Annotated in this window: 52 protein-coding genes and 2 pseudogenes (1 of these 54 only partly in view); 27 read left to right on the top strand and 27 right to left on the bottom strand. The window is 41.3% G+C overall.

The features are described 5' to 3' along the window. Window positions 1–273: pseudogene (locus tag BKL49_RS03735) on the top strand (hypothetical protein); the annotation flags it as partial. 46 nt (window positions 274–319) lie between these two features. Here the strand turns inward: BKL49_RS03735 and fucP are convergent. From fucP to BKL49_RS03700, 7 genes are all read right to left on the bottom strand, one after another. Then, entirely contained in the window at window positions 320–1,606 is a 1,287-nt protein-coding gene (fucP, locus tag BKL49_RS03730) for an L-fucose:H+ symporter permease (protein WP_077423284.1), read from the bottom strand. Window positions 1,607–1,662: 56 nt separating this feature from the next. Beyond that, a complete protein-coding gene (fucA, locus tag BKL49_RS03725) occupies window positions 1,663–2,310 on the bottom strand; it encodes an L-fuculose-phosphate aldolase (protein WP_077423283.1) in 648 nt (215 codons plus the stop codon). 16 nt (window positions 2,311–2,326) lie between these two features. Next, window positions 2,327–2,764 carry an L-fucose mutarotase gene (fucU, locus tag BKL49_RS03720; protein WP_077423282.1) on the bottom strand — a complete coding sequence of 146 codons (438 nt, stop codon included), beginning with the start codon at window positions 2,762–2,764 and terminating at the stop codon, window positions 2,327–2,329. Continuing rightward, on the bottom strand, window positions 2,758–4,221 hold the full coding sequence (fucK, locus tag BKL49_RS03715; RefSeq protein WP_077423281.1) for an L-fuculokinase: 1,464 nt from the start codon (window positions 4,219–4,221) through the stop codon (window positions 2,758–2,760). Before fucK ends, fucU begins: the two co-directional genes overlap by 7 nt. Before the next feature lie 74 nt (window positions 4,222–4,295). Continuing rightward, window positions 4,296–5,738 carry an aldehyde dehydrogenase gene (gene aldA, locus BKL49_RS03710; protein ID WP_077423280.1) on the bottom strand — a complete coding sequence of 481 codons (1,443 nt, stop codon included), beginning with the start codon at window positions 5,736–5,738 and terminating at the stop codon, window positions 4,296–4,298. 243 nt (window positions 5,739–5,981) lie between these two features. After that, a complete protein-coding gene (fucI, locus tag BKL49_RS03705; RefSeq protein WP_077423279.1) occupies window positions 5,982–7,748 on the bottom strand; it encodes an L-fucose isomerase in 1,767 nt (588 codons plus the stop codon). 204 nt (window positions 7,749–7,952) lie between these two features. Next, window positions 7,953–8,702: a DeoR/GlpR family DNA-binding transcription regulator gene (locus BKL49_RS03700; protein WP_077423278.1), complete on the bottom strand. Its 750-nt coding sequence runs from the start codon at window positions 8,700–8,702 to the stop codon at window positions 7,953–7,955. 123 nt (window positions 8,703–8,825) lie between these two features. Between BKL49_RS03700 and glmU the strand changes: the two genes are divergently transcribed. After that, on the top strand, window positions 8,826–10,196 hold the full coding sequence (gene glmU / locus BKL49_RS03695; protein ID WP_077423277.1) for a bifunctional UDP-N-acetylglucosamine diphosphorylase/glucosamine-1-phosphate N-acetyltransferase GlmU: 1,371 nt from the start codon (window positions 8,826–8,828) through the stop codon (window positions 10,194–10,196). A 43-nt stretch (window positions 10,197–10,239) separates the two neighbouring features. Here glmU and accC read toward each other — a convergent pair whose 3' ends face one another. From accC to menB, 5 genes are all read right to left on the bottom strand, one after another. Beyond that, window positions 10,240–11,586: an acetyl-CoA carboxylase biotin carboxylase subunit gene (gene accC / locus BKL49_RS03690; protein ID WP_077423276.1), complete on the bottom strand. Its 1,347-nt coding sequence runs from the start codon at window positions 11,584–11,586 to the stop codon at window positions 10,240–10,242. A 60-nt stretch (window positions 11,587–11,646) separates the two neighbouring features. Beyond that, window positions 11,647–12,093, bottom strand: a complete 447-nt coding sequence (gene accB, locus BKL49_RS03685) for an acetyl-CoA carboxylase biotin carboxyl carrier protein (RefSeq protein ID WP_077423275.1) — start codon at window positions 12,091–12,093, stop codon at window positions 11,647–11,649. A gap of 160 nt (window positions 12,094–12,253) precedes the next feature. Further along, window positions 12,254–12,706 (bottom strand): type II 3-dehydroquinate dehydratase, encoded by a 453-nt coding sequence (aroQ, locus tag BKL49_RS03680; protein ID WP_077423274.1) that lies wholly within the window; start codon window positions 12,704–12,706, stop codon window positions 12,254–12,256. A gap of 57 nt (window positions 12,707–12,763) precedes the next feature. Next, the gene (gene menC / locus BKL49_RS03675) at window positions 12,764–13,753 is read right to left on the bottom strand and encodes an o-succinylbenzoate synthase (RefSeq protein WP_077423273.1); all 990 of its coding nucleotides are present in this window, start codon (window positions 13,751–13,753) and stop codon (window positions 12,764–12,766) included. A 71-nt stretch (window positions 13,754–13,824) separates the two neighbouring features. Further along, complete coding sequence (gene menB, locus BKL49_RS03670; RefSeq protein ID WP_077423288.1) at window positions 13,825–14,682, bottom strand: 1,4-dihydroxy-2-naphthoyl-CoA synthase; 858 nt, start codon at window positions 14,680–14,682, stop codon at window positions 13,825–13,827. Window positions 14,683–14,834: 152 nt separating this feature from the next. On the opposite strand from menB, the gene BKL49_RS03665 reads away from it, so the two are divergent. The 4 genes from BKL49_RS03665 (at window position 14,835) to yczE (ending at window position 18,800) form a co-directional block, all read left to right on the top strand. Continuing rightward, complete coding sequence (locus BKL49_RS03665) at window positions 14,835–15,401, top strand: DUF5358 domain-containing protein (protein WP_077423272.1); 567 nt, start codon at window positions 14,835–14,837, stop codon at window positions 15,399–15,401. Window positions 15,402–15,587: 186 nt separating this feature from the next. After that, window positions 15,588–17,246: a phospho-sugar mutase gene (locus BKL49_RS03660; RefSeq protein WP_077423271.1), complete on the top strand. Its 1,659-nt coding sequence runs from the start codon at window positions 15,588–15,590 to the stop codon at window positions 17,244–17,246. Between the two features lie 429 nt (window positions 17,247–17,675). Next, window positions 17,676–18,005 carry a DMT family transporter gene (locus BKL49_RS03655; protein ID WP_077423270.1) on the top strand — a complete coding sequence of 110 codons (330 nt, stop codon included), beginning with the start codon at window positions 17,676–17,678 and terminating at the stop codon, window positions 18,003–18,005. Between the two features lie 129 nt (window positions 18,006–18,134). Beyond that, window positions 18,135–18,800: a membrane protein YczE gene (gene yczE, locus BKL49_RS03650; protein ID WP_077423269.1), complete on the top strand. Its 666-nt coding sequence runs from the start codon at window positions 18,135–18,137 to the stop codon at window positions 18,798–18,800. Here yczE and BKL49_RS03645 read toward each other — a convergent pair. From BKL49_RS03645 to BKL49_RS03625, 5 genes are all read right to left on the bottom strand, one after another. After that, complete coding sequence (locus BKL49_RS03645; RefSeq protein WP_077423268.1) at window positions 18,750–19,784, bottom strand: glycosyltransferase family 9 protein; 1,035 nt, start codon at window positions 19,782–19,784, stop codon at window positions 18,750–18,752. The genes yczE and BKL49_RS03645 overlap by 51 nt on opposite strands. Beyond that, on the bottom strand, window positions 19,784–21,040 hold the full coding sequence (locus tag BKL49_RS03640) for an O-antigen ligase family protein (RefSeq protein WP_077423267.1): 1,257 nt from the start codon (window positions 21,038–21,040) through the stop codon (window positions 19,784–19,786). Before BKL49_RS03640 ends, BKL49_RS03645 begins: the two co-directional genes overlap by 1 nt. A 150-nt stretch (window positions 21,041–21,190) precedes the next feature. Continuing rightward, window positions 21,191–22,270, bottom strand: coding sequence for a class II fructose-bisphosphate aldolase (fbaA, locus tag BKL49_RS03635; RefSeq protein ID WP_077423266.1), 1,080 nt, complete (start codon window positions 22,268–22,270; stop codon window positions 21,191–21,193). Window positions 22,271–22,359: 89 nt separating this feature from the next. Next, complete coding sequence (pgk, locus tag BKL49_RS03630) at window positions 22,360–23,523, bottom strand: phosphoglycerate kinase (protein WP_077423265.1); 1,164 nt, start codon at window positions 23,521–23,523, stop codon at window positions 22,360–22,362. A 91-nt stretch (window positions 23,524–23,614) separates the two neighbouring features. Beyond that, a complete protein-coding gene (locus BKL49_RS03625; RefSeq protein ID WP_077423264.1) occupies window positions 23,615–24,337 on the bottom strand; it encodes a ribonuclease T2 family protein in 723 nt (240 codons plus the stop codon). An 83-nt stretch (window positions 24,338–24,420) separates the two neighbouring features. Here BKL49_RS03625 and BKL49_RS03620 point away from each other — a divergent pair, with 83 nt between their 5' ends. After that, window positions 24,421–24,681, top strand: coding sequence for a YfhL family 4Fe-4S dicluster ferredoxin (locus BKL49_RS03620; protein ID WP_077423263.1), 261 nt, complete (start codon window positions 24,421–24,423; stop codon window positions 24,679–24,681). 9 nt (window positions 24,682–24,690) lie between these two features. Continuing rightward, window positions 24,691–24,855 (top strand): DUF1232 domain-containing protein, encoded by a 165-nt coding sequence (locus tag BKL49_RS03615; RefSeq protein ID WP_077423262.1) that lies wholly within the window; start codon window positions 24,691–24,693, stop codon window positions 24,853–24,855. A gap of 50 nt (window positions 24,856–24,905) precedes the next feature. Here BKL49_RS03615 and BKL49_RS03610 read toward each other — a convergent pair whose 3' ends face one another. Both BKL49_RS03610 and trpS read right to left on the bottom strand, forming a co-directional pair. Then, window positions 24,906–25,196, bottom strand: coding sequence for a YfcZ/YiiS family protein (locus BKL49_RS03610; protein ID WP_077423261.1), 291 nt, complete (start codon window positions 25,194–25,196; stop codon window positions 24,906–24,908). A gap of 22 nt (window positions 25,197–25,218) precedes the next feature. Beyond that, window positions 25,219–26,223, bottom strand: a complete 1,005-nt coding sequence (gene trpS / locus BKL49_RS03605; RefSeq protein ID WP_077423260.1) for a tryptophan--tRNA ligase — start codon at window positions 26,221–26,223, stop codon at window positions 25,219–25,221. Between the two features lie 149 nt (window positions 26,224–26,372). Here trpS and hflD point away from each other — a divergent pair, with 149 nt between their 5' ends. The 8 genes from hflD to BKL49_RS03565 all read left to right on the top strand — a co-directional run bounded on the left by hflD (window position 26,373) and on the right by BKL49_RS03565 (window position 33,418). Further along, window positions 26,373–26,990: a high frequency lysogenization protein HflD gene (gene hflD, locus BKL49_RS03600; protein WP_077423259.1), complete on the top strand. Its 618-nt coding sequence runs from the start codon at window positions 26,373–26,375 to the stop codon at window positions 26,988–26,990. Window positions 26,991–27,023: 33 nt separating this feature from the next. Then, complete coding sequence (purB, locus tag BKL49_RS03595; RefSeq protein WP_077423258.1) at window positions 27,024–28,391, top strand: adenylosuccinate lyase; 1,368 nt, start codon at window positions 27,024–27,026, stop codon at window positions 28,389–28,391. Between the two features lie 191 nt (window positions 28,392–28,582). Then, entirely contained in the window at window positions 28,583–29,893 is a 1,311-nt protein-coding gene (eno, locus tag BKL49_RS03590) for a phosphopyruvate hydratase (protein ID WP_077423257.1), read from the top strand. 79 nt (window positions 29,894–29,972) lie between these two features. Further along, the gene (locus BKL49_RS03585) at window positions 29,973–30,392 is read left to right on the top strand and encodes a DUF2251 domain-containing protein (protein ID WP_077423256.1); all 420 of its coding nucleotides are present in this window, start codon (window positions 29,973–29,975) and stop codon (window positions 30,390–30,392) included. Beyond that, window positions 30,393–31,097 (top strand): HAD-IA family hydrolase, encoded by a 705-nt coding sequence (locus BKL49_RS03580; protein WP_077423255.1) that lies wholly within the window; start codon window positions 30,393–30,395, stop codon window positions 31,095–31,097. Further along, window positions 31,094–31,705 carry a hypothetical protein gene (locus BKL49_RS03575; RefSeq protein WP_077423254.1) on the top strand — a complete coding sequence of 204 codons (612 nt, stop codon included), beginning with the start codon at window positions 31,094–31,096 and terminating at the stop codon, window positions 31,703–31,705. The genes BKL49_RS03580 and BKL49_RS03575 overlap by 4 nt, the downstream gene beginning before the upstream one ends. A gap of 1 nt (window position 31,706) precedes the next feature. After that, window positions 31,707–32,888 (top strand): glutathionylspermidine synthase family protein, encoded by a 1,182-nt coding sequence (locus tag BKL49_RS03570; RefSeq protein WP_077423253.1) that lies wholly within the window; start codon window positions 31,707–31,709, stop codon window positions 32,886–32,888. 113 nt (window positions 32,889–33,001) lie between these two features. Then, complete coding sequence (locus BKL49_RS03565; protein WP_077423252.1) at window positions 33,002–33,418, top strand: transposase domain-containing protein; 417 nt, start codon at window positions 33,002–33,004, stop codon at window positions 33,416–33,418. 408 nt (window positions 33,419–33,826) lie between these two features. Here BKL49_RS03565 and murQ read toward each other — a convergent pair whose 3' ends face one another. Genes murQ through BKL49_RS03545 form a run of 4 tightly spaced genes read right to left on the bottom strand, consistent with a single transcriptional unit; the run spans window position 33,827 to window position 37,632 of the window. Continuing rightward, window positions 33,827–34,738: an N-acetylmuramic acid 6-phosphate etherase gene (gene murQ / locus BKL49_RS03560; protein ID WP_077423251.1), complete on the bottom strand. Its 912-nt coding sequence runs from the start codon at window positions 34,736–34,738 to the stop codon at window positions 33,827–33,829. A gap of 56 nt (window positions 34,739–34,794) precedes the next feature. Next, the gene (locus tag BKL49_RS03555) at window positions 34,795–35,919 is read right to left on the bottom strand and encodes an anhydro-N-acetylmuramic acid kinase (RefSeq protein ID WP_077423250.1); all 1,125 of its coding nucleotides are present in this window, start codon (window positions 35,917–35,919) and stop codon (window positions 34,795–34,797) included. Window position 35,920: 1 nt separating this feature from the next. Further along, the gene (ygfZ, locus tag BKL49_RS03550) at window positions 35,921–36,760 is read right to left on the bottom strand and encodes a CAF17-like 4Fe-4S cluster assembly/insertion protein YgfZ (protein ID WP_077423249.1); all 840 of its coding nucleotides are present in this window, start codon (window positions 36,758–36,760) and stop codon (window positions 35,921–35,923) included. A gap of 8 nt (window positions 36,761–36,768) precedes the next feature. Continuing rightward, window positions 36,769–37,632: a YicC/YloC family endoribonuclease gene (locus BKL49_RS03545; protein ID WP_077423248.1), complete on the bottom strand. Its 864-nt coding sequence runs from the start codon at window positions 37,630–37,632 to the stop codon at window positions 36,769–36,771. A gap of 185 nt (window positions 37,633–37,817) precedes the next feature. On the opposite strand from BKL49_RS03545, the gene BKL49_RS03540 reads away from it, so the two are divergent. Further along, complete coding sequence (locus tag BKL49_RS03540) at window positions 37,818–39,020, top strand: aromatic amino acid transporter (RefSeq protein WP_077423247.1); 1,203 nt, start codon at window positions 37,818–37,820, stop codon at window positions 39,018–39,020. A 63-nt stretch (window positions 39,021–39,083) separates the two neighbouring features. Here the strand turns inward: BKL49_RS03540 and dapF are convergent, their stop codons facing one another. The 3 genes from dapF to lexA form a co-directional block, all read right to left on the bottom strand. Beyond that, complete coding sequence (gene dapF / locus BKL49_RS03535) at window positions 39,084–39,908, bottom strand: diaminopimelate epimerase (protein ID WP_077423246.1); 825 nt, start codon at window positions 39,906–39,908, stop codon at window positions 39,084–39,086. Window positions 39,909–40,088: 180 nt separating this feature from the next. Continuing rightward, a complete protein-coding gene (nfsB, locus tag BKL49_RS03530; RefSeq protein ID WP_077423245.1) occupies window positions 40,089–40,739 on the bottom strand; it encodes an oxygen-insensitive NAD(P)H nitroreductase in 651 nt (216 codons plus the stop codon). 164 nt (window positions 40,740–40,903) lie between these two features. Further along, complete coding sequence (gene lexA, locus BKL49_RS03525; protein ID WP_077423244.1) at window positions 40,904–41,530, bottom strand: transcriptional repressor LexA; 627 nt, start codon at window positions 41,528–41,530, stop codon at window positions 40,904–40,906. Window positions 41,531–41,687: 157 nt separating this feature from the next. Here lexA and plsB point away from each other — a divergent pair, with 157 nt between their 5' ends. The 7 genes and pseudogenes from plsB to BKL49_RS12115 form a co-directional block, all read left to right on the top strand. Beyond that, window positions 41,688–44,117 (top strand): glycerol-3-phosphate 1-O-acyltransferase PlsB, encoded by a 2,430-nt coding sequence (gene plsB / locus BKL49_RS03520; protein ID WP_077423243.1) that lies wholly within the window; start codon window positions 41,688–41,690, stop codon window positions 44,115–44,117. 110 nt (window positions 44,118–44,227) lie between these two features. Next, window positions 44,228–45,562 (top strand): DUF4123 domain-containing protein, encoded by a 1,335-nt coding sequence (locus tag BKL49_RS03515; protein ID WP_244151945.1) that lies wholly within the window; start codon window positions 44,228–44,230, stop codon window positions 45,560–45,562. Beyond that, the gene (locus BKL49_RS03510; RefSeq protein ID WP_244151944.1) at window positions 45,555–47,756 is read left to right on the top strand and encodes an alpha/beta hydrolase; all 2,202 of its coding nucleotides are present in this window, start codon (window positions 45,555–45,557) and stop codon (window positions 47,754–47,756) included. The genes BKL49_RS03515 and BKL49_RS03510 overlap by 8 nt, the downstream gene beginning before the upstream one ends. Beyond that, window positions 47,753–48,937 (top strand): WD40 repeat domain-containing protein, encoded by a 1,185-nt coding sequence (locus BKL49_RS03505; protein ID WP_077423242.1) that lies wholly within the window; start codon window positions 47,753–47,755, stop codon window positions 48,935–48,937. The genes BKL49_RS03510 and BKL49_RS03505 overlap by 4 nt, the downstream gene beginning before the upstream one ends. A gap of 160 nt (window positions 48,938–49,097) precedes the next feature. Then, complete coding sequence (locus tag BKL49_RS03500) at window positions 49,098–50,264, top strand: WD40 repeat domain-containing protein (protein ID WP_077423241.1); 1,167 nt, start codon at window positions 49,098–49,100, stop codon at window positions 50,262–50,264. Window positions 50,265–50,429: 165 nt separating this feature from the next. After that, window positions 50,430–52,298 (top strand): hypothetical protein, encoded by a 1,869-nt coding sequence (locus tag BKL49_RS03495; RefSeq protein WP_077423240.1) that lies wholly within the window; start codon window positions 50,430–50,432, stop codon window positions 52,296–52,298. A gap of 53 nt (window positions 52,299–52,351) precedes the next feature. Next, window positions 52,352–52,474, top strand: a pseudogene (locus BKL49_RS12115) (WD40 repeat domain-containing protein); the annotation flags it as partial. 110 nt (window positions 52,475–52,584) lie between these two features. Here BKL49_RS12115 and BKL49_RS03490 read toward each other — a convergent pair. Further along, entirely contained in the window at window positions 52,585–53,418 is an 834-nt protein-coding gene (locus BKL49_RS03490; RefSeq protein WP_077423285.1) for a ZIP family metal transporter, read from the bottom strand. Between the two features lie 269 nt (window positions 53,419–53,687). On the opposite strand from BKL49_RS03490, the gene aroK reads away from it, so the two are divergent. The 3 genes in view from aroK to BKL49_RS03475 are tightly spaced (at most 9 nt apart) and all read left to right on the top strand, a layout consistent with a single transcriptional unit that may run on beyond the window. Further along, on the top strand, window positions 53,688–54,230 hold the full coding sequence (gene aroK, locus BKL49_RS03485) for a shikimate kinase AroK (RefSeq protein WP_077423239.1): 543 nt from the start codon (window positions 53,688–53,690) through the stop codon (window positions 54,228–54,230). A gap of 9 nt (window positions 54,231–54,239) precedes the next feature. Next, window positions 54,240–55,328, top strand: a complete 1,089-nt coding sequence (gene aroB / locus BKL49_RS03480) for a 3-dehydroquinate synthase (RefSeq protein WP_077423238.1) — start codon at window positions 54,240–54,242, stop codon at window positions 55,326–55,328. 1 nt (window position 55,329) lies between these two features. Then, a protein-coding gene (locus tag BKL49_RS03475; RefSeq protein ID WP_077423237.1) for a Dam family site-specific DNA-(adenine-N6)-methyltransferase crosses the window boundary here: on the top strand, window positions 55,330–56,009 show its 5' portion. The gene runs 172 nt beyond the window's last position; only the first 680 of its 852 coding nucleotides appear in the window; its start codon is at window positions 55,330–55,332; the stop codon falls past the right edge of the window.

Genomic DNA, 56,009 nt, shown 5'->3' with positions numbered 1-56,009 from the left:
GAAAACCCACAGAAAAAACGCACCTGCCGTGTGCCTTTGGGCATTTATCGCCCTGCCTGTGAAAACCAAAATCACGCCCTTTTAAGCTTTATTTTGGATTATCTCGGCAGCGAAAACCCTGATGAAGAATACGGTCAATTTTTCAAAAAAGAAAAACGCATAGCGAGTGATTATTTTAATTGGGTCTATCAATTCAGCCTATTTCCTCAAATCGGCTACAACGAAAAGAAAACCGAAGCCCGCATTCAGGCGTGGTTGGATAAAAATACATAAAATACCCCAAATATTGACCGCACTTTAAGTGCGGTCAGGTTTATGATTATTTGAGTATCTTCCATGTTCTGAAACCATAGATAGCAATCATCACAAAACAAAGGAGAGGAAGTACGAAGGAGACGTTCACAGCCGGAAGTCCTAACACCTCACCTTGGTCGATAATCATACCTTGCAACGGTGGCATTAATGCCCCGCCGACAATTGCCATCACTAAACCTGCTGCACCGAGAGTTGATTCTTCTTTTAAGCCATGAAGAGCAATGCCGTAAATAGTTGGGAACATTAGCGACATAAAAGCAGAGGTAAGCACTAAGCAGTATAACCCCCCTACTCCGTCAATAAAGATCACGCCTAGTATGCTGAAGAAACCGCCTAGAGCGAAGAGGGTTAAAATAAATTCCGCTTTAAGATATTTCATCAGTGCGGTACTGATAAATCGGCTGGTGATAAAAATCCCCATTGCAATAATGTTATAGTGCTGCGCTTCGGCTTTGGTAAACCCTAATCGTTCAGCATATTGAATAATGAACGTCCACACCATAATTTGCACGCCAACATAAAAGACTTGTGCAATGACCCCTTCTCGATATTTGGCATTTGCTGCTAAACTTTTAACCGCTTTGGAAAATGGGATTCTTTCGCCTTCTTCCACTTTGGTAGTTGGCATTTTAAAGAGGGCGATGATGATAAAAATAGCGATCACCACTAAGCCAAGAATGACATAAGGACTACGAATAATTTCTAAGTCATGGGTTTTGATGACTGCTTTTTCCGCCGCAGACAGTGTATTAAAAATCAGGCTGCCGTCCGGATTGCGTTTATCCGATTCTAAGGCGGTTAAGACAAACTGAGAGGCGATAAACATTCCTGTAATTGAACCTAATGGATTAAAGGATTGGGCAAAATTTAGGCGACGGGTTGCCGTTTGCGGATCGCCCATTGAGAGAATGTAAGGGTTTGCAGTGGTTTCCAAAAATGCTAAACCAAAGGTGAGGATATAAATGGAAAGCAGGAAGAAGATAAATTCTTCATAAATTGCCGCCGGATAAAACAATAACGCTCCGATAGCATAAAGTCCCAATCCCAATAAAATGCCGGCTTTGTAGCTGTAACGCCCGATAAATAAAGCGGCAGGAATGGCCATAGTGCCGTAACCGCCGTAAAATGCGAACTGAATGAGCGCCGCTTCGGAGGCTGGCATTTCCATCACTGTTTGGAATGCTGCCACCATTGGGTTGGTGATATCATTGGCAAATCCCCATAATGCGAATAATAAGGTAATTAAAATAAACGGGAGCACATACTTCTTCTCTAATACTTTAGCGGTCATATACGATTCCTTCTAGGTTCGGGAAATAAGAGAAACAGCTGCTTCTCGGTGAAATCCTACTCTTCGATACGCAATCCGTAGGATTGGAATTTGCCTAAGACAACAGACATTTCTTGTTTGGATAACAATGGAATATCCAAGCCGGTGGCAAGTAGTTTGATATACCATTCCGCCAGCACTTCGACTTCGTGGGCAAGCCACAAGGCTTTATCCAAGTTGATTTCGGCAGCGATCATCCCATGGTGGGCAAGTAAAATTGCTTTACATTGTTGGATGCCTTCCCGCACATATTCTGCTAACTTTGGTGTGCCGAAGGTGGCGTAAGGTACACAAGGAATGTGATCTGCCCCACCTACACCAATCATATAGTGAAACGGTGGAATAGCTTTTTCCAAAATAGAAATTGCCGCACAGTTTATCGCGTGGTTATGTACCACTGCATTGACATCTGAACGGGCTTGGTAAACCGCAAGGTGGAAATGCCATTCACTGGAAGGCAATTTGCCTTGTTCGTGTTGACCGTCATTATCTACAAATACAATCTGTTCCGGTGTGAGCAAATGATAGGGTGTGCCGGTTGGGGTAATGAGCATTCCGTTTTGATAACGCACACTGACATTACCGGCGGTACCTTGATTCAAACCTAAACGGGTCATTTCTAGACAAGTGTCGATAATTTTTTGTGAAAGTGCTGTTCTATTCATCTTTATTTCTCCAAATTTATAAACAGATGGGGGTAACCCCTTTTTTAAGAATAATATTGCCGTATTTGGCGGTTTCTCCGCTGACAACGACGGCGTAGGCTTGTTTGGCTTGCTCATAAAAAGCAAAGCGTTCCACTCGGGTTAAAGCAGGACAATTTCCGACCGCACTTTGAATGGCTGCGGTATAACGCTGTTCCACCAAAGGATCGAGCGTATCACCACTGACTGCTTGCATCATTATTAACGGTGCATCTGCATAGGCATCAAATTCAAATAATGGGCTGATGGCACTTAACAGCGTGGTAATACTTACACCATCCGCTCTAATCACTTTTGAATGTAAGCTGTGGGCCGGGAAGTGAGCATCGGCAAGTACCAATTCATCACCATGTCCCATTTCGGCGAGTGTTTTTAACAGCTCGGGGGAAAGTACGGGGTGAATACCTTTTAACATAAATGCTCCTGATGTTGTTGTAACCATTGTTGATATGCCGTGGATTGGGCGGATGGATAGATTCGTTGTGTTTTTGCCCGCATTTGTTGTTGAGCGGTTTCAACATTCGGGTACGTCCCTAGAGCGGTAAAAGCGAACATTGCTGCCCCCAACACTGTACTTTCCGCTACATCGACAATCTCTATCGGCAGATTCAGTACATCGGCACGAATTTGATTCCATAAACGGTTTTTTGAACCACCGCCAACGCAAATTACGCTTTGGGCTTGGAAATGACTAACCTGTTGCAACACGGTTAATCCTTGTTTCAACCGTAACGCCATATATTCCAACATTGCCCGATAAACCTGTCCTCGTTGGCAGTGCATCGATAGTCCGTGAAGCGAGCCACCGTGCAGTTCGGAAAAACACCCACTTGCCAAAATACCACCCGAACCAACCGCTTGTTGTTCTGCCTCGTGTATCATTGTTTCGTAATACCGTTCACTTTTTATGACATCAGGGAAAAAGGTGCGCCCCACCCATTCCATTACACCTGAACCCACCCATTGCACTGCCGGATTAAAGCAGTCGGTTTGGGCGTCAAATTCAGTTGTCAAACCTTGCGGGATAAAAGCAATATTTGGTTCAGCGACGCGGGTGCGAGCCATTAAGATTTCCCAAGTGCCGGAACTGAGTACAGGCTGATGTAAATCTGCACCGGAACCGAATACGGCAAATTGTGTGTCATGGCCACAGGAAATTATCGGTACGGTATTTAAGCCGAGTTGTTGAGCTAAAGACTTGTTTAATTGTCCAATCTGCTCGCCGGCATTTACCATTGGCGGGAAGTGATCGTGGGTTAAACCAAGTACTTGTAGCACTTCGTCGTCCCAATCTCCGGTGGCAAGATTGGTCATCATTGATGTGCCTGCCATTGTATGGTCGGTGGTGAGATTGCCGGTTAGTCTGTAGGTGAGCATTGAAGAAATGAACACAAACTTATCCATTTGAGCGTACAATTCAGGCTGATTTTCTTTTAACCAGAGTAGTTTAAAGAAGGTATTGAATGCATATTGCCCAATACCGTTGCGTTGGTAGAGTTTTTGCACATCCAAATATTGATCAAGTCGCTGCATTACTGGCTGTGTGCGGGGACACTTCCACGAAATGATCGGGTAGAGCAGTCGGCCGCGTTGATCAAACATTGTACCGTCCACGCCAAACGTGGTTACTGCAATGCCGATAATGCGGGAGAGCGATACATCTTGACATTGCAATTGATTGCAAGTCTTCTCGGCACAGAGTAATAATTTCTGCCAAATTTCTTCAAAATCCCAAATATGATAATCGGGGTGTTCTATGCCCCGTTGGGTTTGGTTTGGCAAATGGTAGGCTGCGAGTATCTGCCCTTGTTGATCTATCGCAATGGTGCGTAGATTAGTTGCGCCACAGTCAAAAATTAACACAATAGACATTACATTCTCCTAAAGTGCGGTTGATTTTGAGAGTGTTTTTGCAAGAAAATCGTCCGGTCCGATCGATTCGACGATCAGATTTGATCGTCAAACTGCAAATACACCACTTGGGTTTGTAAGTATTCTTCCAATCCATGTTTACCGTCAGCCCCACCAAGTCCCGATTTACGCCAGCCAGCGTGATAGCCTTGCATTGCTTCAAAATTTTCCCGATTGACATAAGTTTCACCAAATTTTAGACGGGAAATGATTTTCATCGCCTTGTTGAGATTTTGGGTGTAAACGGAAGAGGTTAAACCGTACTCGCAATCATTGGCGAGGGAGATAGCTTCATCAAGGGTGTGGAAAGTGGCAATCGGAATGACTGGGCCGAAAATTTCTGCACGCATAATCGCCATTGAATTATCCACATTATCAATAATAGTTGGTTCAAAATAATAGCCTTTGCCGGAAACGGCTTTTCCTCCGATGACAATATTTCCGCCTTGTTGCACTGCTTGGGCGACAAGTTCTTTCACTTTATTCAGTCCTTTTTCATTTACAAGTGGTCCCATATCAATGTCTTTTTGCAAGAGTGGATTGCCGTAACGAACCGCTTGCATCTTTTCAATGAGTTTTGCTAAAAACGGTTGTTTAATGCTTTCGTGTACATAAATACGTTCCGCACAATTGCACACTTGACCGGAATTAATGATACGAGAGTTCACCACTGCGGTGGCGGCTAATTCCAGATCCGCATCGTCCAATATAATTGCAGGGGCTTTACCGCCGAGTTCCAGATTGACTTTGATGATGTTTTTGGCGGCAGCTTCCATCACTTTTTGTCCGGTTAGTAGACTTCCGGTGAATGACACCATTCCGATTTTTTCATTTGAAGAAAGTTCTCCACCAATCTCATTACCAAAACCGGTTAACATATTGAATACCCCTTTCGGTAAACCGATTTGGTGAACAATTTCAGCAAACAATACCGCATTATTTGGCGATTCTTCACTTGGTTTAATCACAATTGTATTACCTGTGATTAATGCCGGTGCGGTTTTGCGGGCGATTAAAAAGAAGGGGAAATTCCATGGTAAGATGCCGGTAGTGACGCCAATAGCCTTTTTGTAGAGGAAGATATGCTCGTTGGGGCGATCACTTTGAAGAATTTCGCCCTCGTAGCGTCTTGCCCATTCCGCCATGTAGTCAAGGTAGTCGGCGGTGAAATTCACTTCCACCAAAGATAATGCTAAGGTTTTTCCCATTTCTTCGGAAATGGTATGAGCGATTTCTTCCGCTCTTGTTCGAATGCCCTGTGCGATTAAACGCAGATATTGCCCGCGCTGTATTGCCGGTAAACGTTCCCAATGTGTCTGAGCATGGTTTGCCGCTTCAATCGCTCGAATGACATCCGCATTGGTTGCCCGAGGAACTCGGGAGATAATTTCTTCTGTGGCGGGGTTATACACATCAAAATATTGCCCGTCTGCTGCCGGCGTAAATTCGCCATTGATGTACATTTGATTATTTTGCATTTTGATCTCCTGAGAGGTTACGGGTGAAATTTTGATATTATGTAGCCGTTGCTTCGCATATGATGTAGAGCGGTAGGAATTTTATGCTTAAGAAAACTTAAAATATCAATGGGTTGATGTTGGGACACCAATAAAGTGTCCCTTCGATCACATTGAAATGATATTTTGCGCAACTACCGCTACATCATTGTGTAAAATCATTTGAACTGACAGCTTGTTTTAAGCTATGAACCGTTCTTTTGATTATTTGTAAAGTGGTCCGAAATTGGCGCAAGCACGATAATCTTGTCCTTCTTTATCTTGTCCGAACCCATTCCACGCACTTGGGCGGAATATCGCTTCCTCTTCTACGTTATGCATACAAACCGGAATTCTCAACATTGAAGCCAGAGTGATGAGATCCGCCCCGATATGGCCATAGGTCGCCACGCAATGATTTGCTCCCCAGTTTGCCATTACCGAGTACACATCTGAAAATGCACCTTTACCGGTGAGACGTGGTACAAACCAAGTGGTTGGCCATGTTTCGTTGGTGCGTTTGTTGAGTATTTCGTGAACATTTTCCGGTAAATCAATTGACCATCCTTCGGCAATTTGTAATACCGGTCCGATGCCTTTGATAAGATTGAGGCGGTGCATCGTAAACGGCATTCCACCTTTGGTGAGATATTGAGAAGAATAACCGCCTCCACGGAAATATTCGTGTACTGCCGGACACCAACGAGTATGTTCATAACAGCGCTTGCCATCCTCTTCTGTGACTTCCCATGCAGGTTTAATTACCGATTTGCCTTGTCCATCTGTGTGTTGTCCTGTGCCGTCTAGCGTTGCTGACCCTGAATTGATTAAATGGATAAAGCCGCTTTGAGGGCGAAAACCGGTAACCCGTTCAACTGCCTCTTTGCTCCAGTACGTGCGAACATCGGCAAAAATCTGCGCCTGTCCGGTAAGTAGGTTGCCGAATAGCATATTGACTGCATTTAACGAATCATTTTCCGTAGCGAGAATATAAGGCGGACGTACCCCATTCCAGTCATAGGTGGTGTTGAGAACTGCTTCCATAAAATCTCCATTCGGCAGATGATCCGTCCAGTGACGTTGTCCTTGGAAACCTGCGGCAATGGCATTGTGACCAAGCGCTTCTTCACCATAATTTAAGGAAGCTAATTTTGGATTGCCGACCATTAAATCTCGGGTGATGATTGTCATTTTTACTACCGTTTCCCACAACTCAGCATGTTGTTCAGCAGTGCGTTGATGCTCAGGACTATTGACATCAATTCCTTCTTGGCAATACTGTTTTACCCACGATAAGGCTAAATCTACTTCTTCTTGATCGTAAATATGGCGATCCAAACGACGTTTGATTTCACTCATATCTACATATTCGTTACGCATTCCCAGATATTCTTGAAAAAACGATTGATTGACGATAGAGCCGGCAATCCCCATTGAAACCGAGCCGATAGACAAATAAGATTTACCTCGGAGTGTCGCAACAGTTAATCCAGCTCGGGCAAAACGCAATAATTTTTCTTGCACATCATTTGGGATCGACGAATCGTCCGCTTCCTGTACTTCCGTGCCATAAATCGAAAATGCAGGGAGCCCTAATTGTGAATAGCCTGCAAGTGCAGCCGCTAAGTAAACGGCACCCGGACGTTCCGTGCCGTTAAAGCCCCAAATCGCTTTTGGCATATGCGGATCCATATCAATGGTTTCCGACCCGTAGCACCAACAAGGGGTAACTGTAATCGTTAATCCAACATTTTCCCGTTTGAATTTTTCGGCACAAGCCGCGGCCTCAGCAACACCGCCGATAGTGCTATCGGCAATGACACATTGCACAAAATCACCGTTGTGATGGCGGATATGGCTTTCTAATAGTTCGGCGACAGCGTGTGCCATCCGCATTGTTTGAGCTTCTAGAGATTCTCTAACGCCCATTCTGCGTCCGTCAATAGTTGGGCGGATACCGATTTTTACCGGGGTAGTCACTAAACTGTGCATACTGTTCTCCTCTGTTTGATAGATAACGTCTAGTTAAAAAGGTATTGGGTAATGCTTGAGAAATATTTTTTCGTAAAGAAAATGGAAAAGATAGTTTTTTACAGATTGGATATAAAATGTGTGAATGAGATCACAGAAATGGATAAATAAAATGACCGAATAATAGAAGAAAATTTAAATATCGGTCAATTCGGTCATTATTTTTTATGAAATAGTCATTACATCTGTATTCTCACAATAATTCTGAAGTTCATCCGATAAATTAGAATCCGTGAAAATAGTATTAATTTTACTCAATTCAGCTAATTGTATGAGGCTTTTCTTTCCAAGTTTAGAATGATCAACTAAGAGATAACATTGTTCTGAAGCTTCCATCATTTTCCTTTTTATTGAGGCATTAAGTTCATTTGATTCCCAAATATTCCCTTGGCTATCAATTCCCGAGCAGGAAAAGATAGAAAAATTAATATGTAAACGTTGCAGCAAATACTCAGATAAGGGACCGTAAAAAGCTTCATATTTTGGGGAATAAACACCGCCGGTAACAATCTTTTTAATATTAGATTTGTTAACTAATGCATTGATATTAAACATAGAATTAGTGACCACCGTACATGGAATATCAGGCATTAAATGTGCAAAATACCAACTTGTAGAACTGGCATCCAGCCCTATGACTGCATTTTCATAAACCAATTCAAGTGCATTTTTAGCAATATAACGTTTAGCGATTGAGTTAATATGTTGACGTGTTTGGAAAAAAGATCCTAGATCTGTAGTTTTATTGCTAACTGCACCACCATGTATTCGGTGGAGCAATCCTTTCCTTTCAAGACGATTTAAATCACGTCGAATTGTTTCAACAGACATTGCACATTGTTCCGCCAGCGCTAACACACTGACTTTTCCTTGCTGATTAATTAACTGCAGAATAATTTCATCTCTGTTACGCATGCTCACCTCTAATCGATCAAAATAATCAATTTATTATATGTCTTCTTAGGAAAGATAAACAACTTATCATCTTCCTTGTTCTACGCTAGAATAACGCCATTTTTTGATAACAAGAGAAAATTTATGGCAAATAAACCACTCAGTGCGGTCATTTTGGCGGCAGGAAAAGGCACAAGAATGTATTCGGATTTACCAAAAGTGTTGCATACCGTTGCGGGCAAACCAATGGTAAAACACGTGATTGATACGGTAAATTCGCTTGGCACGGAAAACGTGCATTTGATTTACGGCCACGGCGGTGAATTAATGCGTGAACGCCTCGCCAATGAAAAGGTAAATTGGGTGTTACAAACGGAACAACTGGGAACAGCCCACGCCGTGCAACAAGCCGCACCGTTTTTTAAAGATGATGAAAATATCGTGGTGCTTTATGGCGATGTACCGCTTATTTCAAAAGAAACCTTGCAAAAATTAATCACCGCAAAACCTGAAAAGGGCATTGCTTTATTAACGGTGCATTTGGACAACCCTACGGGTTATGGTCGTATCATTCGTGAAAATGGTAATGTGGTGGCGATTGTTGAACAAAAAGATGCTAATGAAGAACAGTTAAAAATTCAGGAAGGCAATACTGGTGTAATGGTGGCTGACGGCGCAAGTTTCAAAAAATGGCTTGCCCGAGTGGGCAATAACAATGCTCAAGGCGAATATTATTTAACGGATTTAATCGCACTGGCAAATCAAGACGGTTGTCAAGTGGTTGCCGTGCAAGCGACGGATAAGATGGAAGTGGAAGGTGCGAATAATCGCCTACAACTCGTTGCACTTGAGCGTTATTATCAACGTAAACAGGCGGAACGCTTATTACTTGAGGGAGTGATGTTGTTTGATCCGGCACGTTTTGATCTTCGTGGCACCCTTGAACACGGCAAAGATGTTGAAATTGATGTGAATGTAATGATTGAAGGCAACGTACGCTTAGGCAACCGTGTCAAAATCGGTGCAGGTTGTGTGTTGAAAAATGTCGTTATTGGTGATGATGTGGAAGTGAAACCTTATTCCGTCTTGGAAGATGCAACCATTGGCGAAAAAGCCGCCATTGGGCCTTTCTCCCGTTTGCGTCCTGGGGCAGAACTGGCAGCGGAAACCCACGTAGGCAACTTTGTTGAAATTAAAAAATCCATTGTCGGCAAAGGTTCAAAAGTCAATCATTTAACTTATGTGGGTGACAGTGAAATTGGTGCGAACTGTAATATCGGTGCAGGCGTGATTACCTGTAACTATGACGGCGCGAATAAATTCAAAACCATTATTGGCGATAATGTTTTTGTTGGCTCGGATACCCAACTTGTTGCACCGGTTACCGTTGAAGATGGCGCAACCATTGGCGCAGGCTCAACCATTACACGAAATGTGGGCAAAGATGAGTTGGTGATTACCCGCGTGCCACAACGCCATATACAAGGTTGGCAACGTCCGGTGAAGAAAAAATAACGATCATCATAAAAAAATGGCTCACCATTGTGAGCCATTTTTGTTAATCGTGTAACCCTAATTTTTTCTCAAGGTAGTGAATATTCGTGCCGCCTTTTTGGAAGTTTTCATCTTCTAAAATAAGTTCGTGTAACGGAATATTGGTTTTAATGCCCTCAATAATGGTTTCCGCCAAGGCATTTTGCATACGGCGAATTGCCACATCACGGGTATCACCATAGGTGATCAACTTCGCGATCATTGAATCGTAGTGCGGAGGCACAGTATAACCGCCATAAATATGGGAATCCCAACGCACCCCTAAACCACCCGGTGAATGTAGGTGATTTACTTTGCCCGGTGAAGGCAAGAAAGAGGTGGGATCTTCCGCATTGATACGACATTCAATGGCGTGACCTTTTACTTTAATATCTTCTTGTTTGATCGAAAGCGGTAAACCTGCCGCAATGCGGAGCTGCTCTTTTACTAAATCCACACCGGTGATCATTTCTGTTACCGGATGTTCTACCTGAATACGGGTATTCATTTCAATGAAATAAAACTCGCCGTTTTCATATAAGAACTCGAATGTACCCGCACCGCGGTAACCAATTTCCACACAAGCATTCGCACAACGGGAGCCAATATCACGGCGAACTTCTTCCGTAATGCCCGGTGCCGGTGCTTCTTCCACCACTTTTTGGTGACGGCGTTGCATAGAACAATCACGTTCGGCTAAATACACCGCATTGCCGTGTGTATCCGCCAATACTTGAATTTCCACGTGACGTGGGTTTTCCAAGTATTTTTCCATATAAACCATATCATTATTAAAGGCGGCTTTTGCTTCCGCTTTTGTCATCGCGATAGATTCTTCAAGAGCCTCTTCGCTACGCACCACCCGCATACCACGACCGCCGCCGCCGCCGGAGGCTTTAATGATAATTGGATAACCGATACGTTTCGCAATTTCTTTATTTTTTGCAATATCGTTACCTACCGGCCCATCAGAACCCGGCACACAAGGCACACCTGCTTTTTTCATTGCTTTAATGGCAGAAACCTTATCCCCCATTAGGCGGATAACCTCTGCGGTTGGCCCAATAAAAATAAAGCCTGAACGTTCCACTTGTTCCGCAAAATCAGCATTTTCGGATAAAAATCCATAACCGGGATGAATGGCATCCGCGCCGGTCACTTCTGCCGCCGCGATAATCGCAGGAATATTGAGATAACTTTTGGTTGAAGGCGCAGGGCCGATACAAACGGTTTCATCTGCCAATAAAACGTGTTTTAGTTCGCGGTCGGCAGTGGAATGCACCGCAACGGTTTTAATGCCTAATTCTTTACAGGCGCGCAAAATGCGTAACGCAATTTCACCTCGATTGGCAATGACAACTTTTTCTAACATAAGAAATTCCACTTGTTAAAAAATGGCGGATAAGTCCGCCATTTTGGATGATTAATAGGATTATTCGATAACGATTAACGGTTCGTCAAATTCCACCGGCTCGCCATCATTGATAAGAATGGCTTTTACCACACCTGCTTTGTCGGCTTCAATACGGTTCATCATTTTCATTGCTTCAACGATACAAAGGGCGTCACCCACTTTCACGGATTGTCCCACTTCAACAAAGGCTTTTGCTTCCGGACTTGGGCTGCGGTAGAAAGTTCCCACCATTGGAGAACGCACGATATGACCGGCTAATTCCTCAGAAGTGGCAGCAGGTACCGTTGCTTGTGGTGCAGGGGCAGGTGCCGATGGCGTTGGTGCAACGTATTGTACCGCTGCCTGTGCAACTGCAGGTGCCGCACGGCTAATACGTACCGTACCTTCTTCTTCTTGTACTTCTAATTCGGTGATACCTGATTCTTCCACTAATTCGATCAGTTTTTTGATTTTACGAATGTCCATATAGTTTTCCTAAAATAATGAAATTTTTGACCGCACTTTTATGTTGAGAAAATGCACAAAAGTGCGGTCAGTGATAAACTTGTTTTTGCGGCGCAGAGATTACCCTAAATTTGGCGAAAATGCGACAAAATTCTCTCATTTTCAGTAAAAATGCCGTATTTTACCGTTTTTGGGCTAAATAATCCAAAGCAAATAAAAAACCGAACTCGTACCCTTTCGCGCCCAATCCGCAAATCACTCCTTCCGCCACATCACTAAAATAAGAGTGATGACGAAACGCCTCACGTTTGTGAACATTAGAAAGGTGAATTTCCACAAAGGGAATGGCAACCGCCAACAACGCATCACGCAAGGCAACGCTGGTATGGGTATAAGCGGCAGGGTTGATTAAAATAAAATCAACCTGTTGAAAACTTTGATGAATTTTATTAATGAGTTTTTCTTCGCTATTTGCCTGAAAACATTCCAATTCCACATTATGTTGTTCGGCTAATGCGTTAATATTCGCCTCAATCGCAGCAAGCGATAAATTGCCATAGTGCTTTGGCTCACGCGCACCCAACATATTCAAGTTCGGGCCATTTAACAGCAAAATTTTGAATTTTTGCGACATATGCTTTCCTTTTTAAGGTGAGGGATTATACCGTTTTTGTGCCTAACGGTGGTCGTATCAGATTATTTTCGTAATAAATTCCGAATCCAAGCCCACAAGGGGAAGATTAGAATCCTGCCAAGATCGTAGCAGTTGATAATCCATTAAATCTAACGTATCCAGCCCCGGTGTTACATTTGGTGTATATTGCTGTGCTATTCGCGCAAGTTGGGTTAAACCAAGGCTGCTTTCAATACTTGAACTTATCACCGCCGTTAAACCAAGGGCGTGTGCTTGTTCAATTAACGCTACACAGCGTTCAAGCGAACCCATTAAAGTGGGCTTAATCACAATCGCCGCTAAGTGCGGTTCTTTTTTGAGTTGAAAATTAGGATCACGCACCGTTTCATCCCACGCAATGGCAATACCGGTTTGGGCGGCAAATTCCCGACTGAGATCCGGTGTTTTGCACGGTTCTTCCAAAAACTGAATGCGTGAGCGATGTGTCGGTTTGATTTTTGCCACAAATTGTAATGCTTTTTCAAGTGTCCAACGGCGGTTAGCATCCAAACGCAATGTTAAATCGGGAATGGCTTCCAAAAACATATCGGCAATTAAGCCGTCACGATTGGCTTCGTACATTCCTACTTTAATTTTTGCCACCTTTTCACCGGGAAGCGTTGCCAATTCGCTATAAAGTTCATCAGGATCGCCATAACACAATGGCGCAGTATGATAATTGCCCGCTTCTTTTAAGTCGCCCTTCATTTCATTCATTGCACAGCTAATGCCAAATGCTACGGAAGGGAAAACATCATCAAGGGAAAGACGGGGCGAGCTACAATCCAACGCCTGCCATTTTGTTAGCCATTCTATCGCTTGTGCTTCGGCTTGTTCTAATGTTTCTTCACTAAAACCGGGTAGTGGGGGAATTTCTCCCCAGCCTTCTGAACTGCAATTTACCCGCACAATTAACCCTTCACGGCGTTTTAAAAATCGATCTCGCAGAATCAGTTGGCTGTCAACAGGAATGGAATAACGATAAAGGTTGAAGGATTTGTTTGCCATTTATAGCTCCATACAAAAGTGCGGTTAAAAATCACTGAGAATTTTAACCGCACTTTGGGGTAGGTAAGAAATTAAGGGTTGCGTCTGAATTTGCTGAAGTCCGGCGCGCGTTTTTCATTGAACGCATTACGACCTTCCTGACCTTCTTCCGTCATATAGAACAACATTGTCGCATTGCCGGCTAATTCTTGAAGACCGGATTGACCATCACAATCCGCATTCAACGCTGCTTTTAAACAACGAAGGGCAATCGGACTATTGCGTAACATTTCGCGACACCAACGCACGGTTTCTTTTTCAAGAGCCGCATAAGGTACAACAGTATTCACCAAGCCCATATCCAATGCTTCTTGTGCATTGTATTGACGGCATAAGAACCAAATTTCACGGGCTTTTTTCTGTCCAACCAAACGTGCCATATAGCTTGCACCCCAACCGCCATCAAAAGATCCCACTTTCGGGCCGGTTTGACCAAAAATGGCGTTTTCGGCTGCAATGGTTAAATCACAAAGCATATGTAAAACGTGGCCGCCGCCAATGGCATAGCCTGCCACCATTGCCACAACCGGTTTTGGACAGGTGCGAATATCACGTTGGAAATCCAATACATTTAAGTGATGTACTCCACTTTCGTCTTTATAGCCGCCGTAATCGCCACGCACTTTTTGATCGCCGCCGGAACAAAAGGCTTTTTCTCCTTCACCGGTTAATACAATCACGCCGATATTTTCATCAAAGCGGGCATCAGAAAAGGCGTTGATCATTTCTTTCACGGTTTGCGGACGGAATGCGTTGCGAACTTCAGGGCGGTTAATGGTGATTTTAGCGATACCGTCAGTAGATTTGTGATAGCGAATATCGGTATAGCCTTCACTGTGATCGATCCATTCAACAGGCGCGTAAAGGACATCATCTTTTGGATTTTGCATAAAAATTCCTTCTAATTGAGACAAAAAAGTGCGGTCATTATAGCGGAAGTTTTTGTAATCGGGAAAACGAAAATTTATTTGCCGCTTTATATCCCCTATGCTTATTGGTAGAATTTTCCCCATTTAGAATGTAGATCAAATAGGAATCGACAATGAAAGATATTTTTGCTTTCGGTATGACATTATTATTGAGTTCGTGCAGCCTTTTTTCAGCCTCACAATCCCCTATTCCGGCAGAATTTGCCGGTGCGGATTACCAACTTTCGGATAAAAATGCAAAACAATGGGCGATTGCCAGCAAGCAGGCGGAGCAATGTATTTACCCCAATTTAACCCGAATTCAACAGCAACATTTTGAAAAAGAGGACAGTTATATTCATTCCCAATATGTTTTTTTCTATCCATTGGAAAAAATCATTGGTGAAGACTATGTAAAAATTATTCAAAATGATGAGAAATCAATGAATTATGCGACCTATCAATTCAAAAAATTTCGAGGAGAAATTGGCGAGGTCGAACCACTGGAAAACAAAGCCTGCCAAGTTTTACGCACACAAGCGCGTGATGATTTAGATGTGGTGAAAGGCAAATATAAAAACGGAATGGTGGATGAAACGAAAAATGAAGACGGAACGAAAAAATCCGAAGACGGGGTTGCCACCAATCAGAATAAATTTTTCTTCGATATTATAAAATGGGGATCCGCGCTCTTATTGTAATCTTCAACGTTTATTGAAACATTAAAACGGTATTCGGTTTAAAAATTGAATACCGTTTTTTATGCAAACGATTATATGAAGAAAAAGTATTAAGTAGATCAAGTTTCCAATAAATAAACCTTTGAACTTTAATCGTTTTCCGCTAGTCTATCCAACGTATTTCTTTTAACTCAAGAGGGTGAAATTATGGCAACTATTTTTGATATTGCACAGAATTGGTTAAACCAAGATCCTGATGCAGAAACACACGCAGAATTGACCGCACTTTTAAATGCAGCAAAAGGCGGCGATACACAAGCAGAAACAGAATTAAAAGCACGTTTTGACGGGCGTTTACAATTTGGTACGGCAGGTTTACGCGGTCGCTTGCAGGCAGGTTCGATGGGAATGAACCGAGTGCTTGTTTCTCAAGCAGCGGGCGGTTTAGCGGATTATTTAAAAGGCTATGACAAAACACCTTCTATTGTGATCGGCTATGATGGTCGTAAAAATTCGGACGTTTTCGCACGGGATACGGCAGAAATTATGGCGGGTGCAGGCATTAAAGCCTATTTATTGCCACGTAAACTCCCAACACCGGTGTTAGCTTATGCCATTCAATATTTCGATACCACCGCAGGGGTAATGGTGACTGCAAGCCACAATCCACCGGAAGATAATGGTTATAAAGTTTATTTGGGTAAAGCTAATGGCGGCGGACAAATTGTTTCCCCTGCCGATAAAGACATTGCCGCATTAATTGATAAAGTTGCTGCAGGGAATATTAAAGATTTACCACGCAGTAATGATTATGTGATGTTAAATGATGAAGTGGTTGATGCCTATATTGCCAAAACCGCCTCTTTAGCCAAACAACCACAATGTGAAATTAACTATGTTTACACCGCAATGCACGGCGTAGGTTATGAAGTGTTAAGCAAAACCTTAGCCAAAGCCGGTTTACCGCAACCGTATATTGTGGCAGAACAAGTTTGGCCGGATGGTACATTCCCAACGGTAAACTTCCCGAATCCGGAAGAAAAAGGCGCGTTAGATTTAGCCATTAAAGTGGCGAAAGAAAACAATGCCGAATTTATTATTGCCAATGACCCTGATGCCGACCGTCTTGCAGTGGCAGTGCCGGATGCGGAAGGCAACTGGAAATCACTGCACGGCAACGTGGTGGGTTGTTTCTTAGGGTGGTATTTAGCCAAACAATGTCACGCACAGGGCAAACAAGGGGTGCTAGCCTGCTCTTTAGTTTCTTCTCCGGCACTTGCCGAAATTGCGAAAAAATACGGTTTCCAATCGGAAGAAACGCTAACCGGTTTCAAATATATCGGTAAAGTTCAAGGCTTATTATTTGGTTTTGAAGAAGCCCTTGGCTATTTGGTTGACCCCGATAAAGTGCGTGATAAAGACGGTATTTCCGCGGCAATTATGTTCTTGGATCTTGTGCGTTATTTGAAAAAACAAGGCAAAACCTTGGCAGATTATGCGGAAGAATTTACCAAAGAATTTGGTGCTTACGTTAGTGGACAGATCTCCATTCGGGTCAGCGATCTTTCTGAAATCGGTAAATTAATGACCGCACTTCGCAACAATCCACCAAGTGAAATTGCCGGCGTGAAAGTAGCACAATTTATCGATCACACCAAAACCGATCGCCAAAGCGATATTTTAGTCTTTGTGCTTGAAAATGGCAGCCGCTTGATTTCCCGCCCTTCCGGCACAGAACCAAAAATTAAGTTCTACTTAGATGCACGCGGTACCGATCCAAAAGATGCCGAACAAGTGCTTGCTAATTTTGATGAGGGAGTTCGTCATATTCTTCGTCAAGAAGCGTATGGCAAACAAGATTGTTAATAACATTTCATCACCAAACAAGGGACGCCTCGCTTGGCGTCCTTTTTTGTTAACTCATTGAAATTATTGATTTTTTCGATAAGGACGCGAGCATCGAGTCCCTACAATCACATTATTTAGGTGTTGTGTGATGAGTGAAAATTTTGATGAATTTGTAGAGACGCCACGCTGGCGTCCTTAATGCTAATTCATTGAAATTGTTGATTTTTTTGATAAGGACGCGAGCGTCGCGTCCCTACTAATCACGTTATTTAGGCATTGTGCGATGGAAGGATATTTTGATGTGTCAGTAGAGACGACACGCTTGGCGTCCTTAGTTAATTCATTGAAATTGTTGATTTTTTTGATAAGGACGCGAGCATCGCGTCCCTACTTTTTCTATTCGCTTCATCGCTACATAATATTCACTGTTTGTTTTATGAGGAAAAAATGAATCCTTGGATTTTGCTCGCTATTTCAATTTGTTTAGAAATTGTTGCCACCAATTTATTAAAAGTCAGTGACGGCTTTACTAAATTTGCACCAACGGCAGGGGCGTTGACGCTTTATGCCATCACTTTTTATTTACTTGCTATTATTTTCCGCACATTGCCGGTGGGATTGGTTTACGCTATTTGGTCAGGTGTGGGTATTGTATTAACCGCCGTGGTTGCTTATTTTGCCTTTGGACAAAAAATTGATACCGCGGGATTAATTGGAATTGGATTAATTATTGCCGGCGTTTTGGTGATTAATCTCTTTTCTTCTACCGCCCATTAAAGGCATATTAAAAAAACCGAAAATTCCCATTCAAAAAGTGATTTCGGTTATATGATGTGCCATATAAAATATTTCGGCTTTTTTCCCTTTCGCCTTATGATAGCCATATTTCATTAAAACGGAGCATTTATGAAAAACGCACGCGTGATTCCTCATACCAATTGGGCGGCAAATTCGTTATGGGAAATAAAAGGCAAAACCATCGGTGTGCTGTTATTTGCTTTGGCGATGTTGGGGATTGGTGACGGCTTCATTGTTCTTGCTAATTTCGGCTCATCGCCTTGGACGGTACTTTCGCAAGGGGTGGCATTACAAAGTGGTATAGATATTGGTTTATCCTCTTTTTTAATCAGCTGTATCGTAATGCTTGCTTGGCTGCCTTTGAAATTACGTTTTGGATTAGGCACACTGCTCAATATCATTGTTATCGCCCTTTTTTTAGGTCTCACCACAAAAATACTGCCACAACCGACCGCACTTTTATCCCGTATTGTCTTTGGTTTGATTGGAATGTTTTTATACGGCTTAGGCACAGCACTTTATCTCACCTGCCATTTGGGTGCCGGCCCAAGAGATGGGCTAATGGTGGGAATTTGCCAACGGTTTCATTTAAAAGTAGGCGTGGTTCGCACCGCAATTGAAGTGTCGGTTTGTGTGTTAGGCTTTTTTCTTGGCGGCATTGTAGGTGTAGGAACACTTATTTTTGCCGCCGGAATTGGTTGGATTGTACAAGGTTGTTTGAAATTAATTGCCCGTTTGCCACATAGTTTCCACGAAAGGGATAATTTTCACTAAGGCATCAGGGATTGAAATCAGCCCTAAATTCATTTCGGTTTCTTTCCCTGCTGGCGGACAAAAGGCAAGATGTTTATCCACATCATTAATGGGCTTCCAACGTCTCGGCTGAGAAGAACGACTATTTGGATAAAACCCAATAGTGGGAATATTAAACGCACTGGCTAAATGCAAAGGCCCTGTTGAACCGGCGATAAATAAATCCGCACAGGCAAGGGAATGGGCAAAATCCACCAAACCATTGTTTTTATCATAAACCACGACGCGAGAATCCTTTACCAAGTGTGCCAGTTCGTGTGTTTTTTCACTTTCTCCCGGCCCTGCCGTTAGGACTACATTGCAATCAAATTCTGCCAACAAGCTTTGAATTAATTCCGCATATTGCGCAAGAGAAAGATTGGTTGCCGAACCACCTGAACCGCTATGGACGAAAATCCATTTTTTATTGGTAGCAATACCTAAGGTTTTCTGTAAAAAAACGCGTTGATTTTCGACCGCACTTTGGTCAAAAGTTAAATAAGGCGGTTTAACTTCCACAATAGGGAAATTATGTTTTTGCAAAAATGCCCGCACTAAATCTTGATTATATTCCGCTTCCGATTTTTCCGAACGGGAACGTCTTTGAGTCAAACGGTGATTGTAAAAAAATTGTACCAATTTGGTCGCCGGTGCAAGACGATATTTGATACCGCTTTTCCACGCCAGTTTTCCATTGTGACCATTTGAAAAAAAGCTAATCATTCCATCAAAATTGTGGACTTTCACTTCATTCACAAGACGCTGAAAATCCCCTTTATCGCCTTTTTTACTATCAATGATCACCTCATCCAAATAAGGACAAATTTCTGCCAGCGGTGCCGTATAATTCGGCACAAGTGCGGTCAATTTTAATGAAGGATCGGCGGCTTTTAACATCGCAAATGCCGGCCACGCCTGCATAAAATCACCGAGTTTATCGTTACGGATAACTAAGATTTTTTTCATTATTTTGACTCCATTACAACGGGCTTCTCGGCTTGTTTTAACATTGCATAAAACACAATCGTTAAGAAGAAATAGAAAATATTGCCTGAATTATGAGTAAAGAAGCCTTGGCTCAAACAATAAATCATTACTGAAAGAATATGCACCGTTCCTAATGTGGCAAGCAATTTAACTTCTGAAGAAGTACTCTTTAAACGGAAACTAAATTGGCGTAACGGCACAAGTAAAATAGCAAGGAAAGCAAGAAATCCCACAATGCCCCGCTTAGAAAAATCATCAAGATATTGATTATGTGCGTGATCAAATTGCCCAATATTGCCTAATACTGTTTTTGTTTTGACATCCTGCTTACGTTTTTCCGTTGCACCAATCGTTCCCCAGCCTAAAATCGGTTTTTCTTTTATCATTAAAACCGCACTTTTCCACATTTCAAAACGCGCCCCAAGGGAGGTATTCGCATTATTTTTTTCATAACGGGCAATATCATTTTGAATAAAATGCAAGCGTTCCATCACTCGGCTATTTGGCATATTGGTTACCCCGATAATAGCAATGACAAATAAGCTAATTAATCCAAAGAAAAAACCTTTTGAAAGAAAACGGCGATAAATCCATAGCATTGCGAAAACCATAATAGGCAAGGCAATCCATCCGCCACGTGCCGTTGAAAGAATACTGCCTAATACCCCAAAGAGTGAAGCCACAATGCAAAGTGCTGTCATTTTTCGTTGTGATTTTTGCCAATAATATAATCCCACCACAAGACTAAATAGCCCTAATGACATTGCAATATCGCCCCCTTGAATATGCATTGTGCGGGGCGAATATGCCATTTGGCTATGTAAGATAAATTTATCATAAAGGGCAACCAAGCCTGCAATGACAGAACCTAAAGGAATGGCATAAATCAATGCACAAAATTTCAAAGGCATTCTTAATAAAAGGATAAAAGCAGGAATCAGTAAGACTGCACGGCTTGGATTATCCAGCTCTCGCCCTTTTCCACCATTAATTAATAATGAAAGTAGGAAAACGGCAAAATAAAAAATGTAGCTATAAATCAGCCATTTTTCTTCTTTTGATAAATTCCATTGAAATTTTTTAATTAAGCCGTAAATACCATAGCCTACGCCTAATGCGATCAATAAAAAGGGGGCGACATTATGTCCGCCTTTAAAGCTAAGAACGGATAAAAAGAAAAAACTAATACTGAAGTTGGCAAGCAAAGGCAGAAGATTTTGTTTAGAGATTTGCATAAATGGTTACTCGAAAAATAACGGTATTATGTTGAAAACGCCCAAAAATAAATGCCCCAATATTCGTTCGTTGGGCAAGGGCGACATAATATCGGAAGATAAAAAAACCGCACTCAAAAGTGCGGTCGTATTTTATGTTATTTTTGTGGATTATAAAACATCAACACAATTTAAGTCTTCAAAAGATTGCTCTAAGCGTTTAGACATTGATTCTTCCATTTTACGTAACCAAACACGTGGATCGTAGTATTTTTTGTTTGGTGCGTCAGGGCCTTCAGGGTTACCTAATTGACCTTGAAGATAGGCTTCGTTCGCTTTATAGAAGTTTAAAATACCGTCCCAAGATGCCCATTGGGTGTCGGTGTCAATGTTCATTTTGATTGCACCATAGCTGATCGCTTCACGGATTTCTTCACGAGAAGAACCGGAACCGCCGTGGAACACGAAGTTGATTGATTTCGCCGGAAGATTACGTTCTTTAGAAACGAATTCTTGTGACGCACCCAAGATAGACGGTTTTAATTTTACGTTACCCGGTTTGTAAACACCGTGTACGTTACCAAATGCAGCCGCCACAGTGAAACGAGGGCTAACCGGATTTAATTGATCGTAAACGTATAATACGTCTGAAGGTTGGGTATATAAACGGGATTCATCTACATCAGAGTTATCTACGCCGTCTTCTTCCCCACCGGTGATACCGATTTCGATTTCAAGGGTCATTCCCATTTTGCTCATACGGGCAAGGTATTCACGGCAGATTGCCATATTTTCTTCCATCGGTTCTTCAGATAAATCGATCATATGGGAAGAGAATAATGGTTTGCCTGTTTCTGCAAAGTGTTTTTCACCGGCATCAAGTAAACCGTCAATCCACGGAAGTAATTTTTTAGCAGCGTGGTCGGTGTGAAGAATCACCGGCACGCCATACTCTTCTGCAAGGGCGTGAACGTGTTTTGCCCCGGCGATTGCACCTAACACATCCGCACGTGTACCGGAAGTCGGTTTGATACCTTTACCGGCATAGAAAGACGCACCACCGTTAGAGAATTGAATAATCACCGGTGCTTTTACGCGCGCCGCCGTTTCTAATACCGCATTTACAGAGTCAGAACCCACGCAGTTTACCGCAGGGATTGCGAAATTGTTCGCTTTCGCATAAGCGAATACTTTTTGAACATCATCACCGGTTAATACGCCCGGTTTTACGATATCTAATAATTTAGCCATTTTGCTTTTTCCTTATGTGCTGGGTGAATTAATACTCACCGTTGAAGAATGAAGAACCCTCTCTTAACAAAGAGAGGGGAAAAATAAAATTAACCGTTTGCACGTTTTTCAAGAATTTCCACTGCCGGTAAGACTTTGCCTTCAACAAATTCTAAGAATGCACCACCACCGGTTGAAATGTAAGAAATTTTATCGGCAATACCGAATAAATCGATAGCGGCCAATGTATCACCACCACCGGCGATTGAGAACGCATCACTGTTTGCAATAGCGTGAGAAATGATTTCTGTTCCTTTGCGGAAATTCGGGAATTCAAACACGCCAACCGGACCATTCCATAACACGGTTTTCGCATTTTTGATAATCTCGGCTAATTGTTCTGCCGATTTATCACCAATATCGAAGATAGATTCATCATCTTTTACTTCTGTAACCGATTTTTCTGTCGCAGGCGCGGTTTCAGAGAATTCCGTCCCCACACGCACATCAACAGGAACAGGAATATCGGTGCTTGCTGCCAACTCTTTGGCAACCGGAATTAAATCTTCTTCATATAAAGATTTACCGACATTATGACCCGCCGCCGCAATGAAAGTATTGGCAATACCGCCACCGACAATAATTTGGTCGGCAATTTTAGAAAGGGAGTTTAATACTTCTAATTTGGTTGACACTTTAGAACCACCCACAATTGCTACCATTGGGCGAGCCGGTTCTTTTAATGCTTTACCTAACGCATCTAATTCAGCAGCAAGTAACGGGCCTGCACAAGCGATTGGTGCAAATTCTGCTACGCCGTAAGTTGAAGCCTGCGCACGGTGAGCCGTACCAAATGCGTCCATCACGAAAACATCGCAAAGTGCGGCATATTTTTTGCCTAATTCAGGATCGTTTTTCTTTTCACCTTTATTTACGCGAACGTTTTCTAAAACAACGATTTCACCTTCTTTCACGTCCACGCCATTAAGGTAATCACGCACTAAACGCACAGGCACATCAAGGTGTTCATTCAAATAATCAACAACAGGTTGTAAAGAATCTTCAGGTTTAAATTCACCCTCGGTCGGACGACCTAAGTGGGAAGTCACCATCACTTTTGCGCCTTTTTCAAGGGCTAATTTTAAAGTAGGAATGGTGGCACGAATACGTGCATCAGAAGTGACTTTACCGTCTTTTACCGGCACATTAAGATCAGCACGGATAAATACACGTTTACCCGCTAAATCCAAGTCGGTCATTTTGATTACTGACATAATCTATCCTCTTTGTTAGTTAAAATTAAAACGTGGCGTATTATACCCAGTTATGACTAGGTTGTAACGATTTAGATCAAAGAAATCCGCATTACTTTTGGCAATCTATCACCTGCCATTGCTTGTTATAACAAATAAATAATTCATTACGAGCTGCCCCAAGATAAGCATTTTTTAGTTGGGGATTGTGTTGTATCATCCAGCGGAACAATTCACTTCGGCTTAGATTTTCTTTTGGTAAACGTAATGCATCAAACAATTCCTGTTCTTTGGCGAAATATTGTTCCGCACTGTCAAAAGCACAACTGCCGTGTTTTTCCCATTCCCCCTGCAACAATTTCGCACCGGGTGAAATGCTCAAATAAGGCGCTATCGTTGATTGTGGCAAGGCAGGTAAATCACCTTTGCAAAAACGCGGATGGTCCGCCACCGAACGGGCATTGGCATTTTGCGGCCACAAGCCGTGAACCACCCAACCGAAAGTGCGGTTAATTTCACATTGATATTGCGAAGCCGCGGGAAGTTGAGTGCCATATTTTTCATATTGAGAATGGCAAAAGCCCGGCGACCAAGAAAGTGCCAACATATAATAATCCACCGGTGCATTGGTATTTTGTCCGATAGGGTCCTCACGCAAAGCAACATCATAATCGGCAAAAACAGCCTCATTTTTGACCGCACTTTTGTCTGTTTGAGAAACCTCATTTTGCAAGGTGGATTGAGAAGAATGTGTGTTTTGCCCTTCGGTAAAATATTGCCAAAGGCTCAACGCCACAAGAAAAATAAGGGAAAGTGTCGAAATCTGTTTTTTCATAAAATTAGCTTAGTTTTTGTCAAGGCTACATTTGTCGTCTATAATTCGCCGCTTTCTATTTTTGACATATTCAAAGGATCATTATGGCGTTACTCATCACCAATAAATGCACAAACTGTGATATGTGCCTGCCCGAATGCCCGAATGAGGCAATTTCTATCGGTGATGAAATTTATGTCATCGATCCCGCCCTTTGCACCGAATGTGTCGGACATTATGACACGCCAACCTGCCAAAAAGTTTGCCCGATTACGAATTGCATTAAGAAAGATCCCGAACACCTAGAAACGGAAGAACAACTTTGGGAACGTTTTGTGATGATTCACCACGCCGATAAACTTTGAGGTTGCCTTGTGTTTTCCCGTTTCAATAAAATCAAATTGCTCAAAGTCATACTGATTTTGATTTATCTATTTAGCCCTATTGATATTCTGCCGGAAGCCCTACTTGGCCCTTTAGGTTTGGTGGACGATGCCGCAGCGGTTTGGTTATTAATCAAAATCTTATTTTCTAAATGATGAAAGTGCGGTTGAAATTTGATGAGAAAATCAGCCGCACTTGTATTCATTTAAGCAATTTTCATTTGGAAGATCACTAATTCTGCTTGGCAACAAAATGTAAATTCCGCCTTTAACAAATAGCCCTCTTCCGTTGAGCTAATTTCAGCCTGAATATCACAAGGCTCGCTTTCTACTTCACGGGCTTTTTGAGTAAAAAAGTCCAGTGCGGTTTGTGCCTGTGCTTGGGTATCATAAAGGTAATTGATTTCTTGTGTGCAATCGCGATTATCAAATAACGATTTCATATCAAAAGTATTACAACCTACGCATTCAATTGGTTTTTCGGTTTGAATGGCCATATTAACTCCTATGATTTTATTTTTATTTTGCTGCTACAAAGCCTACCGCTTCATATACTTTTGCTAATGTTTCTTGTGCTTTGGCACGGGCTTTTGTCGCACCTTGACGAAGAACATCATCAAGTAAGGCTTCGTTATTTCGGTATTCATTAAAACGTTCTTGTAAACCGGCGAGTAAAGCAGATACTTCATCGGCTACGGCAGTTTTTAAATGTCCGTACATTTTGCCTTCAAATTCTTTTTCAAGATCGGCAATTGGTTTATCTGTAACGGCAGAAAGAATATCCAACAAATTCGATACACCGGCTTTATTTTTGACATCGTAACGCACAACAGGCGGTTCGTCAGAATCCGTAACGGCACGTTTGATTTTTTTCGCAACGGATTTTGGATCTTCCAAAAGTGTGACGACATTATTGCGATTGTCATCAGATTTTGACATTTTCTTTTCCGGATCTTGCAACGACATAATCCGCGCGCCCGCTTTGCCGATAAAGATTTCCGGAATGGTGAAAATATTGCCGTAAAGGGCGTTGAAACGGTTGGCAATATCTCGGGTGATTTCCAAATGTTGTTTTTGATCGTCCCCCACCGGCACACTTTTCGCTTGGTAGAGTAAAATATCCGCTGCCATTAAGACCGGATAATCAAACAACCCCACATTAATATTTTCCGCATAACGGGCGGATTTATCTTTAAATTGGGTCATTCGGCTCATTTCGCCAAAATAGGTATAACAATTTAATACCCAACCTAATTGAGCGTGTTCCGGCACGTGCGATTGCACAAAAATGGTTGCTTTATTCGGATCAATACCACAAGCCAAATAAAGTGCCACCACATCAAGGGTTGCTTTGCGAAGCGCGATCGGATCTTGGCGAACGGTAATGGCGTGTAAATCCACCACACAGAAAATACACTCATAGTCATCTTGCATTTTTACCCAGTTACGCAACGCCCCCAGATAGTTACCGATGGTCAATTCACCGGAAGGTTGTACGCCACTAAAAACAATTGGTTTTGTCATAAGTTGTCCTTTTTCTTTAAAAGTAAATTGCCGCTATCATATCAAAAGATAGGGGCTTTTTTAATGAGGGAGTTCAAAACAACCTGCAAAAATGCTATATTGCACGCAAATTTAGCCTATTTGATCACATTCTTATATTCACGGTTTCTATGAAAAATTATCACGATATGGCACTGGCACTCGCCGGTGTTTGCCAATCTGCCGCACTCATCAATCAACTTGCGATGAAAGGCGATGTGATTTATCAAGATGCCTTTCAAACTTCATTACATTCACTTTTGCAAATTCAACCCAGCGATACCCTTGCGGTTTTTAACGGACACGCCCGCCATTTGAAATTGGGTTTGGAAACTTTAATTGAACAATTAACCGCCCTAAATGATCGCAATCTTGTGACTTATTGGAGCAGTTTGCTTGGCTTAGAAAGTCGTCTAAACCAAAATGCAGCAGCCAAAGCTCAACTGGCACAACGTATTCAACGCCTGCCGGAGCAAATGGCGTATTATGATTTGCTTGATTCCCGTATGCTTTCCATTATGGCGAATATTTACATTGATGTGATTAGCCCGTTAGGCAGAAGAATTCACATTGTAGGCGAGGCGAATTATCTGCAACAACAGGGCATTCAGGACAAAGTTCGGGCTTGCTTACTCGCCGGCATTCGTGCCGCAGTGTTATGGCGACAAGTCGGTGGCAGCAAGTGGCAGTTATTATTTTTTCGTGGACGAATAGTCAACGCGGCAAAAGAAATTTATTCAACAATTTAATTTAACCAACATCTCTTAATACCGGAGTATTTTATGCAACTTTCCGCACTCACTGCAATTTCCCCGATTGACGGACGCTATCAAGATAAAGCGACCGCACTTCGTGATATTTTCAGCGAATTTGGCTTGCTCAAATTTCGTGTTACCGTTGAAGTCCGTTGGCTACAAAAGTTGGCGGCGACCGCCGAAATTAAAGAGGTTTCTGCTTTGTCTCAAGAGGCAAACGATTACCTTAATAAAATTGTTGGCGAGTTTAGTCTAAAAGATGCTGAACGTATTAAAGAAATTGAACGTACGACAAATCACGATGTAAAAGCGGTGGAATATTTCTTAAAAGAAAAAAGTGAAGCCTTGCCGGAACTGGCAAAAGTTGCCGAATTTATCCATTTCGCCTGTACTTCGGAAGACATCAACAATCTTTCTCACGCATTAATGCTGAAAACTGCACGGGATAGCGTGATTCTACCGGAATGGCAAAAACTCATTGATGACATTACTCATCTTGCAAACGAATATAAAACCATTCCGTTGCTTTCACGCACACACGGGCAACCGGCTTCACCAAGTACCATTGGGAAAGAAATGGCAAATGTGGTTTACCGTTTACGCCGTCAATTCAAACAACTACAACAAAATGACATTCTGGGCAAAATTAACGGTGCGGTAGGAAATTACAATGCCCACCTATCCGCTTATCCAAACCTTGATTGGCATAAATTCAGTGAGGAATTTGTTACCTCACTCGGTCTAAACTGGAATCCGTACACAACCCAAATTGAACCGCACGATTACATCGCCGAATACTTTGATGCAGTGGTGCGTTTTAACACGATTATTATCGATTTTGACCGTGATCTTTGGGGCTATATCGCCTTAAATCACTTCAAACAACGCACTATTGCAGGCGAAATTGGGTCTTCCACTATGCCGCACAAAGTCAACCCAATCGATTTTGAAAATTCCGAAGGTAATCTCGGCTTGGCAAATGCCGTGATGACCCACTTAGCGCAAAAATTGCCAATTTCCCGTTGGCAACGTGATTTAACGGATTCTACCGTATTACGCAACCTTGGTGTGGGCGTGGGCTATTGCTTAATTGCTTATGCCGCAACCCGCAAAGGGATTAGCAAATTAGAAGTAAATGAACCACATTTGCGTGATGAACTCAACCAAAACTGGGAAGTACTTGCCGAACCAATTCAAACGGTAATGCGCCGTTATGGCATTGAAAAACCTTATGAAAAACTCAAAGAACTCACACGTGGTAAACGTGTGGATGAACAGGCAATGCGTGAGTTTGTGGAAAAACTTGATATTCCTGCCGAAGAAAAAGCCCGCTTGCAACAGCTTACGCCGGCAACCTATATTGGCGCAGCGGTTCAGTTAGTGGAAAAGCTGTAATTTAAAGTGATAAAAGTGCGGTTAAAATTCAAAGAAAATTTTGACCGCACTTTTTTCATTACAATCAAAATTAGACGAAGATCAAAGCAAGTGTATTTTTTGCAAGACAAAAAAGCAAAATAGCTTTATCATACGCCCCGATTTAGGCTTGCCTAATACATATTTTTATTAACTTAAAGAGGAAAACTAAAATGGCAAAAATCGTTAAAGTGATTGGCCGTGAAATCATCGACTCACGCGGTAACCCAACAGTAGAAGCAGAAGTTCATTTAGAAGGTGGCTTTGTAGGCCTTGCGGCTGCCCCATCCGGTGCGTCAACCGGTTCTCGTGAAGCGTTAGAATTACGTGATGGCGACAAATCCCGTTTCTTAGGCAAAGGTGTCTTAAAAGCAGTTTCTGCCGTAAACGGCCCTATCGCAGACGCATTAGTGGGTAAAGATGCATTAAATCAAGCTGAAATCGACCAAATTATGATCGATTTAGACGGCACAGAAAATAAATCTAACTTCGGTGCGAACGCAATCTTAGCGGTTTCTTTAGCGAACGCAAAAGCAGCGGCAGCTTCAAAAGGTTTGCCACTTTATGCTTACATCGCCGAATTAAACGGCACACCGGGCGTATATTCTATGCCATTACCAATGATGAACATCATCAACGGTGGTGAACACGCAGACAACAACGTTGATATTCAAGAATTTATGATTCAACCGGTTGGTGCAAAAACTTTACGTGAAGCACTTCGTATCGGTGCGGAAGTTTTCCACAATTTAGCGAAAGTATTAAAAGCAAAAGGTATGAGTACAGCCGTTGGTGACGAAGGTGGTTTCGCACCAAACCTTGCTTCCAATGCTGACGCTTTGGCTTGTATCAAAGAAGCGGTTGAAAAAGCCGGTTATGTATTAGGTAAAGATGTTACCTTAGCAATGGACTGTGCTTCTTCCGAGTTCTACAACAAAGAAACCGGCAAATATGAAATGAAAGGCGAAGGTCGTTCATTCACTTCTGAAGAATTCACTCACTATCTTGAAGAATTAACCAAACAATACCCAATTGTGTCTATTGAAGACGGTCAAGATGAATCTGACTGGGACGGTTTTGCATACCAAACCAAAGTATTGGGCGACCGTGTTCAATTAGTGGGTGATGACTTATTCGTAACCAATACCAAAATCTTAAAAGAAGGTATCGAAAAAGGTATTGCAAACTCAATCTTAATCAAATTCAACCAAATCGGTTCTTTAACCGAAACCTTAGCCGCTATCAAAATGGCGAAAGATGCAGGCTATACCGCCGTTATCTCCCACCGTTCAGGTGAAACCGAAGATGCGACTATTGCGGATTTAGCAGTAGGTACTGCAGCAGGTCAAATCAAAACCGGTTCAATGAGCCGTTCTGACCGTATTGCGAAATACAACCAATTAATCCGTATTGAAGAAGCATTAGAGCGTGTAGGCACACCGGCTGCATTCCCGGGCTTAAAAGCGGTTAAAGGTCAAGCGTAATTTTCGTTGATTTAGACTAAACTACACCGCACTTTTGAAAGAAAGTGCGGTGTTTTTCTATTAATGTTAAGGAAAGAAAATGCTCCATCTCACCCTTGAAGACGAACTCTTTCTCGGTACGCCAAAACAAGTTGGCACACATTCCACCGCGCACGATCACTTTGCCGTGATGTTTGAAGATGACGGGGAAACCGGTTATTTTTATGCCCTTGATATGCGTCAAAACGGACAACCTATTGTCGATGTATTGCACGTTTATAATGTGGATTCTACCTCTAATCATCACGAAGCCCGTAAATTGGAAATTTGTTGGGATGAAAGTGGTTATTTGGCATTACTGTTGATTAATGGTTATCCACACGCCGTTTTTGATTTTGCCCGCTTGGTCGGTTACAACAGCAGCAAATATCCACAACCTGATTTAATGAGTATGTGGACACGGGAAGAACTTACCAATGACAAAGCCGAACAATGGCTCGGCGTACCAACGATTAAATAAATGAAATTTTACCGTAACCTCCAACCGTTTAAAGTCATCAGCTTTGATTTGGATGATACCCTTTATGATAACCGTGAAGTCATTCGCACTGCGGTGGCAAAGTTTTTACAATACGTGCAAGATCTCACTCAATGCCCCACTCTCGAAAAAGAATGGCTTGAGCAAAAAGAGAAAATTGCCTTGGAAAATCCATTGCTAAGCGAAGATGTGACGGAATGGCGTAAAGAAACATTGCGTCAATTGCTGATTAAAAAAGGCAAAAACTCCGCTGAAATTGACCGCACTTTACCCCTTGCAATGCAGGAATTTTTATATTGGCGACATCAAATTCATCTTCCTCAAGAAACATCTGTGGTTTTGAATGCCTTAAAAAAAGATTATAAGCTCAGTGTGATTACCAACGGAAATGTTGATCCCTCGCTTATTGGCTTACCCCCCTTTGATCTTATTTTGCGTGGCGGTGAACACGGCAGAGCAAAACCACACGAGGATTTATTCCACCAAACGGCAGATTATTTCAATGTCACCCCCCAAGAAATTTTGCACGTTGGCGACAACCTTACAACGGATGTACAAGGGGCAATTCAAGCCGGTTGCCAAGCGGTTTGGATTAATTTGTCGGAAAAAACACTGTCGGCTTTTGCCGAAGCAACCCTTTTACCTACTTTAGAAATCAATCAATTAACCGAACTCCTTAAACTATGAAAAAGAAAAATCAAATTCTTGTTACCCTTTCCATTGTCGCTTTACTTGGCGGCTGCTCGGAAGAAGAAGTACAACGCGATGTCTATCATTCTCTTGAAGATTGCCTTGCTGACTGGAAAAAAATTGAGTTATGTGAAGCGGATAAAAACACTGAAAATGCACAAACTGCACCGATGAATGGAAATCAACAAACAACATCGGCGCAAAACAACCCATCACTTTCCGGTTTAGGTTTGCGCAATAATAGCGACAATACAAATGCAGGAAATGAATGGCAAAATGCAAATCAAGAAAATTCGCTCAATAATAGCGGAGCAGAAACAACCGCTAATGTGGAAAGTAATGATCCCTCTTTAGGGGCTGCCATTGCCGGCGGTGTAATGGGATATATGGCGGCACGTGCCATCAGCAATTTTTTAGGCCCGAGTTATCACCCAAGCAATCGTGCGGTTTCCACGCCGACAGGACAAGTGATTCAACCGCAAACCAACCGTTCTGTGGGTAAACCGATGTTAGTAAAAGGGAATGTCGGCAGTATGAACAGCAAACCGATTTCTCGCGGCGGTTTCACCTCCCCAAGCAGTTCAAACCGCAGTAGTGGAGGCTAAAATGAAACGTGTTAGCGGTTTTCCAACCCGTTCTGATATGGTGCAGCAGCTATTAGATGTTGGCTTTGATTATTACAATCTGCCTTCAAGTGATGGTTCACATTACTGGTCGGATAATGTCGCCTATGAATTTACCCTCGCGGAAATCGATCGTATTGAAGACAGCACAAATGAACTTCATTCAATGTGTTTGGATTTTGTTGCCGATGAAATCAAGCTGGGTGATTATAGCTATTATCGTTTTACCGATTTACAAAAACAGTTGATTGAGGATTCGTGGCGAAAACAATCCCCTTATTTATACGGGCGTTTTGATTTTGGCTATGACGGCGAAAATTTGAAAATGTTTGAATATAACGCCGACACACCAACTTCCTTATTAGAAGCGGCGGTAGTGCAATGGCAATGGTTGGAACAAATTGAAGGTTTATCACATCGTGATCAATTCAACTGGATTCACGAAGAATTGCTCAAGCATTTTACTTTCCTCAAACAGCAAAGCGGTAAAGCCGATTTTTACTTTGCCGCAATGCAAGAGGCAGGGCGAGAAGACTGGGGCAATTTAGATTATCTTGCCGATGTCGCTTACAATGCCGGCTGGAATATTCATCAGCTTGCGGTGGAAGATATCGGGTATAACAAAGAAAGCCAAGAATTTGTGGATCTCAACGATGCCCCAATCGAAATGCTATTTAAACTTTATCCCTTGGAGTGGCTAAGTGGAGCGGAATTTGCTCAACATCTTCCAACGGCAAAAACACATTTCATTGAACCGGCTTGGAAAATGCTATTAAGTAATAAGGCCTTATTGGCAAAATTATGGCAACGTTATCCGAACCATCCTAATCTACTTCCTGCCTATTTTAACAAATTTGATATTACCGATAGAAAAGCCATTTGGGTGAAAAAACCGTTACTTGGTCGAGAAGGGGCAAATGTGTTCTATTATGAAAAAAACAACGGCGTAGAATTTGCCGCCAAAGGTAGCGAACACTCCGCATTTTACGATACCGCCGGCTATATTTACCAACAAAAATTTGAACTCCCAAACTTTGATGGAATGTATCCGGTTATCGGATCTTGGGTGATTGGTGATGTAGCCTGTGGTATGGGATTACGGGAAGATTTTACCGCCGTTACAGGCAATGATAGCCATTTTGTACCGCACTATTTTGTACCGTAAATTATGTAGTAAATGCACAAAGCGAAATAATGCAAACGATAGGGATGAGCTCTCTCACGTCTGTGTTAAAAAAGTACGGCGTCCTACAATAGCCTTGAAATAAGATTTGTCCAATGTCTACGTCATATTGTAAAAATAAAAATGCGGTCAAATTTAACCGTAATGCAGATCAATTAATCCTCTTGACGATCGAAATGATCGTTAAATCATCCGGTATCAATTTTGGTACCGGATTATCTATGGAACTCTCACAAGCCCTCAACAAACTCAGTTCTTTCCTTGATGATGAATTGGTCTCTCAAGTTTTAGAAGAAAGTGGTATCGCAACAGTGAGAAAACGTAGACTTCTCCTCGAATCAGTCATTTGGTCGATCATTGGCATCGGTCTTTATCGCAAACAATCCTTGAGAAGTATCGTAAGCCAGCTTGATTTACCCCTCCCCGGTAAAAAACAGGTGATACCCCCCGAGTGCTTTGTTCAATCCAAACAACGATTGAGGGCAGAAAGCCTAAAACGACTTTTAAATTAGTTTCACCTTACTTTTATCAAGGGTACCCTAAATTGTGTGGGCTGAATCTCTTTTCTGTAGACGGAGTGGTTTTTAGAACTGAAGATACGTCTGAAAATGCACAAACTTTGGACGTTCGGGACATATCGCAGACAAAGGCTTTATCCTCAAGTAAAAGTGGTTTTGTCATATGGATTTAATGAGCCATCAGGTCATTAATAGCGATTATCAAGGGTACAAACATCCTCAACACAAAGCCATTGGCTTATTCCCTTACGAAAAGGGGTAAAATACGATGTCTTACGTGAATTAGGATTAGAAAAAACAGAAAAGGGTAAGCATTTTCAATGTATTACCTCTCTTCTTGATAATACAACTTATCCGGCGAACGAAGTTGTTTCAGTTTATCGACATCGCCGGGATTTTCATCTATTCTGCTAGCGCTTTTCGTAATTGTCCTTTTTCTTTTTCCAATAACGCCTGTGCCTCATTTTTTTCTAATCCGCTTAGAATCATCATAATCGCCAGTTTGGCATTTTGTTCGGCAAGCAGGAGGGTTTGTTCCGCCGTGGTTTTATCACATTCGGTCGCCAGCATTACAATGCGAATGGCGCGGGCTTTCAGTTTTTCGTTACTCGCTTGCACATCCACCATAAGATTTTCATAGCATTTGCCAAGTAAAATCATTGAAGCGGTGGAAAGCATATTCAGCACTAATTTTTGTGCCGTACCGGATTTCAAACGGCTTGAACCGGTCAGCACCTCCGCCCCCACAATCGTATCAATAGCAATATCGGCTATTTTTGCCATTGCCGATTGAGGATTGCTTGAAATGGATACCGTTGTGGCACCAAGTTGTTTGGCATAACGCAACGCCCCCAAAACATAAGGTGTGCGACCACTTGCCGCAATACCAACCAGCACATCTTTTTCATTGAAATGGATTGCTTGTAAATCCACTTCTGCCGCGGTTGCATTATCTTCCGCCCCTTCCACCGGATGACGAATGGCACGCTCGCCACCGGCAATAATGCCTTTGACCATTTCATCGTTCACACCAAAAGTTGGGGGACATTCGGAAGCATCCAATACGCCTAATCGTCCACTTGTTCCCGCACCGATATAAACTAAACGCCCCCCCTGTTGAAATGCCTTTACAATGCCTTCCACCGCTTGTGCAATCTGTGGTAATGCCTCTGTGATGGCGGGGGGAACCTGTTTATCTTCCTCATTCATTAGGGTAACAATTTCCAAGGCGGAAAGTTGATCGAGATTGATTGAACGAGGATTCCGTTGTTCGGTAATTAATGTGGAGAGTGTGTTGAGAAGTTGTTCGTTCACGGTGTTTCCTATGATGAAAATGATGAAATATCGTGGTGTGGGAGCGATAAAAGCAATCAAGGCTTTGGAAAAATAGCCCCTAAACTGACCGCACTTTTTGCACCGGTTACCTCCGGTAAATTGCCTGATTGATTGTGCATTCGGCGATAAGCCAACCACGCAAAAGCGGCTGCCTCTACATAATCCAAATCCATTCCAAATTCATTGGTGGTGTGAATATGCCATTGCGGTAACGCCTCTTTAAGACGTTGCATCATTAACAAATTTTTCGCCCCACCACCACAAACCAAGAGGCGTTTGGGTAACGCGGTATCAATGTTTTTCAGGCTATCTGCAATCGTGCGAACGCTAAATTCGACTAATGTGGCTTGCACATCTTGCGGTGAAAGTGCGGTTGTTTTTGACTGCGTTTTTTCAATTTTATCCTTCAACCACGTTAAATTGAAATGTTCCCGTCCTGTACTTTTTGGGGGCTTTTGTTGAAAGAAAGGTTCGTCCAGCAAATGATTCAGCAAGATTTTATTTACTTGTCCGCCTGCTCCCCATTCACCATTTTTGTCGTAAGGAATACCCCGATGTTTTTCGATCCACAGATCAAGCAATGTATTTCCTGTGCCGGTGTCAAAACCGATCACCGGTTGATTCGGAATTAATAAAGAGACATTGCTAATGCCGCCAATATTCAAGACAACAGTGGAATAGTGAGGATCTGAAAAGACCGCTTGATGAAATGCCGGTACTAATGGCGCACCTTGTCCGCCCAATGCCATATCTTTACGGCGAAAATCGCCTATGGTGGTGATCCCCGTGCGGGTGGCAACTAAATTCATATCGCCAATTTGCATTGTGAAAGGGTATTTCCCTTGTGGCGAATGCCACACCGTTTGCCCGTGGCAGCCAATGGCTTTAATTTGTGCCGGCAAAAGACGGTGTTTGTGTAAAAAATTATTGACACAATCGGCATAAAGTAAACCAAGTTGATGATCCAATTCGCCTAATTGCGACAAATTGGTTTCACCGGATTGCACCAGTGTACTGATTTTTTCCCGTAAATCAGCAGGCATTGGGGTAAAGTCCGCCGCCACTAATTTAGGCTGTGGCGAGGCAAAATCAACCAGTGCAACATCCACGCCATCAAGGCTGGTGCCGGACATTATGCCAATGTAATATTCCGTTTGCATATTAATTTAATGGATAAGGCAAGGGTTGAAGGGTAAGGCGGCTGCTATCTTGCGCTAGGCGGAAAATTTGGTCGCTCGGCATATCATTGTTCATCACCACTTGTAACCACAAAACGCCTTCAAGATTGACCGCACTTATGATTGTGCCGGTTTTACGCCAACTATTTTCAAGTTGCATTTCAATTTCACTGCCGATTTCAGGAAGGGTTTGTGTTTCGCCTTTCAGCGTAAACATTGCCCGCTTATTGGCACCACGATATTTTGCCCGTGCCACGGTTTCTTGCCCGATATAACAGCCTTTAGTAAAAGAAACGGCTTGTTCAATCGCTTGTAAATTTAAGGCTTGTGGAATAAATTCATTTTGAATTTTGGCGTTCAAATTTGGCAGTCCTGCCTGAATATCTGCCGATTCCCATTGCTTTTCATTACCGTTGAAGGTGATTGGTAGCGCGGTTTCGTTAAGCAAAATCGCACGGGTTTCATCAATTTCTAAGGTAAAGTGCGGTTGAATTTTTCCACATTTTTCACCGATTACGCCCACAATTTGCCACTCACGCAAATTCAGCCCAACTTTGGAAAACACCGCATATTTTTTCAAATTATCCAAGGCACTTGGTAATAAATCGCTTTTTACCAGTAGGAAAAATTGTTCGCTACTCACTTTTAATAAGCGAAAAATTGCACTCATTTTCCCTTTGGGATCGCAATGGGCGGTTAGCGTGGTTGCCCCTTCAGCCAATGACATCACATCGGTGGTTAGCTGACCTTGCAAATATTTTTCCGCATCCACGCCCTGCACTTCAATAAGTTGGTAATCATTAAGTTGGATAAATTGGGTCATTTTTCCCCCTATTCTAAATTTTGAATTTGCTCACGCATTTGTTCGATAAGGACTTTCAATTCCACGGCAGAGGCGGTGATTTCCGCATTGATTGATTTAGAGGCAAGGGTGTTGGATTCCCGATTGAGTTCTTGCATCATAAAATCTAATTTACGTCCGACTGCACCGCCTTTTTTCAGAATATTCGCCGTTTCTTTTACGTGCATTTGAAGGCGATCAAGCTCTTCTGCCACATCCACCCGCTGCGCAAGCAAAATCATTTCTTGTTCCAAACGTTGGGGATCGAGGCTAATTTTTGCCTCGTCAAAACGTTGCTGTAAGCGTTCACGTTGCCATTGCAAAACCACCGGCATTTGTGACCGCACTTTTTCCGTTTCCACTGAAATGGCTTCCAAACGTTGCTGAATAATTGCTTGTAATTTTTCCCCTTCACGCCCACGCATTGCAATGAAATCCTCTAGAAGGGTATCAAATGCCGTCAATAAATCTTGGCTAATGGCATCTAAATCCTGCTCCTGCGCTTCCACTACACCGGGATAACGCAGTACATCAGCCGGATTAATTTCGCCTTCGCCGGCTTGTGTTTTAATCCACTGCAAAGATTGAATTACCTGATTCGCCAGTTCTTTATTTAAATTCAGTTCGGCATTGGCTTGTTTTTTGGTTTCAATACGCAGGGAACATTCAATTTTACCGCGAGTGAGGTTTTGGCGTAGTTTTTCACGCAAGGTATTTTCTAAGCCACGAAATTGCTCCGGCAAACGGAAAAAATTCTCTAAATAACGTTGATTAACGGAACGAATTTCCCATACCGCATCGCCCCAGTCCTTTTTTACTTCCAAGCGGGCAAATGCCGTCATACTGTAAATCATAAGATCTCCTATCTTTATTTGTCTTAGTTGATTTGTCGGCTATTGTAGCGGGAAAGTGCGGTCAATCATAGGGGCGGTTTTTAGATTCGTTTTCTTCTCGGAATATTTATGACAAAGCGTTTACAATGTGTAAATTTTAAAATACAATCCTTGTCAATTTTTTATTACATATTAAGGAATCAAATATGAACAAAACAGTTGGCAGCACTTTGCTTGTTTCCGGCACGATGATCGGTGCCGGAATGTTGGCAATGCCTCTCACCTCTGCCGGTATCGGTTTCGGTTTTACCTTGGTTTTATTATTGGGGCTTTGGGCATTACTCACCTTCACCGCCCTTTTATTTGTGGAACTCTATCAAACCGCCGAAAGCGATGCGGGAATTGGCACACTGGCGGAGCAATATTTTGGTAAATTCGGGCGGATTGTTGCCACTGCTGTGTTAATTATTTTCTTATATGCATTAATTGCCGCATATGTGAGCGGTGGCGGTTCTTTATTAAGCGGTTTATTACCGGAAAGTTTTGATAGCAAAATCAGTATTCTTTTATTTACTGTGATTTTTGGGGCGTTTATTGTTATCGGTACACATAGTGTAGATAAAATCAATCGTGTGTTGTTTTTTGTGATGTTGGCGGCGTTCGCCGTGGTTTTAGGGTTAATGTTGCCGGAAATTAAAATGGATAATCTACTGGCAATGCCGATTGATAATGCACTGATTATTTCTGCCAGTCCGGTATTTTTCACCGCTTTTGGTTTCCACGGTTCGATTCCTAGCTTAAATAAATATTTGGGCGGTAATGTCAAAGCCTTGCGTATTTCTATTTTGGTTGGTTCGGCAATTACACTTGGCGCATATATTTTATGGCAACTTTCTACCCACGGTTTACTGACGCAAAACGAGTTTTTACAAATCTTAAAAGAGGATGCCACGTTAAATGGCTTAGTGAAAGCCACCCTTGCCATTACCGGTAGTTCCGTTATCGCAAGTGCGGTCAAATTATTCTCTACTTTGGCATTGGTGACTTCTTTCTTGGGCGTGGGATTGGGGTTATTGGAATGTATTGAAGACTTGCTAAAACGTTCATTTAACATTTCGGCAGGGCGTATTTCACTTGGCTTGCTCACTTTTATTCCGCCACTTGCATTCGCCTTATTTTATCCGGAAGGTTTTATTTTAGCCTTAGGTTATGCCGGTCAAATGTTTGCGTTTTACGCTGTTGTGTTACCGGTTAGTTTGGTGTGGAAAGCCCGCCGTATTCATCCTAACCTGCCATACCGTGTATGGGGCGGCAACTTCACCTTATTTGTGGTGTTGGTATTGGGCGTGGTGATTACCTCTATTCCATTTGCTATTCGTGCAGGGTATTTGCCGTTTGTTGTGGGTTAATCGAGAAATTCTTTATCATCGAATCAAAGTGAAAGTGCGGTCAATTTTGACCGCACTTTTGTCTCATAGCTGAATATTTCCGTCATAAATATGGGTTGCATCGCCTGTCATATAAAGTGGGTGGCCTTCCCCTTCCCATTCAATGGTCAGGCTACCACCCGGTAGATCAACCTGCACTTTATTCTCTAATAAACCTTGCATTATCCCCACGGCAGCGGCGGCACAAGCACCGCTTCCACAGGCTTGGGTTTCCCCTGCGCCACGTTCATACACGCGTAGTTTAATATGATGACGATTGATCACCTGCATAAAGCCTGCATTTACCCGTTCGGGAAAACGTTCGTGGCTTTCAAGTAACGGGCCTAATTGTGCAACATTTGCCGTGCGAATGTCCTCGACTTGCACCACACAATGTGGATTGCCCATTGATACCGCACCACACAGCACCGTTTGAATATCCGTTCTTAGAATATAGTTTTTCTCAAATTTATTCGCCGTAAAAGGAATTTTTGCCGGTTCCCAAATGGGTTCCCCCATATTGACACGGATTTTCCCGTCTTCTTTCACGGTTAAAATCATTTTGCCTTTTTGCGTGCTGACTGCAATATCCTGCTTGTTTGTCAAACTTTTTAAGGTAACAAAACGGGCAAAACAACGTGCGCCATTGCCACATTGCGCCACTTCACTGCCATCGGCATTAAAAATACGATAATGAAAATCTAAATCGGGATCATAAGGCGGTTCAACAATTAAAAGTTGATCAAAGCCAATGCCACGGTGACGGTCGGCAAGCCGTTTAATGGTTTCCGGCGTGAAATAAACATTTTGTGTAATGGCATCGACCACCACAAAATCATTGCCTAAACCGTGCATTTTGGAAAATTGCATTTCCTATCCTTAATTCTTTAAAAATGATAGCTAGGCATTATAGTAAGCAATAGATCGAATGGCAAATAGGCTTTAAATTGGAGAAGTGAATGAAAATTTTAGGAAAAGTGCGGTGAAATTTTAAGGTGTTTTTACAGATTGTAAGATACGTTCAACATTCCACCGCTTGTATTTTATGGTTTATGCCTTTGAGAAAATGACGTTTTCTTCTAAGCGTGATTTGGGTAATTTCGCATTGAAATCACTTTCTGCACGATAACCGAAGGAAACGACCGCCACCGCCGCGTAGCCTTTTTCACGCAAGCCGAATTCGCTATCTAATGCGGCAAAGTCAACGCCTTCCATTGGCACGCTGTCAATACCCAGTGCGGCAGCTGCCATTAATGTGAACCCCATATTGATATGTACCTGTTTTGACAACCATTGCGTTTCATCTTGTATTTTATTGCGGTGAATACCTAAGAAAGCTTTACGGGCATCATCACCGCCTTTTTTAAATTCAGCGGTGGCGTAACGTCCGTCTTTATCTTCTTGTTCTAAAATAGTAGTGAGGAAATCATCATCAGCCTGTAACTTCGCACAAAATACAACAACGTGCGAAGCCTCTGTAATTTTCGGTGTATTGAACGGAAAGTTTTCTGTTGCTTTGGCGATGCGTGCTTTACCCGCTTCATCATCGGCAATAACAAAATGCCACGGCTGGATATTGACACTCGATGGGCTATGACGCATTGCCGTTTTGATTTGTTCAAAATCTTCTACCGGAATTTTTTTCGTGCCATCAAATGCTTTCGTTGAATAACGTTGAGAAGTGATTTGTTTAATATTCATTATGTTTCCTTTGTATTGAGTTATTTAGGGGGCGGTATTATACAAAAATTGTGACACCGCACGATCCATTTTTCTTTCAAAAAGAAAAAGGACTGAATTCACAATATTGTTATCAGATTGTTATCACTCCTCTAATAAATGATTTTTCTTGTGCGGGAATGGATTTACATCCAAGCATTATTGCGGATAATTCCCACGGCAATACCTTCAATTTCAAAATTAGGCTGTTCTTCAAGATTCACAACGATAGGTTGAAATTCGTCATTTTCGGCGTGAAGATAGATTATAGATCCTTTACGTTCTAAACGTTTTACCGTTACTTCATCTTCAATACGGGCGACCACAACTTGCCCATTACGAACGTCTTTTGTACTATGGACTGCGAGCAGATCGCCGTCTAAAATACCAATATCTTTCATTGATTGCCCATAAACCTTCAACAAAAAATCTGCCTGCGGTTTAAACATATCGGCATCTACCCGATAAGTTCCTTCAATATGTTGTTCGGCAAGAATGGGCTCACCTGCCGCCACTCGACCAATTAATGGCAGCCCTTCTTCTTGTTCGCTATTGGCACTGTCATCCAAAATGCGAATACCGCGTGATGCACCGGCAATAATTTCAATTGCCCCTTTGCGAGCCAATGCTTTTAAATGTTCTTCCGCGGCATTCGGTGATTTAAATCCAAGTTCACGCGAAATTTCTGCACGGGTTGGCGGCATTCCGCTGGTTTCTAAATGCCGTTTGAGTAAATCCAATACTTCCTGTTGTCTGCTGGTTAATGGTTTCATATCCACTCCTGTTGTTATATACAGAAATTCTGTCATTATATACATAAGCCATAGTGTTGCAACCGTTATTTGTGATTTGCACGAAATTTTAGGGGATCGCCATTTCGTGAATGTGGTACTATTATGGAAATAATTGATAACAAAAGAGAACTTAATTATGTCGAGTATTATGAATGCTTATCGTAAATTGTTAGAATTTCCTTTGTCGTTCTTAGTCAAAAATAATCCGATTCCCGCCAACCCTGCTGAAGAACTTCAGCTAAATCTTACCCAACCGATTGTTTATGTTTTGCCTTATACCTCTCAAACGGATTTTGTGATTTTTCGCCGAAATTGTTTGAATGTGGGTTTGCCCGATCCGGCACAAAAAAATGATGTACGTGGTGTGAGTTTGCCACGTTATGTCTATTTGGATGAAGGTCGCCGTTTTTTTAAATCAAAAGGGGCAAAAGATGAAACCGTTCAAGTGTTTAATAAGTATTTGGAATTACACCGCACTTTTGAGGATTTAGATGTGCAAATGGTGCCGGTTTCCGTACTTTGGGGACGTTCACCGGGACACGAAGACAAAGCAGGCTTGCCGAATTTGCGTTTACTCAACGGTGTACAAAAAACCTTTGCGGCAATTTGGTTTGGACGTGATACGTTTGTGCGTTTTTCTCAAGCGGTTTCATTGCGCTATATGGCAAATGAACACGGTTCCGATGAAAAAATGGCACAAAAATTGGCGCGCGTAGCGAAAATGCATTTTGCCAGACAACGTATTTCGGCAACCGGCCCACGCCTGCCTAATCGTCAGGCAATGTTCAACAAATTGTTACAATCCAGCACCATTCAAGCAGCCATTGAAGATGAGGCAAAAAACAAAAATATCAGTCGTGAAAAAGCGGAAAAAGAAGCCTATAAAATTTTAAATGAAATTGCGGCAGATGTGAGCCACTCAAGCCTTCGTGCCGCTGATCGTTTTTTACGTTGGCTATGGAATAAACTGTATTCCGGTATTGATGTGCAAAATGCCGATCGCGTGCGTAAACTGGCACTGGAAGGCCACGAAATTGTTTATGTGCCTTGCCACCGTAGCCATATCGACTATTTATTACTTTCTTATGTGCTTTATCACCAAGGTTTAGTGCCGCCTCATATTGCCGCAGGGATTAACTTAAATTTCTGGCCGGTAGGGCGAATTTTCCGTAGTTGGGGGGCATTTTTCATTCGCCGTACTTTCAAAGGAAATCGCCTTTACTCCGCCATTTTCCGTGAATATTTAGCGGAATTATTCCACCGTGGGTACTCTGTGGAATATTTCATTGAAGGCGGTCGCTCCCGTACCGGTCGTTTACTTGCACCCAAAACCGGAATGATGTCAATGACCCTGCAAGCACTTCAACATAACCAAAGCCGCCCGATTTCTGTGGTACCGGTGTATGTGGGGTACGAACACGTTTTAGAAGTAGATACTTACGCAAAAGAATTGCGTGGTGCGGCGAAAGAAAAAGAAAATGCCGGCTTAGTGCTTCGTGTGATTAAAAAATTGCGTAATTTAGGGCAGGGGTTTGTTAATTTTGGCGAACCGATCACCTTATCCAACTATCTCAATCACCACTTCCCTGATTGGAAAGAACAAAATAATGAGGAAAAACCGCAATGGTTTAATCAAGCGGTGAGTGCTATTTCCAATCAAGTGATGGTGAACATTAATAAAGCGGCAGCGGTGAATGCAATGAACCTTGTGGGAACCGCATTACTTTCTTCCCGTCAACGCGCCCTTTCCCGTGAACAACTGTTGGAACAACTCGGTAGTTATCAACAAATGTTGCAATATGCCCCTTATTCCGAAGATATGGTGATACCGACAGATTCACCGGAAGCAATGTTGAACCACGTGTTAAGCCTTGATCGTGTTGGCGTATTAACGGAAAAAGATAATTTTGGCGAAATTGTTCGTCTTGAGCGCGCCTCTGCCGTATTAATGACTTACTATCGCAATAACATTCAGCACGCCTTTGTCTTGCCATCTTTAGTGGCGAGTATCGTGTTGCATTATGAAGCTATCCAAAAAGATCTGTTATTGGAAGCGGTGAGTAAAATCTATCCGTTCTTGCAAACCGAGTTATTTTTACACTTCACACAAGAAGAATTAAAAGTCCAAATAAGCAAAATTATCACGGAATTTACCCGCCAAGAGGTCATTCACACCAGCGAAAATTTGCTTTCTATTAATCGTCCGAAAGTACGTATTTTGCAACTTTGGTCTGCTGGCGTACGTGAAATTTTGCAACGTTATTACATCACCGTAACGCTCTTGCAAAAAGATCCAAATATTTCACGTGGTGCATTGGAAAAAGAAAGCCAGCTGGTGGCGCAACGTCTTTCTGTTTTGCACGGTATTAATGCTCCGGAGTTCTTTGACAAAGCCGTGTTCTCCGCATTTATTGCGAAATTGAAAGAGGAAAATTATTTCGATGAAGAAGGCAATGGCAACCTTGATAATTTGGGTGAACTTTCTTCTATTCTGGAACACCTCATTTCAAGCGAAATTAGCTTAACAATTCGGGGAGCGGCTGAAAAATTGGAAGAGGCAGAATAAAACGAAAAGAAAAGTGCGGTTAAAATTCTGAATATTTTGACCGCACTTTCTTACGTTTTTCATTCTATTTCTTCATCCCAATTATATAAATTATTCTGTTAGGAGGGTTTATGTATAGTAATTTCTCTTTGATTTGGATTCAAGATGCATTTCAAATTAGTGGTAATGAACAAGAAAAAGTATTAATTCTGGTTTACGCTGATAACGAGGAAGTTGCAAAAAGTTATATTCAATATTACCAACAAAAACATCAACTTCGCTTCTCTTTTCCGTTGGAGATATTATCATTAGAAAATTATGTACAATTTCATACGGATGATACATTAGCTGAAATGCTTTATTCAGAAGCGAAAAAACTCTCTAAAAAACAACCGCTATTTTTATTTTATCTTCATCGTAATAATCTTCCTCAAACAAGCTCACCTAATTTAAGAAAACAAATTTATGCCATTCCATCTTGGTCAGAACAAATTTCGATTTCAAAATTTGCACTATTTGAAGTGCCACTTATCATTGAATCCCGCTTATGGAATAATGGTGCTGAGGACAAATGCTATGCGGTGATTAATGCAGCAACAGCACGTTTCTTTCCTGACTTATTCCGTAATGAAAGTGTCAGTTATGCTTGTTTATTTCAAGGTGAAAAAGCAAAGACTTATGCGAATAATGCACCTTATTTAGTCGAACTTCCCAAAGGGCATGACATATTACCCCGTTTATTTTGTCGCAATGGTGAAAACTATGTAGAGGGAATTAATTATGGTGAACGTAATATTGGTATATTTTTTCATTCAAAGGCAACATTTGATGAATTATTAAACCATTTTCGGAAGTGGCTTATATTGCCGGATTACACAGAACACTTTTATTATTTTCGCTTTTTTGATCCAATTGTTTTAGAAGAATATCTTGACCGTTTACAAACCTATCCAACTAAATTAGCGGCATTTTTTAATGGAAATATGATTGAAAAAATATTTTGCATTAAACGTGGTGATGAATTAATTGAATATGAGCCTAGTGTTGATTTATCGACCTTTAAAAAGGCCAAAAAACAGTTTGATAAATTTGAGATTGAGGCATTTACCGAATTACATAATCATAGCCTTTGTCAAAAAATCATTGAAGAACTCATGTTACATCATCCTGAATTTGCTAATGCTTATGGTAAGGACATTGTAGAAAAAACAGTTAATCACGCTTATCGTTTGGCGAAATTTGGAAATATGAAAGGAACCATTAGTATTCTACAGTTGGCATTGGCAAATCTGATTTACGGGGATTCGATCAATTATTTGGATCCTGAAAATAAATTAAATGAAATTTTGGCGGCTGATTTCACCGAACAGGAAAAACAGTTTTATCTAGAAAAACGATTGGACGAATTAGAAAAACAAGGGCGTATTCGTCACCAATTACAACCAACAGGAGTACACCATGTCTAGTGTAGATACCGCACTTAATAAGATGATGGCATCTCATCAGCCGGAACAAATTGGCCGCTCGACAAATATGTGTCGCGCGGATGTGACAATTTATCATCATGACAGCTTAGCTGAATACCGTAAGCTGCCGGATGGTATTGTGGTAACGGTGTTTGATAGCTCCGGTAAGGCGTATCCGGCTAAGATTGAAAGTGGTGAAAGCGTGCATAACGGCGTGCTCTGCGGTGAGATTTCGTGGCAGCTATCGGGTGGTGAAGCGGTGTCTTCAACCTATACAAAAAAAGATAACCGCCGCTTAACCGAACAATCCGAACATACGCCGCTTAAAGCCTCAGACGGGTATGTATTGATAAAAGCCCGAAATCAATCTGATGATGAATTTACTATCTCAAAAGAACCCTTGAAACAACTTGCCGATCCCTTAAAAGTACAAGTGAGTTTTACGGAAAATAAAGTAGAAGCGGTGTATTTACCGCCACCAATTTTAGTGAATCTGCGCTTAAGGCAGAATGAGCCGGTGGTTCAATTAAAAGAGAAGGTTATTCAGCAGATTATTGATGACGGCGGACACGCAACATTATTTATCCATGGTTATAACGTCCCTTTGGGCAGTTTAGGGCGTTTTGCTTCAAGTGAAGAACTTGGCGAACAAGTGCAATATAGAAGCCAATTATCACCGGAACAAGTTCAGAAACCTTATCTGTACTATGATAATAAATTGATGAAACAGGCGGCTAATGTCGATTTACATAAGAAGTTAGAGAAAAATTATTTAGCCGAAGGCGTGAGTTATATAAAAATGGGGGAGCGGGATGTTTTTGCTCCTGCTGAAGTGAAAAAAAGCTATGATAAATTATCACCGCTCCTGAATGGTAAAGAAGCCTTATCTTGGTTTCCTCATGTTGAATTTCATTTGAATCTTGCCGCTTCGGGAAAAAAGAAGCTGGCGGAATTTGATGAATGGGATAAATATAGTCGGATTGTCGGCGTGACTTGGTCGGGCAGTGTCGATCCGGATTTAAATTTCTTTCGTGCGGAAATGTACGCTAATGAAGCCGGACGGGAACTTGCCAGCGTGTTGAAACAGTTGATTGGGGAAGAAGTAAAAATCAACATTATCACTCATTCTTTAGGGGCAAGGGTTGCACTTTCTGCCATGAATATCTTAGGTGATATGGCGGGTGAATATGATAATCGGATTGATAACCTGATTTTATGGGAACCTGCGGTGGCGGATAATGCGCTAACGAATTTGGATAATTATGAGGCGAAAAAAGTATTCAATCCGCTCGCTATGGAAATTTTCCCTTATGCCCATAAAGTACCGAAACATATTACCGTGTTATATTCACAAGAAGACGGCGTATTAGGCAGCGATCATAGTTATAGCGATTACGAACCGGTTGCGTTAATCGGCGGGGCTTATCCGAGCAAATATCTGTCTTTTACCACGGGTAATTCGGCACTAAAAGAATATTATAAAGATACGCGAATTTACAATTATGAGAAATCGGTTATTCAGATCAAGCACACCTGTGATCTGCTGTATGCCGGTGCAGAAAAACAATATCGACCCGATGAATGCGCGAAACTGCCTCATGCTTATCAAGTTAATCGTTATAAGCAAGAAATAGCGGCATTAATTCGAGAGGAAGCGGCAAGAGTGAACGACCCGGAAAATAGCCCGATTTTTATTCCGCCATTAACCTATTTAAAGCCTTGGAGCCATTTCAAATGCTTCCCTGAAGAAGTGTTAAATCACATTATTGATGTATTAATCGGAAATGCCTTGTCCGATTGGGAGAAAAGGGAAAATTATTTTAAAGTGCGGGCAGCATTGGGGCATCAGGGGGATCGGCAAACTATTGAGCATTTAGATAAGAACCTTGATAGACTTTCTTCGAAGAAAGATGCGATGTTGCATGATCCATTTCTTGAGAAATTAAGTAAAAAAGAAAAAAAATTAGAAAAATTAGAATATTTTGGTCAGGTAATTGACGAAGATGATGGTTCACAACGTTACTATTTTATCTCGCATTCGGCAATGCGAACCTGGGAATGGTTAGATTTGGATCGACATCAAGTTTTTCCATTGATTTACGAATACACTTATAAAGAATGGATTATGGATAGAAAAATTCAGGAACATTCGAAATTTGGGCGATACCCTAAAAACTCGGGAGGTGACCAATGAAAAATTTCTTTTTTTTAGTTCTATTTATCGCCTTAGGTTGGGGTGGATACTATGTGTATGAAAACCGCCATGATGTTTTTTCCAGTACGAAAGGTGTCAGAAATTTAAGTATTTCCAGTGACGGGCGGTATGTTGTGAGCGCGCATTACGGAAAAAAACTGGTGCTTTGGGATATAGAAAAACGAACCAAGACAGTGCTTGCAGAAAGAATTAATACAAACAGTCCTTATTTTATTCCGAATAGCCATGATTTTCTGTGGCAGGATAAAAATAATGTTGTGCATATTCAAAATGTAGAGGGACAAGAGATTGCTCATTTTAAGCATTACAAAGTTGAACGGCATTTAATGAGTGAAGACCGAACACTTTACATTAGCGCAGATCAGACGGGGGAAATTTATAAAGGTTATGGCGATGATACGGTGCCGATTTATACGGATACACCAACACGACGTCACTATAATTTTGATTTATCGGATAAATATTTTTTAACCGCCTCATCGGGTAGGGGGGAACGAGAAGATGGCTCAGTAGTAAAAATGAATCCAATCGCCGACCCGATTCAGCCAAGTGTCTATAAAAGAAGTAGCTATAACGGTGTTGTTTTATGGGATAGAAACACGTTAAAACCGGCAGCAGAGCTTTTTGGTTTTGGTGGACGCTCAGATGCGTTATTTAGTCCTGATGGAAAATGGATTATTGGGGGGGGGGAAAATAGGAGTGATTATATGTGGGAAGTGAACAATCTGCGAAATCGAATTCGCTTGGCTAATGCAGAATATGGTATTTATAATCCGGAAACGGATACTGATGACAAAAGTCAATTACTCCCAATACCGGATAAATTTAAAGGAAAACAGCATCATTCAATGAGTAGTACCGTAACTTATGCTTTTTTGACAGAGACAGATTTTATCCAAATTCGTTTTGGACCGAGTAAAGATGGACATGGGCAAGAAATCGTTTCGTTATATAGGGCCGGAGATCCTTGGATCAAAGGCTATGTAGAAATTGGTAATAATCCTGTAATTTCAACTAATGCTTTTGAAAAATCAAATAGCGTTGATTCAGCTCCCAAAGCTCATATCTTAGTCACCGGACAAGCCGCTCACGGCGGTATCAACGTTTACCGCTACCACCCCGATAAAATGGAGTTAGAAAAAATTTGGGTGGCGTATTAGTGGAAAAGTGCGGTTGGTTTTTGAGGAAATTTAATCAAAAAATCAACCGCACTTTTTTTCCATTGATTTACGAATATACTTATAAAGAATGGATTATAGATAGAAAAATTCAGGAGCATTCAAAATTTGGGCGATACCCTAAAAACTCGGGAGGTGATCAATGAAAAATTTCTTTTTTTTAGTTTTATTTATCGCCTTAGGTTGGGGCGGATACTATGTGTATGAAAACCGCCATGATGTTTTTTCTAGTACCAAAGGCGTCAGAAATTTAAGTATTTCCAGTGATGGTCGGTATGTTGTGAGTGCGCATTACGGAAAAAAACTGGTACTTTGGGATATAGAAAAACGCACTAAGACAGTGCTGGCAGAAAGAGTTAATACAAACAGCCCTTATTTTATTCCGAACAGTCATGATTTTATGTGGCAGGATAAACATAATGTTGTACATATTCAAAATGTAGAGGGACAAGAGATTGCTCATTTTAAGCATTATAAAGTCGAACGGCATTTAATGAGTGAAGATCGAACACTTTATATCAGTGCAGATCAGACGGGGGAAATTTATAAAGGTTATGGTGATGAGATGACACCGATTTATACGGATACTCCAATTCGGAATTATTATAATTTTTCCTTGTCAGAAAAATATTTTTTATCCGCTTCTCCGGGCGGACCTTACGATCCTGATTCTGCGGTAGAGCTAAATCCTAAAGCAGATCCGATTCAACCGAGTGATTATAAAAAAAGCAGCTATAATGGTGTCACGTTGTGGGATAGAGTAACGTTGAAGCCGGTAGCCCGTCTTGGCGGTTTTGGAGGGCGCTCGGATGTCTTATTTAGTCCTGATGGAAAATGGATTATTGGAGGGGGAGAGAACAAGAGGGATTATATGTGGTCGGTCGATAATTTAAATTACCGCCTACCATTGGCATCAATAAATGGATTTTATAATGAAGAAACCAAAACTCGTGAAACAGGAGGGAATCGCCCTATTCCTGAAGGCGTTTTACTTGCAACACCACATACTGTTGCTTATGCCTTTGTTACTGATACAGAATTTATACAGTTAACTCAAACCGGTATGATGGATGGTACGGGGAATGAATATATGAATTTATATACTGTTGGTGAGCCATGGATTAAAGCCTATGTGAACATTGGTTTTTATCCTGCGATTTCAACTAATGCTTTTGAAAAATCAAATAGCGTTGATTCAGCTCCCAAGGCAAATATCTTAGTAACAGGACAAGCTGTTCACGGTGGCATCAACGTTTACCGCTACCACCCCGATAAAATGGAATTGGAGAAAATCTGGGTGGCATATTAGTAGGAAAGTGCGGTTGGTTTTCTAAGTGTTTTTTATATTTAAAATTTAACGGGAAAATTGACCGCACTTTTTGTTTCATTACTTGGTCGGATAGCGTCGATCCGGATTTACATTAAGCTATTGTTATGATAATGCTGTATTAAAGTCTCATTGTAGGAGAATGTTGTGTTTAGATTTTTCATTGGAATACTTGGTATACTTTTTCTAGGGCTTCTTATCAGCTTTGGAATGGGGTCACTCAATATCTTTGTATTTGCTGTGTTTATCCCTTATTTTGTTATTTTCGTTTTTGCCTATTATTTTTTATATTTTATTATTCATTTTTTTTATAAAAAGCCATTTTCTAGTGAGTTTAAATTCTTTTTACTTATTCCTACAGCACTCTCTTTTTGGGGATATTATGAGCTTAATTCTTTCTATGAAGAGAAAACAAGAGTTATCGAATTAAATAAAGAGAAATTATTTCTTCGAAAAGCATTAGAAAACCTCCCTTCCAATATTGAAATTTCAGATAGATTTATTATTTCAACCCAAGATAGATTTGATAATCAAGGTAACCCTATTACTTTTAAATGGGGAGAATTAAATTTAACTAGTCTTGATGCAGATGGCTTATATAAAGTTAAAGTGTCTAGCTTAAATCAACCTAAAGAATTACCAAAAGGAATGTTATGTAGTTCAGATATTATATTTGAAAGAAAAGATGAAAGTAAGCAAGATGTAGACGATAATACTTACCGCTATGAAAATTATAGATTTGATAGTTGTAAAATAAAAAATTGGATTTTAGAGTTGAATAATCAGAAGATTCAGCTAGAAAATTTTATACTCCATTCTAATGATAAAGAATATATTTGGTATAAATACAATAATATTGCTGGAGAAATAAAAAAAGCTGCGAATAAATTAAATCTTACCCATTATTGGGTTGCTGTATTAGATGGCTATGCAAGATTGGATAATGAGTGGATAGTTGATGGAATAGCTCTTCTTTTAAACGAAGAAGCACAAGTCATCTCATTATTAGGGACGATTCAGCACTCATCTGGTTTAAATAATATACAGATACAAGGTTGTTTAATTAAGCCTAGTCAGTTTGTTGCTTTACTATCTAACCCTAATAATGGAAGAACAGCTGTAGATTTGGAAGGGGTAAACACGACTTGCCCAAGTACCATAGAACCTTCATTTGCCTATTTTAATAAGCCATTAAATAGCGAAACATCATTTTATAATCGTGTCGGAGATATTCAAGAGCAAGCGAAAACACTTTTATCTCCTTTTTTATTTCCTGATCCTGATATTCGTATTGCTTGGAAAGAAGAATTGCCTCGATTATATACTATATACTCTAATAATCAGATACCGTTCTTCTGGAATAATTTAAAAATGAAAAGACTAGAGTTTAGTAATTCGTCTGCATATGTAGAATTAGCAAACGATAGTTTACTTAAATTAGAAACATTTTATTGTGCAGGAATTGCTTATTTTAAACATAATTTATATCCTATTGATAATTCCTTAAAAAAGAAAAATTTTACCTTGATAGGATGTAATATTAATAATGGAAAAATGAAATTGAATAATCAAGATATTAATCTATATAGTGGTAAAGTTTCTTACTTCTTTCCAAAAAGTTTATCTGTTGAAAATAATGAGTTTTTTCATCATCAGGAAGAGGATGGTAAATTAGTTTCAGATTATATAAAAATAGAGCTTGAGGAGGAATTACTTATAATGAAAGTAGAAGATAGTTTTTATTATTTAAAGAAAGCGATACTAGATAATAAGGGAAATGTGATTGCTTTATCTGGAAGGTTAGAAAATGAAAATAAAAATAAAGAAGAAACATTTAGTTTAGAGAATGGTCGTTATAATGATAATGGTGTAGGATTTAAGTTATTTAATTTTTCAAAGAATGAAGTAGATATGACATTATCTTCTTATCTGAGTTGCAAGGATTTTATGACTTCCCAAAAAAATAGTTATTGCGATGGTGCTATTCAACGACATACTTATGAGCTTATTCATTAATGAGAGAAAGCAAATAGTGGTTCTTATAAAATTGTAATGGTTCAAAATTCAATAATGTCTCCTTTGCCCCAAAATCGCATATTTTAGTGACAGGACAAGCGGTTCACGGCGGTATCAACGTTTACCGTTATCACCCCGATAAAATGGAGTTAGAAAAAATTTGGGTGGCGTATTAGTGGAAAAGTGCGGTTGGTTTTTGAGGAAATTTAATTAAAAAAATCAACCGCACTTTTTTATTTACTTCATCAATACGATTAAGAAATTACTAGTCATTTTGATTGCACACTTATCCAAATGCTACGTCCAGAACCATCATCAACGAAAAGCCTAACATTAAGCTCAATGTGGCAATATCCGTGTTTCCGTTGCTTTGGGATTCCGGAATGAGTTCTTCCACCACCACGAAAATCATTGCCCCTGCCGCAAAGGCAAGTGCGTAAGGTAAAATTGATGTCATTGAAATCACAAATAACGCACCGATTACAGCCCCAATAGGCTCAACCACTGCAGAAAAAGCACCGTAAGTAAAGGCTTTCATTCTGCTGTGGCCTTCCGCTCTAATAGGCATTGAAAGTGCCGAGCCTTCCGGAATATTTTGCAATCCCATTCCAATCGCAAGTCCAATGGCACTTAGCGTAAGGGGGAGTGTATCTGCTCCTTCGCCTAAAGTTGCAATGGCACCAAATGCCACGCCAATGGCAAGTCCTTCGGGAATGTTATGAATGGTAATGGCAAGAAAGAGGAGCATTGATTTTGAAAGGGCGTGCTGTGGTTGTATCCCTTCCGCTTCTTCAATGGGTTTGCTTAAATGCAAATGGGGGACAATATAATCAATTATGCGTAGAAACAATCCACCGGCGAGAAAACCAATCAGCGTAGGCAACCAATACCACTCCGTTGAACTTTGTTTGGCAAATTTAAAAGACGGTTCCAGTAATGACCAAAATGAAGCGGCAATCATCACACCGGCAGCAAACCCCATCATACTATCGAGAAGTTTTTGATTGGCTTGTTTGAAGAAAAAGACAAACGCCGAGCCAAAAATCGTACAAAACCACGTAAATAAACCGGCGATAAATGCTTGGAGTATTGGATTTAACGATAAAAAATAATCGAAAATAATATTCATAAATTTCCTCACTAAAAATGCGGTTTACTATACTCTTGAGAGGATGAAAGCTCAATCTGTTAATTTAATAGATAGATGAGGCGAAAAAATAACGGATTTTTGACCGCACTTTCGTCACTGACAAAATAAATTCCCGGCAAAGGTTGAAAGTTAGGGGGATTTATTGCGATAATCTCACCCGTTTTTTTGGGTGATCTTTTGAGCTTTGCTTAATTTTTAAAAAGATCAATTTGAGTAAATTTATCGTTAGAAAAAGAACAATGGCTGAAAAACGTAATATTTTTTTAGTGGGTCCAATGGGCGCGGGAAAAAGCACAATTGGTCGTCAATTAGCACAACAACTTAATATGGATTTTGTCGATTCCGATGCCGCGATTGAAGAACGTGCAGGCGCAGATATTAGTTGGATTTTTGATTTGGAAGGCGAAGAAGGTTTTCGCAAGCGTGAAGAACGCATTATTAATGAACTAACCCAGTTACAAGGGATTGTACTTTCTACCGGTGGTGGCGCGGTAATGTCGAAAGATAATCGCAACTATTTGTCTGCTCGCGGTATCGTAATTTATTTGGAAACAACCGTAGATAAACAATTTCAACGTACACAACGTGATAAAAAACGTCCACTTTTACAAGGCACGGATGATCCTCGTCAGGTATTGGAAGATTTAGCCAAAATTCGCAATCCGCTGTATGAAGAAATTGCCGATATTACGCTGCCAACCGATGACCAAAATGCTAAAGTAACGGTCAATCAAATTGTTGATTTAATTGATAATATGAATGGATTGAATGGTTCAATCTAAGGATAAATAATGCTGTGTGTGAATGTGGAATTACAAGAACGCCGTTACCCAATTTTAATCGGTAGTGGTTTGTTGCAAGATGAACGCCATTATCCTGTAAAACAGGGCGAGCGCGTGATGATTGTGTCTAATCCTACGGTCGCACAGTTTTATTTAGAAACCGTTACACAATCTTTGGAAAAATTAGGCTGTATTGTTGACCACGTGTTGTTGCCGGATGGCGAAAAATACAAAACTTTAGAATCGTTAAATCTGATTTTTACCGCACTTTTAAAAGGAAATCACGGTCGCGATACCACCATTATTGCTTTAGGCGGTGGTGTGATTGGTGATGTTGCCGGCTTTGCAGCGGCAAGTTATCAACGCGGCGTGCGTCTTATTCAAATTCCTACCACGTTGCTTTCTCAAGTGGATTCTTCTGTCGGGGGAAAAACGGCGGTCAATCACGAACTCGGCAAAAATATGATTGGGGCGTTTTATCAACCCTCCGCGGTATTGATTGATACGCACACGTTAAATACCTTACCAAAACGTGAAGTCAATGCCGGACTGGCAGAAGTCATTAAATATGGTGCGATTTTGGATCACGCTTTTTTTGAATGGCTTGAACAGCATATTGATGAACTGGTGGCATTAAAACAGGACTCACTGCAATATTGCATTGCACGTTGTTGTCAAATTAAAGCGGATGTGGTGGCACGTGATGAAACTGAAAAAGGCGATCGTGCTTTGCTCAATCTTGGCCATACTTTTGGTCACGCCATTGAAACCCATCTTGGTTACGGGAATTGGTTACACGGCGAAGCGGTTTCTGCAGGAATGATGATGGCAGCCGCACTTTCCGAACAACTAGGCAATATTTCTATTGCCGATGTTTCCCGCTTGGAAAAATTACTGGCACGCGCCAATTTGCCAACCGTATCGCCGGATACAATGCAACCGGACGATTATTTACCGCATATGATGCGTGATAAAAAAGTGCTTGCCGGTAAATTGCGTTTGGTACTTCTTCAATCCCTCGGTCAAGCCTATGTGGCGACCGATAGTGATCCTGCCCTTGTGTTAAACGCTATTTCGCGTTGCACGCAAACGGACTAAAATGCTCCGTCCGAAAAAACAGATAAAGCCTAAAATGAAACACCGCCCGTTTTTAAAATGGGCGGGCGGCAAATTTCGATTAACGGACGAGATCAATAAGGCATTTCCAAAGAAAAAACAATGCTTAATTGAACCCTTTGTGGGGGCGGGCGCAGTTTTTCTCAATTCCAATTTTGAACGTTATATTTTGGCGGATATTAACCCGGATTTGATTAATTTATTCAATATTGTGAAAGAGAATGTGGATGAATATATTCAAGCCTGCAAGCCTATTTTCTTTGCCGAAGATGCCAATACTCCCACATATTATTACGCCAAACGCCGACAATTTAATGAATCACAAGATCCCTTTGAACGGGCGGTGATTTTTCTTTACCTAAACCGTTTTGGCTTTAATGGATTATGCCGTTATAACAGCAAAAATGAGTTTAATGTGCCTTTCGGTGCCTACAAATCCCATTATTTTCCGGAAGATGAACTGCGCTATTTTTCACATAAAGCACAAAGTGCGGTCTTTTTGTGCGGTGATTTTCAGCAAACCTTTGAATTGGCGGACAAACATTCCGTTATTTACTGTGATCCGCCCTATGCGCCTTTACAACAAGAGACTAATTTTACCGGTTATGCCGGCAATGAATTTGATTTAAATCATCAACGAATGTTGGCGGAAATAGCTCAAAA

The organism is Rodentibacter myodis, from assembly GCF_001999305.1.
Taxonomy (GTDB): domain Bacteria; phylum Pseudomonadota; class Gammaproteobacteria; order Enterobacterales; family Pasteurellaceae; genus Rodentibacter; species Rodentibacter myodis.
The sequence above is the reverse complement of the archived record's forward strand: the minus strand, read 5'-3'. Positions and strand labels throughout refer to the sequence as shown.

What these genes read in the sequence shown, in the direction of transcription:
- fucP (WP_077423284.1), bottom strand. Translation starts at nt 1,606, where the DNA reads ATGACCGCTAAAGTATTAGAGAAGAAGTATGTGCTCCCGTTTATTTTA.
- fucA (WP_077423283.1), bottom strand. Translation starts at nt 2,310, where the DNA reads ATGAATAGAACAGCACTTTCACAAAAAATTATCGACACTTGTCTAGAA.
- fucU (WP_077423282.1), bottom strand. Translation starts at nt 2,764, where the DNA reads ATGTTAAAAGGTATTCACCCCGTACTTTCCCCCGAGCTGTTAAAAACA.
- fucK (WP_077423281.1), bottom strand. Translation starts at nt 4,221, where the DNA reads ATGTCTATTGTGTTAATTTTTGACTGTGGCGCAACTAATCTACGCACC.
- aldA (WP_077423280.1), bottom strand. Translation starts at nt 5,738, where the DNA reads ATGCAAAATAATCAAATGTACATCAATGGCGAATTTACGCCGGCAGCA.
- fucI (WP_077423279.1), bottom strand. Translation starts at nt 7,748, where the DNA reads ATGCACAGTTTAGTGACTACCCCGGTAAAAATCGGTATCCGCCCAACT.
- BKL49_RS03700 (WP_077423278.1), bottom strand. Translation starts at nt 8,702, where the DNA reads ATGCGTAACAGAGATGAAATTATTCTGCAGTTAATTAATCAGCAAGGA.
- glmU (WP_077423277.1), top strand. Translation starts at nt 8,826, where the DNA reads ATGGCAAATAAACCACTCAGTGCGGTCATTTTGGCGGCAGGAAAAGGC.
- accC (WP_077423276.1), bottom strand. Translation starts at nt 11,586, where the DNA reads ATGTTAGAAAAAGTTGTCATTGCCAATCGAGGTGAAATTGCGTTACGC.
- accB (WP_077423275.1), bottom strand. Translation starts at nt 12,093, where the DNA reads ATGGACATTCGTAAAATCAAAAAACTGATCGAATTAGTGGAAGAATCA.
- aroQ (WP_077423274.1), bottom strand. Translation starts at nt 12,706, where the DNA reads ATGTCGCAAAAATTCAAAATTTTGCTGTTAAATGGCCCGAACTTGAAT.
- menC (WP_077423273.1), bottom strand. Translation starts at nt 13,753, where the DNA reads ATGGCAAACAAATCCTTCAACCTTTATCGTTATTCCATTCCTGTTGAC.
- menB (WP_077423288.1), bottom strand. Translation starts at nt 14,682, where the DNA reads ATGCAAAATCCAAAAGATGATGTCCTTTACGCGCCTGTTGAATGGATC.
- BKL49_RS03665 (WP_077423272.1), top strand. Translation starts at nt 14,835, where the DNA reads ATGAAAGATATTTTTGCTTTCGGTATGACATTATTATTGAGTTCGTGC.
- BKL49_RS03660 (WP_077423271.1), top strand. Translation starts at nt 15,588, where the DNA reads ATGGCAACTATTTTTGATATTGCACAGAATTGGTTAAACCAAGATCCT.
- BKL49_RS03655 (WP_077423270.1), top strand. Translation starts at nt 17,676, where the DNA reads ATGAATCCTTGGATTTTGCTCGCTATTTCAATTTGTTTAGAAATTGTT.
- yczE (WP_077423269.1), top strand. Translation starts at nt 18,135, where the DNA reads ATGAAAAACGCACGCGTGATTCCTCATACCAATTGGGCGGCAAATTCG.
- BKL49_RS03645 (WP_077423268.1), bottom strand. Translation starts at nt 19,784, where the DNA reads ATGAAAAAAATCTTAGTTATCCGTAACGATAAACTCGGTGATTTTATG.
- BKL49_RS03640 (WP_077423267.1), bottom strand. Translation starts at nt 21,040, where the DNA reads ATGCAAATCTCTAAACAAAATCTTCTGCCTTTGCTTGCCAACTTCAGT.
- fbaA (WP_077423266.1), bottom strand. Translation starts at nt 22,270, where the DNA reads ATGGCTAAATTATTAGATATCGTAAAACCGGGCGTATTAACCGGTGAT.
- pgk (WP_077423265.1), bottom strand. Translation starts at nt 23,523, where the DNA reads ATGTCAGTAATCAAAATGACCGACTTGGATTTAGCGGGTAAACGTGTA.
- BKL49_RS03625 (WP_077423264.1), bottom strand. Translation starts at nt 24,337, where the DNA reads ATGAAAAAACAGATTTCGACACTTTCCCTTATTTTTCTTGTGGCGTTG.
- BKL49_RS03620 (WP_077423263.1), top strand. Translation starts at nt 24,421, where the DNA reads ATGGCGTTACTCATCACCAATAAATGCACAAACTGTGATATGTGCCTG.
- BKL49_RS03610 (WP_077423261.1), bottom strand. Translation starts at nt 25,196, where the DNA reads ATGGCCATTCAAACCGAAAAACCAATTGAATGCGTAGGTTGTAATACT.
- trpS (WP_077423260.1), bottom strand. Translation starts at nt 26,223, where the DNA reads ATGACAAAACCAATTGTTTTTAGTGGCGTACAACCTTCCGGTGAATTG.
- hflD (WP_077423259.1), top strand. Translation starts at nt 26,373, where the DNA reads ATGAAAAATTATCACGATATGGCACTGGCACTCGCCGGTGTTTGCCAA.
- purB (WP_077423258.1), top strand. Translation starts at nt 27,024, where the DNA reads ATGCAACTTTCCGCACTCACTGCAATTTCCCCGATTGACGGACGCTAT.
- eno (WP_077423257.1), top strand. Translation starts at nt 28,583, where the DNA reads ATGGCAAAAATCGTTAAAGTGATTGGCCGTGAAATCATCGACTCACGC.
- BKL49_RS03585 (WP_077423256.1), top strand. Translation starts at nt 29,973, where the DNA reads ATGCTCCATCTCACCCTTGAAGACGAACTCTTTCTCGGTACGCCAAAA.
- BKL49_RS03580 (WP_077423255.1), top strand. Translation starts at nt 30,393, where the DNA reads ATGAAATTTTACCGTAACCTCCAACCGTTTAAAGTCATCAGCTTTGAT.
- BKL49_RS03575 (WP_077423254.1), top strand. Translation starts at nt 31,094, where the DNA reads ATGAAAAAGAAAAATCAAATTCTTGTTACCCTTTCCATTGTCGCTTTA.
- BKL49_RS03570 (WP_077423253.1), top strand. Translation starts at nt 31,707, where the DNA reads ATGAAACGTGTTAGCGGTTTTCCAACCCGTTCTGATATGGTGCAGCAG.
- BKL49_RS03565 (WP_077423252.1), top strand. Translation starts at nt 33,002, where the DNA reads ATGTCTACGTCATATTGTAAAAATAAAAATGCGGTCAAATTTAACCGT.
- BKL49_RS03555 (WP_077423250.1), bottom strand. Translation starts at nt 35,919, where the DNA reads ATGCAAACGGAATATTACATTGGCATAATGTCCGGCACCAGCCTTGAT.
- ygfZ (WP_077423249.1), bottom strand. Translation starts at nt 36,760, where the DNA reads ATGACCCAATTTATCCAACTTAATGATTACCAACTTATTGAAGTGCAG.
- BKL49_RS03545 (WP_077423248.1), bottom strand. Translation starts at nt 37,632, where the DNA reads ATGATTTACAGTATGACGGCATTTGCCCGCTTGGAAGTAAAAAAGGAC.
- BKL49_RS03540 (WP_077423247.1), top strand. Translation starts at nt 37,818, where the DNA reads ATGAACAAAACAGTTGGCAGCACTTTGCTTGTTTCCGGCACGATGATC.
- dapF (WP_077423246.1), bottom strand. Translation starts at nt 39,908, where the DNA reads ATGCAATTTTCCAAAATGCACGGTTTAGGCAATGATTTTGTGGTGGTC.
- nfsB (WP_077423245.1), bottom strand. Translation starts at nt 40,739, where the DNA reads ATGAATATTAAACAAATCACTTCTCAACGTTATTCAACGAAAGCATTT.
- lexA (WP_077423244.1), bottom strand. Translation starts at nt 41,530, where the DNA reads ATGAAACCATTAACCAGCAGACAACAGGAAGTATTGGATTTACTCAAA.
- plsB (WP_077423243.1), top strand. Translation starts at nt 41,688, where the DNA reads ATGTCGAGTATTATGAATGCTTATCGTAAATTGTTAGAATTTCCTTTG.
- BKL49_RS03515 (WP_244151945.1), top strand. Translation starts at nt 44,228, where the DNA reads ATGTATAGTAATTTCTCTTTGATTTGGATTCAAGATGCATTTCAAATT.
- BKL49_RS03510 (WP_244151944.1), top strand. Translation starts at nt 45,555, where the DNA reads ATGTCTAGTGTAGATACCGCACTTAATAAGATGATGGCATCTCATCAG.
- BKL49_RS03505 (WP_077423242.1), top strand. Translation starts at nt 47,753, where the DNA reads ATGAAAAATTTCTTTTTTTTAGTTCTATTTATCGCCTTAGGTTGGGGT.
- BKL49_RS03500 (WP_077423241.1), top strand. Translation starts at nt 49,098, where the DNA reads ATGAAAAATTTCTTTTTTTTAGTTTTATTTATCGCCTTAGGTTGGGGC.
- aroK (WP_077423239.1), top strand. Translation starts at nt 53,688, where the DNA reads ATGGCTGAAAAACGTAATATTTTTTTAGTGGGTCCAATGGGCGCGGGA.
- aroB (WP_077423238.1), top strand. Translation starts at nt 54,240, where the DNA reads ATGCTGTGTGTGAATGTGGAATTACAAGAACGCCGTTACCCAATTTTA.